This is a genomic window from Streptomyces spiramyceticus (genome assembly GCF_028807635.1).
Lineage (GTDB): Bacteria > Actinomycetota > Actinomycetes > Streptomycetales > Streptomycetaceae > Streptomyces > Streptomyces spiramyceticus.
On sequence record NZ_JARBAX010000001.1, the window covers coordinates 1,351,119 to 1,408,210 of the forward strand.

Sequence of the window (57,092 nt, forward strand, 5' to 3'; positions counted from 1 at the left end):
GACGCGGCGCAGTCGCTGGGGTGGGGGCGGGTGGAAGGCGACTGGTCGCTGCTCACCGCGAGTGCGCACAAGTGGGGCGGGCCGGCGGGTGTCGGGCTGCTGGTCGTACGGAAGGGCGTGCGGTTCGCGGCCCAAGGGCCCGCGGACGAGCGGGAGTCGGGCCGCGCGGCCGGTTTCGAGAACCTCCCCGCGATCGTGGCGGCGGCGGCTTCGCTGCGCGCCGTGCGGGTGGAGGCGGCCGACGAGGCGGCGCGGCTGCGGGCGCTGGTGGACCGGATCCGGTCGCGGGTGCCCGGGCTCGTACCGGATGTCGAGGTGGTGGGCGATCCGGTGCGACGGCTGCCGCATCTGGTCACCTTCTCGTGTCTCTATGTCGACGGGGAGACGCTGCTGCACGAACTGGACCGGGCCGGTTTCTCGGTTTCGTCCGGATCGTCCTGTACGAGCAGCACGCTGACGCCCAGCCATGTGCTGCGGGCGATGGGTGTGCTTTCGGAAGGAAATGTGCGGGTTTCGCTGCCGCTCGGGACGACTGAGGAAGACGTCGACCGCTTCCTGGAGGTGCTGCCGGGCACGGTGGCGGGGGTGCGGGAGCAGCTGGGTGCGCCGCCGGTCGCGGCTTCGGGGACCGGCGAGACGCCGTCCCTCGTCGTGGACTCGCTCGGTAAGCGGTGTCCGATCCCGGTGATCGAGCTCGCCAAGGTGATCGGGGACGTGCCGGTCGGGGGCACGGTCACCGTTCTGTCGGACGACGAGGCGGCGCGGCTGGACATTCCTGCGTGGTGCGTGATGCGGGGGCAGGAGTACGTGGGCGAGCGCGCGGCTGAGCGGGGTGTGGCGTACATGGTGCGGCGGGTGGAGTAGGGGGGTGCGGCCGCTGCGCGGGGAGAGCCCCGCGCAGCAGCCGCACACCCACAGCCTCACACCAGGTGAGTCTGGACCTCTGCGGCTGCGTCGTGGCCGTATGCCTTCGTGAAGCGGTCCATGAAGTGGGCGCGGCGCAGCGTGTATTCCTGGGTGCCGAGCGTTTCGATCACCAGGGTCGCCAGCATGCAGCCGACCTGTGCCGCGCGCTCCAGGCAGACGCCCCAGGCGAGGCCCGACAGGAAGCCGGCGCGGAAGGCGTCGCCGACGCCGGTCGGGTCGACCTTGCCGTCCTCCTCCGGGCAGCCGACCACGATCGGCTCGTCGCCGACGCGCTCGATGCGGACCCCGCGGGAGCCGAGGGTGGTGACGCGGTGGCCGACCTTGGCGAGGATCTCGGCGTCGGTCCAGCCCGTCTTGGACTCGATGAGCCCCTTCTCGTACTCGTTGGAGAAGAGGTACGTCGCGCCTTCGAGGAGCGTACGGATGTCATCGCCGGACATGCGGGCGATCTGCTGCGAGAAGTCCGCCGCGAAGGGGATGGAGCGGGTCTTGCACTCCTCGGTGTGGCGGAGCATCGCCTCGGGGTCGTCCGCGCCGATCAGGACGAGGTCCAGGCCGCCGACGCGCTCGGCGACCGCCTGGAGCTCGATCTGGCGGGCCTCGCTCATCGCGCCCGTGTAGAAGGAGCCGATCTGGTTGTGGTCGGCGTCGGTGGTGCACACGAAGCGTGCCGTGTGCAGGACCTCGGAGATGCGGACGGATCCGGTGTCCACGCCGTGCCGGTCGAGCCAGGCGCGGTACTCGTCGAAGTCCGAGCCGGCGGCCCCGACCAGGATCGGCGCCGTGCCGAGCTGACCCATGCCGAAGCAGATGTTGGCACCGACACCGCCCCGGCGTACGTCGAGGTTGTCGACCAGGAAGGAGAGCGAGACCGTGTGCAGCTGGTCCGCGACCAGCTGGTCGGCGAAGCGGCCGGGGAAGGTCATGAGGTGGTCGGTGGCGATGGAGCCGGTGACTGCGATACGCACGGCGAGGACGCTCCTGTGGAGGGGTGGCGTTTGACAGTTCACGCTACCTGGTCGTAGCCCTACGCACGAAGGGCCAAAACTACCCGATAGTAGGTCTTTTTTCCGGACGGTCCAGCTGCCTACGGTGCCAGCATCGCGGGACCGCGGACATGCGGCCCCCAGAGCCACGGGAGCAGCCCGCATGCACAAGCACAGTGTCATGGCACCCGCACCGGCCGAGTACGACGGTGGCTTGGAAGAGCTGCGGGGAGACTGCGCACGGATGGTCCCGCACTGGGCAGTGCCCGCGGCGGCCGCTCCCGCGCCCGTACCGGCGTCTCTCATCCACGGCATCACCGTGTCGCCCGCCTCAGCGCGCCTGGTGCGCGGTATGTCCGAATATGGTGGCTGAGCGGCGGCTGAGCAGCGCCCGACAGGCGCACACGGGGAACCGTGCGCTCCCCCGCTCCGTCCCACCGGTGTCCCCCGTAAAGGGGATGCCACATACGGCATGGGACGGCAGTGCAGTCGAAGGAGCGAACGGTGGACACCGAGGGACCGGAGAAGGACGCAGTCGGCGCCCGGGGGCGGCGTTCGCCGCTGGTCGTCGCCTCCGTGGCCGCAGCGGTGCTGCTGGCCGGGGGCGGAGGCGCGTACTGGGCATCGACCGCCGGGGACGGCGGCGGCAGCGGCAGCGGCGCGAAGAGTGGGAACGGTGCGCCGGGGAGCAACGGCAGTCCGCCGCCGCTCGCCCTCGACGGCTATACGGACGGCTCCTCGCGGGGTGTGGCGCCCGGCGAGCCCGACCCGAACGGTGTGATCTACCGCGCCGAGGGCAAGCTGCCCGACGGGCCGGATTCCGCCCCTGTGTACCGGGCCTCGGGCGCGGTCACCGAAGCCGAGGTGGCGCGGCTGGCCAAGGCGCTCGGCGTGGCCGGCAAGCCGCGTATCGAGGGCGGAGCCTGGAAGGTCGGCGTCACCAAGGACGGCGCCGGGCCGGTGCTCCAGGTCAACAAGCAGGCGCCGGGCACCTGGAACTTCGCGCAGTACGGCCCCGGGGGCGGCGACAACTGCGACAAGGGCAAGCCGTGCCGCGATGCGGCCTTCGGGCCCGGCGGCGATGGGCAGCCGGTGAGCGAGAAGGCCGCCAAGGAGGCCGCGGCGCCCGTACTGAAGGCGCTGGGCCAGGACGACGCGAAGCTCGACGCGCGCCAGTTGATGGGCGCGGTACGGGTGGTGAACGCCGACCCAAAGGTGGGCGGGCTGCCGACGTACGGCTGGGCGACCGGTCTCCAGATCGGCTCGGACAGCCAACTGGTCGGTGGCAGCGGGCAGTTGAAGGGCCTGACGAAGGGCGCCGAGTATCCGGTGATCGGCGCGGACGAGGCGCTGAAGCAGCTGAACAAGGCGGGCGAGGCTGCGGGCCGCATCGGCATCGGCGGCTGCGCCACTCCCGTACCGCACGGCGACAATCCCGACAACAAGCCCGACAAGCAGGACGGCAGGGCCCAGGCGCCCTGCGAGCCGGGCGCCGGGAAGGTGCCGGACGCGCCGGCCCCGGTGACCGTCGGCCGGGCGACCTTCGGACTCGCGGCGCAGTACGTCGGGGGGCGGCAGGCACTCGTACCCTCGTGGCTCTTCGAGGTGAAGCCGGGGGGCGACGCGCAGCCGTTCACGATCACGCATCCCGCGGTCGACCCCGACTATCTGGTCAAGCCGTCGGTGCCGCCGAAGGAGAGCGCTCCGCCGGAGAGCGACACCGACACGCCGTCGATGCGCCACGTCCAGTCGTACGCCGCTGACGGGCGTGAGCTCACCGTGCACTTCTGGGGCGGCGTGTGCAGCACGTACGACGCGAAGGCGAGCGAGGAGAACGGGGTGGTGAAGGTGAAGATCGTCGAAACCAACCCGGACCCCAAGCGCGTCTGCATCCTGATCGCCAAGGAGCTGTCGGACAAGGTGACGCTCGACAAGCCGCTGGACGGCCGCAAGGTCGTGGATCAGCGGAGTGGCGAGACCGTGCCGAAGAAGTAGGCCCGTACACGCGAAGAAGGCGGCGGCCCCTGGTCGGGGGCCGCCGCCTTCTTCGCGTTCGCGCGGTCGGGCTTGCGCGGTCGGACTTGCGCGGTCGGACTTGCGCGGTCAGGCCTAGCTGAACGAGTCGCCGCAGGCGCAGGAGCCGGTGGCGTTCGGGTTGTCGATCGTGAAGCCCTGCTTCTCGATGGTGTCGACGAAGTCGATGGAGGCGCCGCCCAGGTACGGGGCGCTCATGCGGTCGGTGACGACCTTGACGCCGTCGAAGTCCTTGATGACATCGCCGTCGAGCGAGCGCTCGTCGAAGAACAGCTGGTATCGCAGACCGGAGCAGCCGCCGGGCTGAACGGCGACGCGCAGCGCCAGGTCCTCGCGGCCTTCCTGGTCCAGCAGGGCCTTGACCTTGGCCGCGGCGGCGTCGGACAGGAGAATGCCGTCGCTCACGGTGGTCTTGTCGTCCTGAACGGACATCTACATCTCTCCCGGGTTGTACGGACTGCTTGCCGACCTTTGCAACCGGCGCGGCCGCGGATTCATTCCGGGCCTGAGCGCTTGCCTTGCCCTTTCATGCTCGCACACCCGATTCATCGGGGGCACGTGGCTGGGCGCCGGCAGAATTCGTCACATGGACGACATGGGCATCGTCAAAGTGACGTGAAGCAGTTATGATAGATAGCGTCAAATCGACGAAAAGGCTTTGCAGAGAAGAAAGGGTGCGTGTTCGTGACCACCGCCCAGCCCCTGGACGTCCAGCCGACGCCCCTCGCCCTGCTGCTGCTCGGCCGCGAGGCCGACGCCAAGAGCGAGCGCGGCGTCGACTGTCCCGGCGACCTGCCCTCCCCCTCGGACCCGGACCTGGTGGAGCGCGCCCGCGCGGCCAAGGAAAAGCTCGGGGACAAGGTCTTCGTCCTCGGCCACCACTACCAGCGTGACGAGGTCATCCAGTTCGCCGACGTCACCGGGGACTCGTTCAAGCTGGCCAAGGACGCGGCCGCCAGGCCGGAGGCCGAGTACATCGTCTTCTGCGGCGTGCACTTCATGGCCGAGTCAGCCGACATCCTGACCTCCGACGACCAGAAGGTCGTCCTGCCCGACCTGGCAGCCGGCTGCTCGATGGCCGACATGGCCACCGCCGAGCAGGTCGCCGAGTGCTGGGACGTGCTGACCGAGGCGGGAGTGGCCGAGCAGGTCGTGCCCGTCTCGTACATGAACTCCTCCGCCGACATCAAGGCGTTCACCGGCAAGCACGGCGGCACGATCTGTACGTCGTCGAACGCCAAGCGGGCATTGGACTGGGCCTTCGAGCAGGGGGGGCCACGGCAGAACAAGGTTCTTTTTCTGCCCGACCAGCACCTCGGGCGCAACACCGCCGTGCGCGACATGGGCATGTCGCTGGACGACTGCGTCCTGTACAACCCGCACAAGCCGAACGGCGGCCTGACCGTCGAGCAGCTGCGCAACGCGAAGATGATCCTGTGGCGCGGGCACTGCTCGGTGCACGGGCGCTTCTCGCTCGACTCCGTCAATGACGTGCGCGAGCGCATCCCGGGCGTCAATGTGCTCGTACACCCCGAGTGCAAGCACGAGGTCGTGGCGGCAGCGGACTACGTCGGTTCGACGGAGTACATCATCAAGAAGCTGGAGGCGGCTCCGGCCGGCTCGAAGTGGGCCATCGGGACCGAGCTCAACCTGGTCCGGCGCGTCGCGAACGCCCACCCGGACAAGGAGGTCGTCTTCCTCGACAAGACGGTCTGCTTCTGCTCGACGATGAACCGGATCGACCTGCCGCACCTGGTGTGGGCCCTGGAGTCGCTGGCCGAGGGCAACCTGGTCAACCGCATCGAGGTCGACCGCGAGACCGAGCAGTTCGCGAAGCTCGCGCTGGAGCGGATGCTGGCGCTGCCGTAGTGCGGGGCTCGTAGGCCTGCTCGTAGACCTTTCTCGTAGTCGTACTTCGCACCCCCTGACGCCCGCCGCGTCAGGGGGTGCGGTACGTCGGCTCAGCTGCCACCGTGGAGACGAGGAAGGGTGAGGCCCATGCAGTACATGATCCAGATGAACGTGCCTGCCGATGAATGGGACGGCCTGATGGCGTCGTTCTCGAAGGAAGACATGCTGGCGATGTTCGCGCACATGGACGCGCTCAACCAGGAGATCGGCGCGGCGGGCGAGCTGGTGGAGGCCCGTGGTCTCGGCGGGCCCGCGATGGTCAAGACGGTACGGGCGACGGATGACGGCCGGGCGAAGGTGACCGACGGGCCCGCGGAGCCGGGGCGCATTCTGGCCGGCTACTGGGTGGTCGACGTCAAGGACGAGGAGCGCGCCCTCGAAATTGCGGCGAGGGCGTCGGCCTGCCCCGGCCCCGGCGGGAAGCCGGGCAACGATCCGGTCGAGGTGCACGCTGTGCCGGAGGGGCCGCCGGAGGGGCCGCCGGAGGTTCCCGAGGGCTGAACGGGCTGAACGCAGCCGAGCCCCGGCCCCATGGAGAGGGGACCGGGGCTCGCTGCCGTTCTGGCGTACGGATCAGACCGTCGCCGGCTCCGGCTCCGGCTCGTCCGAGGCCGAGGCCGAATCCGAGTCCGAGTCCGACTGCGCCGGGACGCCCGCCTTCGCCGCGCGCTTGGCCGCCTTCTTCTTGGCCCGGCGCTCCTTGCGGAGCTCCACCATCGCGTACAGCGTCGGTACAAGGAGCAGCGTCAGCAGCGTCGACGTGATCAGACCGCCGATCACCACGATCGCCAGCGGCTTCGATATGAAGCCGCCCTCGCCCGTGATGCCCAGTGCCATCGGCAGCAGCGCGAAAATCGTCGCCAGTGCCGTCATCAGGATCGGGCGCAGACGGTGACGCCCGCCCTCCAAGACCGCCTCGACCACGCCCAGGCCCTGCGCCCGGTACTGGTTGATCAGGTCGATCAGCACGATCGCGTTGGTGACGACGATGCCGATGAGCATCAGCATGCCGATCATCGCCGGTACGCCCATGGGCGTACCCGTGGCGAGCAGCAGGCCGATCGCGCCGGTCGCCGCGAACGGGATCGAGACCAGCAGGATCAGCGGCTGGATCAGCGAGCGGAACGTCGCGACCAGCAGCATGAAGACGATCGCGATGGCCGCCAGCATGGCCAGGCCCAGCTGGATGAACGCCTCGCTCTGGTCCGAGGACACGCCGCCGATCTCGACGGTCGCGCCCGCGGGCAGCTTCTTCTCCAGCGCGTTGATCTCGCTCTGGAGGGCGGCGGTCACCGCGCCCGTGTTGTCCGCGGTCGGCTTGGCCGTGATCGTCGCGGCGCGGGCGCCGTCGATCCGGGTCATGGAGACCGGGCCCGCCACCAGCTTCACGTCGGCGATCTGACCGAGCTCGGCCGGGCCGAGCTTCAGGTGCTTCAGCTCGTCCAGCGTGGTGGCCGGCCTGGCCGACTTCACGACTACATCGCGCTCGGTGTCGCCCAGGATCGCCTTGCCCGACGTCGTGCCGCGCACCGCCTGGGTGACGGCCGCGCCGAGGGTGGCCTGGTCGAAGCCCGCGGCGGCCGTCTTGTCGTTGGCCTTGACGGAGATCCGCGGCACGCTCTGGGCCAGGTCGCTCTGTACGTCGGTGACGTCGTCGAGCTCGGCGACCGCTTCCCGTACCTGCTCGGACGCCTTCCTCAGTACGTCGGCGTCACCGGCCTTGACCACGACGCTCAGGTCCTGGGTGCCGAAGCCGCCACCGGCGCCGATGGTGGTGTCGCCGATGCCCTTCAGCTTGCCGAGCTCTTCCTCGATGCGGTCCTGGGTGACCTCGGCGTCGGAGGCGTCGTTCAGGGTCAGCTGGTACGTCGCCTGGTTGGCGCCCGTACCTCCGCCGAAGGCTGCAGCGAAGCCGGAGGAGCCGACCGTGACCTGGTAGTCCTTGATCGTGTCGATGCCGTCGAGCGCCTTCTCGACCTTCAGGGCGGCCTCGTCGGCGGCTTCCAGGCTGGTGCCGGGCTTCAGCTCCTGGGTGACCGACAGGGTGTCCTGCTCGCCCTGGTCGAAGAAGTTCGTCTTGAGCAGCGGCGCCATGGCGAACGTACCGATGAGGACGACGACCGCGATGGCCAGACTGGTGAGGCGGCGGCGGGTCGCGAAGCGCAGGACCGGGACGTACATCCGCTGAAGCGGGCTGCGCGCCTCCTTCTCCTCCGCCTTGCGGCGCAGTTCCTCGGGGTCGGCTCCCTCGGAGCCCTTCGGGGCGCGCAGGAACCAGTACGAGAAGACCGGTACGACCGTGAGGGACACCAGCAACGAGGCGAGCAGGGCCGCCGTGACGGTGAGGGAGAACGAGCCGAACAGCTGGCCCACCATGCCGCCGACCAGGCCGATCGGCAGGAAGACGGCGACGGTGGTCAGGGTCGACGAGGTGACCGCGCCCGCGACTTCCTTCACCGCGGTGATGATGGCCGCCTGGCGCTCCTCGCCGTATCCGAGGTGACGCTTGATGTTCTCCAGGACCACGATCGAGTCGTCGACGACGCGGCCGATCGCGATGGTCAGCGCGCCGAGCGTGAGGACATTGAGCGACAGGTCGCGGGTCCACAGCACGATCAGTGCGAGGACCACCGACAGCGGGATGGAGATGGCGGTGACGAGCGTCGATCGGACCGAGGCCAGGAAGACCAGGATCACGATGACTGCGAAGACCAGGCCGAGGGCGCCCTCAGTGGTCAGGCCGGAAATCGACTTGGAGACAGCCGGGCCCTGGTCGAAGACGACCGCGATCTCGCTGTCGGTGCCGAGGCTGTCGCGCAGCTCGGGGAGCTTGTCCTTGACCGCGTCGGAGATGGCGACGGCGCTGCCGTCCTGGTCCATCGTGATGGCCAGCGACAGGCTGGGCTTGCCGTTGGTGCGGGTGATGGAGACCGCGGTGGCGGGCTGCTCCTTGACGGTGGCGACGTCACCGAGGCGTACCGGCTTCGGCGGCTTGCCCTGGCCGGTGGGGGTCGCGGTGACGCGCAGGTCCTCGATCTGCTTCAGCGACGTGTAGCCGCCGCCGACCTGGACCGTACGGCTCTTGCCGTCCTCGGAGAAGGAGCCCGCCGGGACTGTGGCGCCGCCCGACCGGAGGGCCTGGCCGAGCGCGCCGGCATTGAGGCCGGCGGCCGCGAGCTTCTTGTCGTCCGGGGTGACGGTGACCTGGAGGTCCTGCACACCGTCGACGCTGACCTGGCCGACGCCGTTGATGTCCTCAAGCGCGGGTACGACGGTACGGTCCAGCCGGTCGGCCAGCGCCTGCTGGTCCTGGCCGGAGGTGACGGCGAGGAGGACGGTCGGGATGTCGTCCGTCGAACCGGCCACGACCTGCGGGTCGACGTCGTCGGGGAGCTGGGCGCGGGAGCGGTTCACGGCCTGCTGGACGTCGGCGACGAGCTGCTTGGTGTCGTTGCCGTAGTCGAACTGGGCCATGATCACGGCGTTGCCCTCGCTCGCCGTGGAGGTGACGCCGGTGATGCCGTCGACTGCCTTGATGGTGCTTTCGAGCGGTTCGACGACCTGCTTCTCGACCACATCGGGGGACGCACCCTGGTAGGGCGCCAGCACCGACACCATCGGGAACTCGATGGTGGGCAGCAACTGCTGCTTGAGCTGCGGTATCGCGATCGCGCCGAAGACGATCGCGATGATCGACATCAGACCGATCAGGGCCCGTTGAGCGAGGCTGAATCTGGACAGCCAGGACATGGGTGGGTCTCTCTTCTGTGGCTTACGCGGCAGGCGGGCACGGTGGCCCCTCTATACGATCAGCCATTCGAAGAGGGGATCCGTCGGCCCCAAGTCCCCTTCCTTATGCGGCGCATACCGCAGTTGGAGTAGGTGCCACTACACCTTCACTCCACCCTTCGCTCTGCCCTGCGCCCTGCCCCTCACTCCGCCCTTGGCCGGACAAGTCCCGATTCGTAGGCGATTACTACCAATTGGGCTCGGTCGCGGGCGCCGAGTTTCGCCATCGCCCTGTTCACATGCGTCTTGACGGTGAGCGGGCTGACGACCAGCTGCTCGGCGATCTCGTCGTTGGAGTGGCCGCCCGCGACCTGGACGAGGACCTCGCGCTCGCGCACGGTCAGCGCCGAAAGCCGCTCGGTGCGGGCTGCCGCGCTCTCGTCGTCCTCCGAAGTGCCGCCCTGCGCGAGGAACTTGGCGATGAGGCCCTTGGTCGCCACGGGGGAGAGCAGTGCCTCGCCCGCCGCGGCGATCCGGATGGCATTGAGCAGTTCCTCCGGCTCTGCCCCCTTGCCGAGGAAGCCGGAGGCACCGGCGCGCAGCGACTGCACGACGTACTCGTCGACCTCGAAGGTCGTCAGCATCACCACGCGTACGGCGGCCAGTTCCGGGTCTTCGCTGATCATGCGGGTGGCGGCGAGGCCGTCCGTACCCGGCATGCGGATGTCCATCAGGACGACGTCCGTGCGGAGCGTGCGGGCGAGTTCGACGGCCTGTGCACCGTCGGCGGCCTCCCCGACGACCAGCATGTCGGGCTCGGAGTCCACCAGGACCCGGAACGCACTGCGCAGCAGCGCCTGGTCGTCGGCGAGCAGCACCCTGATGGTCGTGGCCGTGGTCATGCGGTCTCCCCCGTACGTACCTTGAACGGCAGGATCGCATGGACGCGGAAGCCGCCGCCGTAGCGGGGGCCCGCGGTGAGGGTGCCGCCGAGGGCGGTCACGCGCTCGCGCATGCCGGTGAGGCCGTGGCCGCCGCCGTCGTGCCCTTCGCCTGCGCCGTCCCCCGGCCCGGCGCCGTTGTCGATCACGGTGACCTCGGCGGACGAGCCCACGCGGACCACGCTGACCTCGGCCTTCGCGTCCGGGCCCGCGTGCTTGCGCACATTGGTCAGGGCCTCCTGGATGATCCGGTACGCCGCGAGGTCGACGGCGGCGGGCAGCGGTGCGGCCATGTTGTCGGGCCTGGCCACCTCCACCGGGAGCCCCGCGTGCCGGAAGGTGTCGAGGAGCTCGTCGAGTACGGCGAGGCCGGGGGCGGGTTCCGTGGGCGCCTCGGGGTCGCCCGACTGGCGGAGCAGGCCGACGGTGGCGCGGAGCTCGTTCAGCGCGGAGCGGCTGGCCTCCCGTACATGCGCGAGGGCTTCCTTGGCCTGGTCGGGGCGCTTGTCCATAACGTGGGCGGCCACTCCCGCCTGGACGTTGACCAGTGCTATGTGGTGCGCGACGACGTCGTGCAGGTCGCGGGCGATGCGCAGCCGCTCCTCGGCGACGCGGCGGCGGGCCTCCTCCTCGCGGGTGCGTTCGGCGCGTTCGGCACGCTCGCGTATGGCGTCGATGAAGGCGCGACGGCTGCGTACGGCGTCGCCGGCGGTGGCTCCGATGCCGGTCCAGGCGAAGATCCCGATGTTCTCCTGGGCGTACCAGGGCCCTGTGCCGAAGCACATCGCGGCGGCCGTCAGGCCGGTCATCGTCAGCAGGCCGACGCGCCAGGTGGTGGGGCGGTCGGTGCGGGACGCGACGGTGTACAGCGCGATGACCGCGCTCATCGCGACGGGGGCGGGCGGGTCGCCCGCGATGAGCTCGGTGAGCGTGACCGCGCCGGTGAAGGCGAGTACGGCCATGGGCTTGCGGCGCCGGAACACGAGGGCGGCCGAGCCGACGAACATGAGGACGAGGCTGCGGGCGCCAGGGGTGCGGGTGAAGGTGGGGCCGTTCGGGCCGTGGGGGTCGGCGAAGGAGCTGACGACGATCGTCACGAGTACGGCGAGCGCCAGCGCGGCGTCCATGGCGAGCGGGTGAGCACGCAGCCAGTCCCGGGACCGGGCGAGCCCCGTACCGAGGGCATTCATGTCACGCAACGGTACGGCGTACGCCCACAGCGGGGCACGGCCGTGCACGGACCGGCCGGCGGCCGGGACGGTGGGTGCCCTCGCCGGCCGGAGGAGGGCGCAGCGGGCCCGGAGCCCGCGCGGGCGCTGGGGCGTGTCCGGCGGATCAGGCCGACTTCAGGGTGCTGCGCCATCTCAGCGCTGGCGAGCGGGGCTTGGTGCGTGCAGCTGCAAGGCGGAGGAGGGAGGCGACGCGATGGGGGTCCCCCTGTTCGAGCGCAAGTCGAGAACTTGGGGGAGTCGCCGACCGACGACAACGCCGGAGGGGGTCCCCCCTGGCCCTTAAGGCCTTGGGGGAGTGCGTGCCAAGCCCCGCGGCCCAGGCATGATCCGCCGGACACGCCCCTAGGACCGCGCGGCGCGGGGCCGCGTCAGGAAGGCTTCAGCCTGGGATCAGGCCGCCGTCGCTGAGCAGTTCGCGGACTTCTTCGAGCGTGGCGTCCGGAGACGGCAGGATCAGCTCGGAGGGCTCCAGGGCATCGTCCGGCAGCGGTTCCCCGAGGCGGCGTACCGCGTCGAGGAGCGCACCGAGCGTCAGTCTGAAGCCGGGCCCGTCGCCGTTCTCCATTTCGCGGAGCAGCTCGTCGTCCAGCTTGTTCAGTTCGGCGAAGTGGCTGTCGGCCAGCTTCACCTGCCCCTCCCCCATGATCCGTACGATCACGACGCTCTCCTTCGTGGAGTGAGTGAGGGCCCGGCCTGCTACTGCTTGTCGAACTTGTTCTGAGTCTGCGACTGCTGCGCCGCGTCCTGCTGGCCGCCTTCGAGGGCCTGCTGCTGCGACGAGGGTCCGCCCGCCAGCTCGGCCTTCATGCGCTGCAGCTCCAGCTCTACATCTGTACCACCGGAGATGCGGTCCAGCTCGGCGGCGATGTCGTCCTTCGCCATCCCGGACGGGTCGTCCAGGGCGCCGGAGGCCAGCAGCTCGTCGATCGCGCCGGCCCGGGCCTGCAGCTGCGCGGTCTTGTCCTCGGCCCGCTGGATCGCCAGGCCGACGTCGCCCATCTCCTCGGAGATGCCGGAGAAGGCCTCTCCGATGCGGGTCTGCGCCTGCGCGGCGGTGTACGTGGCCTTGATGGTCTCCTTCTTCGTACGGAAGGCGTCGACCTTGGCCTGGAGGCGCTGCGCGGCAAGCGTCAGCTTCTCCTCCTCGCCCTGGAGCGTCTGGTGCTGCGTCTCCAGGTCGGTGACCTGCTGCTGCAGCGCGGCACGACGCGACAGCGCCTCGCGAGCGAGGTCCTCCCGGCCGAGCGCGAGCGCCTTGCGTCCCTGGTCCTCCAGCTTGGAGGACTGGCCCTGCAGCTGGTTCAGCTGCAGTTCGAGCCGCTTGCGCGACGTCGCCACGTCGGCGACACCGCGGCGTACCTTCTGAAGCAGCTCAAGCTGTTTCTGGTACGAGTAATCGAGGGTCTCGCGCGGATCCTCGGCCCTGTCAAGGGCCTTGTTTGCCTTCGCGCGGAAGATCATTCCCATACGCTTCATGACACCGCTCATGGGCTTCGCGCGCCCCCTTCTGACGGACTACGGACTCCAGCTCCAGCACTTGAACCCACACTACGGGCCCTGCCTCTATTACCGCACTGTTCGGAGGCGGATGCGCTCCTCCTCCAGAACGACTGTGGAGCGGCGGGCTCCGGCCCAGGGAGTAGGTGACGGCCGGGGAGACGGCCGCGACACCGACCGTTGCGGGATCGTTCCCCTCCGGACTGTGGTCCATGCCGCGTACCCCGTACCCTTGGGCTTTGTGTTCCGTAGCCGTTCCTCCAAGGAAGAGAAGGCCCCCACCGACAAGGTGCAGGCGGACCTCTCCAAGCAGACCCGTGACCCCCAGGCCCCGAAGGGCCGCCCCACACCGAAGCGCGCTGTCGCACAGTCGCAGCGCCGCAACGGTTCGGCGGCGCCTTCGAACCGCAAGGAGGCGATGAAGCGTCAGCGCGAGGCCCGCCGTGCCGACCTGGCCAGGCAGCGGGAGGCGCTGGCGAGCGGCGACGAGCGCTATCTGCCGGTCCGGGACAAGGGTCCCGTCCGTCGGTTCGTGCGCGACTTCGTCGACTCCCGCTTCTGCGTGGCCGAGTTCTTCCTGCCGCTCGCGGTGGTGATCCTCGTCCTCAGCATGATCCGTATGAGCAACATCCAGAACATCGCGCTGCTGCTGTGGCTCGGTGTCATCGTGATGATCGTCGTCGACTCGATCGGCCTGGTCATCCGGCTCAAGAAGCAGCTGAACGAGCGCTTCCCGAACGAGCCGAAGCGCGGCGCCGTGGCCTACGGCCTCATGCGTACGCTCCAGATGCGCCGCCTTCGACTGCCGAAGCCCCAGGTCAAGCGCGGGGAACGGCCCTGAGCACGGAAGCCCCTCAGGTCTCCGGATTCGACGGCGCTTCGGAGAAGTGGCTGAAGGCTGTCGGCGGTCTGCGTGACACCGTCCGCCAGGAGCTTGTCGCCCGCCAGCTCGACGAGCAGATATCGGCCCGCTTCCCGGTGGGCCGGCGGCTCGCCATACTCGACGTCGGTACAGGCCGGGGCACACAGTCCCTGCGCCTGGCCCGGGCCGGTCACAAGGTGACCGGCCTGGAGTCCGACCCGGCCATGCTGTCGGCGGCGCGCGAGGCGCTCGCCGGTGAGCCCGAGGGCATCCGCGAGCGGGTTCGCCTGATCGAGGGCGACGGCCTGGCCACCGGGGTGCACTTCCTGCCCGGCAGCTTCGATGTGGTGCTGTGCCACGGCGTGCTGATGTACGTCCAGGAGCCGGACGCGATGGTGGCGGGCCTGGCCCGGATGCTGGCGCCCGGCGGCCTGCTCTCCCTGCTCGTACGGAACGCCGACGCGCTCGCGATGCGGCCGGGGCTCGCCGGGGACTGGTCCGCGGCGCTCGCCTCCTTCGACTCGGACACGTACACCAACCGGCTCGGCCTGCCGGTGCGCGCCGACCGCCTCGCCGCGCTGACGGCGACGCTCGAAGGCATCGCCGCCCCTCTGCACGCCTGGTACGGCGTGCGGGTCTTCACGGACACCATCGAGGGCGACGCGAACGAGGCGCAGCTTCCGGCGGCGGAGCTGGAGCGGGTCCTGGCCCTGGAGGACCGCGCGGGGCGGACGGACCCCTACCGCCGGGTGGCGGCGCTGCTGCATCTGTGCGGCGTACGCGGCTGAGTCGCCCGTACGAGACACCCTGCGGGCGGACGTGACATCCCTGCGGGACGGACCTGAGATCCGTCCGGCCCCCGCCCCCGCCCCCTGATCGGACCTTCCCCGCAGGCCGGGAATTCCCCTAAAAGGGACACTCCAGGCATGGATGGATCCCGTAACGACAGCCGCCGTGCCCGTCGGTTCCCGCTGCTCCTGCTGCCCCTGACCGCCGGCGCCTGCGCGGTCGCCCTGCTGAGCGGGTGCTCCGGCTCCGGTTCCGGTACGTCGTCCGCGGCGGCCGTCGACGCTGGGGCACAGAAGGTGGACACCGAGCTGGAGGACGACTACCAGAGGGTGATCAAGGGGGTACTGCCGTCGGTCGTGCAGATCGACGCCGGTGAGAGCCTGGGCTCGGGCGTCGTCTACAACGACCGGGGCCATGTCGTCACCAACGCGCATGTGGTGGGCGGGGAGAAGAGCTTCAAGATCACGACGGCGACGGGCGGCGCGGCGCTCGGCGCGGAGCTGGTCGCCACCTACCCCGAGCAGGACCTCGCCGTCATCAAGCTCGACAACGTCCCCGACGGCCTGAAGGCGGCGAAGTTCGCGGACTCGTCGAAGGTCGAAGTCGGGCAGATCGTGCTGGCGATGGGCAGTCCGCTGGGGCTCTCCAGCAGTGTCACGCAGGGCATCGTCTCGGCGGTCGGCAGGACCGTGAGCGCGAACCCCCGGGGCGGCGGCCCCGGCGCGACCATCGGCAACATGGTGCAGACCTCGGCGGCGATCAACCCCGGCAACAGCGGCGGCGCGCTGGTCAACCTCGACAGCGAGGTCATCGGCATCCCGACCCTGGCCGCGACCGACCCGCAGATCGGCGGCGGCGCGGCCCCCGGCATCGGTTTCGCGATCCCGTCCTTGATGGTGAAGAACATTGCCGACCAGATCATCAGGGACGGCAGGGTCACCGACTCGGGCCGGGCGGCGCTGGGCATCACGGGCCGTACGGTCGTGAACGACGAGTTCGAACCGGCCGGTGTGGCCATCGTCTCGACCCAGGAGAACGGCGCCGCGGAGAAGGCGGGCCTGAGGGCCGGGGACGTCATCACGCGGCTCGACGACACGGAGATCACCACGATCACCTCGCTGCTGGAGGCGCTCGCGTCGGACAAGCCGGGGGACAAGGTGCGGGTGACGTACGTGCGGGGAGGCGAGACGCGGACGGCCGAGGTCACGCTGGGCGAGATCTAGGACGCGCTCGCGGTTGTGCGGGCGCGGACTTGTCCTTCCCTTCGTGAGACCAACGCCTGCGCCCGCGACCCCTGGGAGGGGGCCGCGGGCGCGGGCGTACCGACTTTCGCGGCCCTTCCCAGGGACGCGGACCCACGCGTACCGGCTACCGCGGCCCTTCCCAAGGACAGCAGGCACAGGCGCACCAGCTCCGCGAACCTCCCCGGGGACGTCGCGGCCTATCGGTTACCGCGGCCATTTCCAAGGACAGCGGGCGCAGGCATACCGGCTTCCGCGGCCTTTGCCAGCGACGCTGGCGCAGGCGTACCAGGTCCGTAGCCCTTCCCACGGACCGGGCGCGGCGTCCGGCTTCCGCGGGCCTCCCAAGGAGGCGGGCCCCGGCGTACCAGCTCCGTAACCCTTCCCAGGGACGCGGGCGCGGGCGCTTCAGGTCAGGGGCTTCAGGCCTCTTCCGCGTGCAGGCTCATCGGGCCGTAGATCTTCGTGCCGTCGTCGAACAGCACCACCTGGTCCGCACCCCCGTCGACCAGGTCCTTCCAGACCTCGCCGATCCAGGACTCCGCGTCTCCCTGCGTGGTGAACTCCTCCGGTACCACCGCAGGCTGGACCTCCGTACCGTCGGCCTTCTCGAACCGCCACGTCCACGCCATGTTCGCCTCCCGGGTCCCACCCGTGCTTTTGTCCAGCACAGCCTGCCCCGCAGACTAGCCGGGCGCGCAACACCGGCGGGGACGCGGGAGGATCGTCATCGTGGAACTCACTCTCCTCGGCACCGGGGCCCCGGCAGGCCTGCCCCGCCCCGAATGCCCCTGCGCCTCGTGCGCCACCGCCCGCGGCGGCCTGGCCCGTGCGGCGACCGCGCTGCTGGTCGACGGTGCGCTGCTGCTCGACCTCACGCCTGGGGCCGCACTCGCCGCCGCCCGTGCCGGGCATTCGCTCGCCGCCGTACGGCAGGTGCTGCTCACGCATCCGCACGACGGGCCGCCCGTCGAGCTGCCCGTCGGGCTGCCAACCGCCGGGCGGGTGCCGGACGGGCGGGAGTTGACGCTGATCAGCGGGCACAGGGTGCGGGCCGTACCGATGGACTCTCCGGGTACGGGGTACGAGGTGACCTCCCCGGAGGGCAAGGTGCTGCTGTACCTGCCGCCGGGCGGCGCACTCGCCGGGCACGTCGCGGTCGGCCGTACGTACGACATGGTGGTCGCCGATGTCGTGGGGCGGCCGGACGGGCTCGCGCGGCTGCGTGCGGGCGGTGCGGTCGGTGCCACGACGGATGTCATCGCCGTACACATCGACCACGACGTGCCGCCCGGGCCCGAGCTGGACAGACGGCTCTCGGCGGCGGGCGCGCGGGCCGTGCCGGACGGGACGACGCTGATCGTCGGGGAGTACCACGCGGTGCCGGATGTGCCGCGCCGCACACTCGTGCTCGGCGGTGCGCGGTCCGGGAAGTCGGTGGAGGCGGAGCGGCGCCTGGAGACGTTTCCCGATGTTCTGTACGTCGCCACGAGCGGCAACCGCGCCGACGACAGCGAGTGGGCGGCGCGGGTCCGGCTGCACCGGGAGCGCAGGCCGGGGTCGTGGCGTACCGAGGAGACGTGCGAACTGGCGCCCCTGCTGGCCGAAGAGGGGCCGCCGCTGCTGATCGACTGCCTCGCGCTGTGGCTGACCGACGCGATGGACCGGGTCGGGGCGTGGGACGACGCGAAGTGGGCATCGGACGGTCAGCGTGCGCTGGGCGAGCGGACAGCGGAACTGGTCGCGGCGGTACGGGCGGCGCCGCGCACGGTTGTCGCGGTCAGCAACGAGGTGGGCTCGGGCGTTGTGCCGGCCACGGCGAGCGGGCGGCGGTTCCGCGACGAACTGGGGCGGCTGAACGCGGCGTTCGCGACGGAGTGCGAGCAGGTGGTGCTGGTGGTGGCGGGCCAGGCGCTTACGCTGCGCGGCTGAGGTGGGGTCGGGTGGGGGTGCGGTGCCGGTGCGCGGTGCGGTGCGGTGCGCCGGAAGGGCTGATATTCAGCCCTTCCGGCGTTTGAGGCCCGCGGCGGAGCCGCAAATGTCACAGCGGGAAGGGAAGGGTAGGGGATAGAACACAGTCCTCCCGCACCCCTCCCCCCACCTCCCGGTACTGTTCGGCGAATGAGCTCGCTTAACCTCGACGACTTCTCCGACCTGATCGAGCGCCCCCACGGCGACGTGCGGCGCGACGCCGAAGAGCGCCGGGAGCGGCTCGTCGTGCCGGCCGGTGCGCTCGGTCGGCTCGACGAGCTGGGCGAGTGGCTCTCGGCCGCGCAGGCCTCCGTACGGGTCAAGCCCATTGAGCGGCCCCGCGTCGTGCTGTTCGCCGGTGACCACGGCGTGGCAGAGCTCGGTGTGTCCGCCCGCCCCGCCGCCACCGCGCACGAGCTCGTGCGGGCCGTGCTGGACGGCGCGAGCCCCGTCGCCGTACTGGCCCGCCGCCTCGGCACGTCCGTACGCATCGTCGACGCCGGACTCGACTGCGATCCGGAGCTGCTTCCCGAGGACGTCGTACGCCACCGTGTGCGCCGAGGTTCCGGGCGTATCGACATCGAGGACGCCCTCACCGCCGAAGAGGCCGAGCAGGCCGTCCGGCTCGGCATGGCTGTCGCCGACGAAGAGGCCGACTCCGGCACCGATCTGGTCGTCCTGGGCGACCTGAGCGTCGGCGGTACGACCGCCGCCGCCACCCTCATCGCCGCACTGTGCGGAACTGACGCCTCCGTCGTGACCGGCCGCGGCGGCGTCGCCATCGACGACCTCGCGTGGATGCGCAAGTGCGCGGCCATCCGGGACTCGCTGCGCCGGGCGCGGCCGGTCCTCGGCGACCAGCTGGAGCTGCTGGCTGCCGTGGGCGGCGCCGACATCGCCGCGATGACCGGGTTCCTGCTCCAGTGCGCGGTGCGGCGTACTCCGGTGATCCTCGACGGGGTCGTTTCGGCCGCCTGCGCCCTGGTCGGCCAGCGGGCCGCTTTCCGGGCGCCGGACTGGTGGCTCGCGGGCCAGGTGAGCGGCGAGCCGGGCCAGGCCAAGGCACTGGACCGGATGGCGCTCAACCCTCTGCTCGATCAGGGCGTCACTGTGGGGGAAGGAACTGGGGCATTGCTCGCACTCCCCCTCGTGCAGGCCGCCGCCGCCCTGGCGGCAGAGCTGCCCGAGCGGGAGCCCGAGCCGGAGAAGGTCTGACCTTGCCTGCGGCCGGCTTCCACCGGCCGCACTCGCACGCTCTCCGCAAACGCGATGCCCCATATCATCGCGTTTCATGGGAGAAGTCCGATTGGTCACCGAAGGAACGAACCGGCACACCCCCCGGTCGCGACGCAGCGCCGCATTCGCCGTCTGGTACCTGCGCGTCGTCACGTTCATCAACTTCCTGAGTGCCGTCTGGGTTTCCCTCGGCCAGGACGTCAGACGCCACAACACCGAGAACTACTTCACCCCGTACCTGCTGACAGCGGGCTTCGCCTCCGGCGTCTTCACCCTCTTCCTGGCGATCACCATGCGCCGCCGCAAACGCGCCGCCTGGATCCTCAACTCCGTACTCAGCGGGCTCTTTCTGCTGCTCTTCGCCCTCGTGATGCTGCTCCCCGAGGTGCGGCAGTACTGGCAGAACTGGGTCTCCCTCGCCCTGACGGCCGCCTTCGTCGTCTCCCTGCTGCTCGGCCGCCGCGAGTTCTACGCGAAGGGTGACCGCTCCAACCCGCGGCTGGCCGCAGTCGTCGCCGTCGGCGGACTGCTGGTCACCTCGCTGGTCGCCACCCTGCTCGTCACCGTCACCAACACCGCGCACGACGACTACCGGTCGACCTTCCTCGACCGCTGGCGTTACGGCGTGATGCGGCTGGTGTCGCTGGCCGCCGACGACTCCCGCTTCCCCGGCATCGATACGCCGGGATGGGTCGACGTCACCATCAATGTGCTGAGCACGCTGCTGCTCCTCGCCGTCCTGTACGCCGCCTTCCGCTCGCGCAGGACCGTCGACCCGATCACCGAGGAGGACGAGGCGAAGCTGCGCGACCTCCTCGACAAGTTCGGCGAGCGCGACTCCCTCGGCTACTTCGCGCTGCGCCGCGAGAAGAGCGCCGTCTGGTCCCCCACCGGCAAGGCCGCCGTCACGTACCGGGTCGTCGGCGGCGTATCGCTGGCGTCCGGCGATCCGATCGGCGACCCCGAGGCCTGGCCGGGCGCGATCGAGCCATGGCTGACCGAGGCGCGCGAGCACGGCTGGATCCCGGCCGTGATGGGCGCGAGCGAGGAGGGCGGCACGATTTACGCGCGGCACGGCCTGGACGCGCTGGAGCTGGGCGACGAGGCGATCGTCGATACAGAGGAGTGGGGGTCCGTGGGTCACCCCCCGGGAAAACGCAGCATGTTGGACGGGCGCGCGATGCGTACGGTCCGCCAGGCGTACAACCGGGTCAAGCGCGCCGGTTACGAGGTCCGCATCCGCCGCCACGAGGAGATCCCCGACGACGAGATGGCGGAGCTGCTGCGCAAGGCCGACGACTGGCGCGACGGGGCGACCGAGCGCGGCTTCTCGATGGCGCTCGGGCGGCTCGGCGACCCGGCGGACGGGCGCTGCGTCATGCTCGAATGCACGGACGGCCGAGGGGAATTGCGGGCCGTGCTGAGCTTCGCCCCGTGGGGGCCGAACGGGCTCTCCCTCGACCTGATGCGGCGTGACCGCGACTCCGAGAACGGCCTGATGGAGTTCATGGTCATCGAGCTCCTCCAGCGCGCCAAGGAGATCAAGATCACCCAGGTCTCGCTGAACTTCGCGATGTTCAGGTCGGTCTTCGAACGTGGCTCGAAGCTCGGTGCGGGGCCGGTGCTGAGGTTGTGGCGTTCGCTGCTCGGCTTCTTCTCGCGCTGGTGGCAGATCGAGTCGCTGTACCGCGCCAACGCCAAGTACCGGCCGATCTGGGAGCCACGGTTCATGCTGTTCGAGAAGAGCGCCGACCTGCTGCGCATCGGCGTCGCGGCGGCCCGCGCCGAGGGCTTCCTGGAGGCGCCGGGCCTGCCCAAGTGGATGCACCGCAAGCATCTGGAGACGAAGTGGTGACCGCACCCGTGCTGCGCGGGTTCGCCCGCCGCGAGTGGGGCCCACTGCTGACGACCGTACGGACCGCGCTCGTCGGCAGGAAGTGGGGAGCCCTGCCGCTGACGCTCGGGGCGGTCTGTCTTACGGCGCTCTTCCAGGTCGTACAGAACCAGTCCTGGGGTTACGGCCCGGTCCAGGACATCGGATCCGTGCGCGCCGAGGATCCGCTGTGGCTCGCCCTCCTGCGCACCCCGCTGTCGCTGTTCGTACCGGCGCTGGATCTGCCGGTGTGGGGTGCGCTGGCGCAGGTCCTGCTGGTCTTCGGCATTGCCGAGATCTGCCTCGGCCGACTGCGCACCCTGGTGATCGCGTACGCGGCGACGCTGGCCGGGACGCTGTACGCGCGCGTCGGCATCGCACTGGGTCCCGGCAACCCGCTCGGGCTGCCCGCCTCCGACGCTCAGGTCGTCGACACCGGGCCTTCGGCGGCGGTCGTCGGCCTCGCCGTGTACGTGTGCTGGCGGTACCGGGCGTACTGGACGGCGGCCGTGGTGGTCGTGGCGATGGTCGTCGAGGTGTTCGTCAAGAGCAACCTCGCGGGCAAGGAGCACTTGGCGGCGATCGCCGCGGTCCTGGTCGTGTGCGCGGTCGTTCACTTCCGGTCGCGCGGGGGCGCGGGAAGAGAGTCCGGCGCGGGCTCGCGGTCGGGAGCCCCGCCGATGAGGTCCTGAAACTTACGGCTGAGGGGAGCCCAGCGGCGGTCGTGGTGCCAGGCCCGCAGCGTCGCCCTGGCGCGGGCTTTCGGCCGCCGGCCGTAGAGGTGCCTGGCCCAGGGGGAGCCCGGCTTGGCCAGCCGGATCGCACCGAATAGGCCCACGAGGGGCACGACGGCGCCGAACAGGGCGGTGCGGAGCTTGCCCTTGCTGAGCGCGACGAGCGCCAGAAGGAAGTTGAAGATCACGGTCAGGACGAGCACTCCGCGGCTCTGCCGCTCGCCCGTCGACAGCTCGTTGACGCCGAACGGCACGGATCCGCTGAGCACCAGGGCCACCAGGGCCGCGGTCACGACAACGATCTCGACGCTCTTGCGGCCCTCTTCGGTCCAGTAGACGTCGTCGAGATGGAGAATCAGCGCGAACTCGTCGAGGACCAGACCCGCGCCGAGCCCGAAAATCACCGCGAAGACCACCGCACCGACGTCGTGCCGGCCGCTCGCCACCCCTCCGAAGCCGCCGATCGTCGTCAGGATGACGCCGGGGACCACATGGTGGATGTGGAGGCCGCCGGGCGAGATGTTCCTGAAGGGGCCCCGGCCCGCCCGGATCAGGCGTGTGATGGTGCGAGTGGCCAGAAAGGCGAAGACGAAGGAGAGGAGAGCCAGCAGCAGCGGGAGCTTCCCCGGCTCGACGATGTTCCGGTACCACCAGTGACCCATGCCACTCCCTTCCTATTTGTGCGTTATGCGCAACTTACCGGCCGACGGCAGCGACTACCGTGCGCGCGGTGACCTCCTCCCTCAACAGCGACGGCATCCGCTTCGCCTTCGGCACCCTCACCGTGCTCCCCGTACGCGTCACCCGGTGGGACCGCGAGGCGGCGCGCGCCGGGATGCTGTGCGCGCCGCTGGCCGGGCTCGTCGTGGGCCTGTGCGCGGCGGCCGTCGGAGGCGTACTGCTGGTGCTCGGCTCGGGGCCGCTGCTCGCCGCCGTGGCGAGTGCGGCCGTACCCGCGGCGCTCACCCGCGGCCTCCACCTCGACGGTCTCGCCGACACCGCCGACGGCCTGGGCAGCGGCAAACCGGCCGACGACGCGCTGCGCATCATGAAGCAGTCCGACATCGGCCCCTTCGGCGTCATCACGCTGCTGTTCGTGCTGTTCGCCCAGGTCGCCGCCCTCCATGAGCTGTACGCCGCCGGCTGGGCGCACGGCGCGGCCGCGGCGGCCGTCTCGGCGGTCGCTGCCCGCCTCGCCCTGACCCTCGCCTCCCGTGCGGGTGTTCCCCCGGCCCGCCCCGACGGCCTGGGCGCCGCGGTCGCGGGGGCGGTTCCGGTGCGGGGGGCGGTGGCCGTCGCGGTCGCGGTGACCGCCGCTTGCGCGGGCGCGGCGGGCGCGCTTTTCGGCCCGTACGCCGCCCTGCACAGCGCCGCCGCAGTCCTGGCCGCACTGACCGCCGCCCACCTGCTGCTGCGCCACTGCGTGCGCCGCTTCGGCGGAGTTACGGGGGATGTCTTCGGCGGCATCGCGGAGACGGCGGCGACGGCGGCGCTGGTAGTGCTGGCGCTGGGTTGATGAACAACAGGGCCCTCATGTAAGCCAGTTGACTCCCCGTCACTCAGCGGTGCACGCTCGTTGCCCACAGCTGTCGGGGGGACCGAAGATGCAGGAGTTTCCTGGCTGGGAGCACAGCGGCGAGTTCGTCGAGGCCTACCGCAAGGCGGTGCGTACGCGGTCACGGCTGTCCAAGCGCGGCCCCAAGCACCCGCCCGTCGTCCTGCGCACAGGACCGGACGAGGCCCAGCAGGCCCTGGAAGCCCTGGAGCTGGGACTCCAGCGCTCGTCGCGGGCGCGGGGCATCGTGCCGTGCACGCCGTACGCCCATGTCGACTGGCGCGGCGGATCCAGGACCGAGCTGATCGCGAAGATCGTCGACGAGCTGAGGACGAACACCCCCGACGAGGCGGGCAGGCTCCGGCTGCCCGCGTACGACCTGCTTCAGTGCGTCGCCGACAACCGCGCGGGAACCGACGGCCAGCTGCCGGACCGGGTGTTCGCCAGGCACCGGGGCCGCGCGACCGCCGTGCTCCCGGCCCGGGACAACAGCGGCCCCGTGATCAACGCGGGTGTCTTCACGGTTCCGGTCCGTTCCGTGTGGTCGGTTGCGGAGCGGGCGTATCTGAAGTGCTGGGAATGGCGCTGGGGATGGCGGCTCGCGCAGCGCCGCCGCTACCGGCGCCTGTGGCCTGCGGAGTACCGCGGCAAGCGCACGTACGCCGCCGCGCTCAGCGAATTCAGCAGCGCGTGGGAGGCCGCCGCACGGCCGGGCAGCACACGGCGGGACGTCGACCGGTGGGACGGGCTGCTCCTTACGGCGCTCATGACCGACCTGTACGGCTACGCGCGCCAGGGGCTGCTGCACCCCGGCCGTCGGCGCCGCCGCTCCCGGCACGCCCTGCTGCTCAACGGCACGCGCGGCGCCGGCGCGGCAGCCGTGGCCGAGTTCGTCGCGCTGTACGGCGCGCAGCACAGACCCAGCCCCAACGCGGCTACGGTGCTGGTCGCCGCACTGCCGGACGCACCGGATGCGGCGCCCTCGCCCGGTCCCGGCACGCTGGCCGACGCGGCGGCGAAACTGGACCCGGCGAAGGGCACGATCCCGGCGCCTTTCGCCGTACGCCTGCCGCCGCCGGAAGCGGGCAGCCGTACGGTGGCGGTCCTTCCGGTGTGGACGCCCTGGGTGCGGCTGCGCCCCCGTACCGAGCTCGGCATCGAGGCGGTGGCGCTCGCCGTCACCCTCTACCTCACCGGACAGCTCGCTTTCGTCCCGTGGCTGGACAGCCCCATCTCCAGCACCTACACGCAGTGCCTCACCGGCTCCGACTACGTGAAGCAGGGACAGGTGGGCAGGCGCACACCGGCCGATCAGTACGCCGACGCGCTGAGGATGATCGCCGATCAGAACAAGATCGCGGAGACCGAGGGCAAGACCGACCGGACCGTGACCATCGCGCACGTCCGCGCGTCGATGGCGCCGAACGAGGCCGAGCGGCGCTCCGGCGGAGCGATCCCCGAGCTCCGCGGCCTGGCGCTGGCGCAGCAGTCCCTGCACCGTCTCGCGCCCGCCAATGACGACGGGGTCTGGGTGCGGATCAAGACGTACGACGCCGGTGTGCAGTTCAAGGACGCCCGCAAGGTGGCGACGCAGATCGTACGTGAGGCAGGGAAGAACGATCGTCTCATCGGCGTGACGGGGTTCACCGAGAGCCGGAAAGAGACGGTCGAGGCTTTGCGCCTGCTCAATTCGGCCCGGATTCCCATTGTGAGCTCGACAGCCACGGCGAAGGCCATGGAGATCGGACGCTATTACCACGGCGCCGCGCCCAACAACAGGCGGGAAGCTCGCGTCATGGCGGAGTTCGCCAAGGAGGCGAACACGGTCAGTACGGGCGAGGATTCCTGCGCACCGGCCGAAAGTGTCGCTGTGGTGACCGACCCGACGGATGTGTACAGCGATGACCTGGGGAAGGAGTTCGCCGCGAACTTCCCCTCCGCGGGAAACCGAATCGGCTACATCCCCGGCGGAAGCAACGGAGTTGTCGTCCCGAACGAGCCGGACCTCGATATGAAATTCAGCATGCCCGAGGTCGCCGAGGCGGTGTGCAGCAGGGTCGCGGCGAACAACAGGACGCTGGTCTACTGGACCTCCCGGGTGAGGGAGTTCGACAACTTCCTGGAGACTTACCAGACCGTCAGCAAGTGCGCGAACAAGGACCTCACCGTGGTGGGCGGAAATGAACTCACCAACGCCGCACTCTCCGGCGGCTTCAAGGGAAAAGCGTGGCTGCGCCTCTACCACACGGCCCATACGCTGCCCGCCGGGCATCCGGACCGCAGCGCCACGGCCAAGGCGTTCAACGACGCGTACACCCGGGAATTCACCACGGAAGACCTCTGGCGGAACGACGGGCACGCATCGCTCGCCCACGACTCGGTGCAGGTACTCGCCCAGGCCACCAGCCAGGCCAATGCGGCAGGCGTGGAACTGACGCGCCCCAATGTCCAGCAGATCATCAACAGCGGCCAGTTCGACCTGGAGGGAGCCAGCGGACGTCTGCGTTTCGCCGCAGGCTCTCTGCAACGGCCGCTCAATAAAATGCTGACCGTGCTCCACCACGACGAGCGCGGTTCAGCCCCGGTCCTGATGTGCGGGGATTCCGGCAGGAATATCGACGCCGGGACTCAGTGGCAGCAGGGCGACGAGAAGCACGACTGCCCCAAGGACGAGTGAGCAGGAAGGGGTGAATTACGAACAGGGCTTGCGCCACACCCCCAGTTCGTACTTCTTCAGCATCGAGCTCAGCTTCAGCTTGCGCGCCTCGGGGCAGAAGCGGCCCACCGGCAGCTCGTACTCCACATGGAAGACCGCCTTGCCCGCCTTGATGAACGGCACGAGTTTCCGGCACTCGTTGTACTCGGCGCACTGTTCATTGACCGCGAAGTCGAAGTCCCCCACCAGCTGCGGAATCTGGTCGAGGTCGTTCTTGAGTCCGACCGCGAGGCCACGCTCGTGGGCGAGGCGGGCGATCAGACGGTTGTAGCGGAGCTGGTCGGCGGCGGTCAGGGGGAAGCCGGTGCGGTTGCGGTAGCCGTCCATGTTGTCGGGTTCGACCGCGTCGAAGCCCTTCTCGCGGCACATGCCGATACGCCGCGCCATCAGCGGCTCCAGAACGTCGGTACGGCGGATGTCGAGCCAGCGCTCCCCCTTCCAGCCGTTGCCGCGCCCCAGTAGGGACTTGGGGAACTTCGCGGCGTCGGGCCTGAACTCCTCCCACGCGCCGGTCGACAGGTAGCAGATGACCTTGCGGCCCCGGCGGTGCAGGTCGGCGACGGCGGAGGCGGGCTGGTCGAAGCCGTCGATGTCGTAGACCGGGACGTCGACGGTCGGGTCGAGTCTGCCGCTGAGCTGCCACTGCCAGGTGAGACCGGGCTTCGGCTGCCAGCGCGGTTGTTCCGACGGCCCGTCGTCGGGCGGCGCCGGGGGCTCGCTCGTACAGCCCGCCAGCAACAACAGCAGCGCCAGGAGCGCGAGTACGCGTCTCACCGGGCCGCCTCCAGCGCGTGCGGCAGCGTCCCCCACGGGTGCGGCCGGTCGCCGGGCACGGCGCACCGGATCCGGGCGGCGACCACCGCGTCGGCCGGCGCCGCGTACACCAGGTGACAGAAGCGGTCCGCCGGGTACGCCGCCGTCCAGGGCGGGACATCCAGGTCCTGGTACGTCGCCCAGGTGCCCTCGAAGGTGACGAGTACGTCGGCGAACCGGAGGTAGCCGGGGTCGGGGTGCACGCCGTGGTTGAGCACGAGCGTCGCCGCGCCCGCCTCCCGTGCGGCCACGGCGAGGCGCCGGTAGTGCGTCAGCGCCTCGGGCCCCGAGGTCACCTGGTCGAGGAACGCCCCGTCTGCGGCGTACCAGTCGCGGTGCCGCAGCAGGTCCTGGACCACGGCGGCGTGCGGGCGCCGCGCGTAGTCGGTGTCGACGTATCCGAGGACGCGTACGCCCGCACTGCGCAGCCGCGCCGCGACCGCCGCGAAGGCGGGGTCGGGCGCGGCGCCGGGGCCGCTGTCGGGGTTGAGGACGACCCCGTACAGGCGGGGGGCCGCCCGGATGACGGCCTCCCAGGCTTCGGGGCGGTCGGCGGGGTGCTCGTAGAGCGGGACGAGCAGGTTCTCCACGGAGGGATCCTTAGTAGCGGTGGGCGGTCGCGCGACCCAGCCTGACGCAGACGACCGCGGCCAGCACGGCGGACGCGATGCCGGGTACGAGGAGCCCGGAGAGCGCCGACAGCGCAGAGTGGTACGGGCCGCCGGTGAACAGCGCCAGCGTCTGGGCCAGCGCGGCAGCCCCGCACACCGTCGCCGCCGCCGTCACCGCACCGAACGCCTGGAGCAGCAGCCCCGACCACAGCAGGACGCCGATCAGCAGCAGCCCGGCGCCACGGGTCGCGTCGAGCGCGGGAGCGCCGGGCCACAGCAGCGTTGCGGCGAGGGTGAGCGCGAACAGCGCCGCGAGGTAGCCGGTGAGGCACTTGGTCAGCGTCACGGCGGTGGCCCTGCGGAAGGCGCGGGGTGTACTGCTGGCCCGCAGCCCGGCGTTGCTCCCGCTCCGGAACCGGTGCAGCAGCCACTCGGCGGGCCCCATGCTGAGCGTGAGCGCCACGGCTCCGGGCGCCGTGATGCCCGCACCCGTGCCTCCGGCCGGCGCCTCCGCGAGCACGGCGTGCAGTATCAGCACGCCGCCGGCGAGGCCGAAGATGCCGTACGGCACGGAACGCAGCAGCGACGGGCCCCGCCCGCCGGACGGTCGGGCGCGGAGCAGTTCGCGGCCCGCCAGGGTCAGGACCGCCAGCGAGGACAGCACCAGCAGCGCCGCTCTGACCGGAGGCGGGACGTCGTACAGCGGGGTCAGCAGGGCGCCTGCGGCCATGGGGACGAGCGCGTGGAGGAGCAGGCGTTCGCGGCCGAGGACCAGCAGGACCGCCGCGGCGCCCTGGTACAGCGCCTGGGCCGCGGCGAACACCACCGCCCCGCCGTCGCCGGGGCCCGCGGCCGCGACGGAGACGGCGGTGCCGAGGAAGGCGCCCGTGGGGGCGCCGGCGAGCAGGGCGCGGGCGGCGGCCGGGCGGTCGCCGAAGCCCAGCCAGGTGTAGGCGCGGTGGGCCAGGGCCTGGTTCCACGCCCAGCCGGTCAGCGCGCCGGCGAGCAGGACGGCCGTCCCGGCGGGCAGGCCCCGCCCGCCGTTCTCCCCAACGGGATCGTCGGTGACGAACGGCGCCCCCAGGACGTACGCGAGTCCCGGCAGTGCGAACACCAGGCCGCGCAGGAGGCAGGCGAGGAGACCCGCGTGCCAGGGGGCGGCGGCTGGTGCCGCCTCCGGTTCGGGGAAGTCGCGCGGGACGCGTGCGTAGAGCTCCTCGGCCAGGGCGAAGGAGCTCTCGCGGCCGTACGTCAGGCGGATGTGCTCGTCCGTCATGCCGTCGGATTCGAGCACCGCGGCTATCTCGTCGGGGTGGACGGCGGCGGCCGTCAACTCCCGCAGCCGGTCGGTCAGTTCGTCGAGCGGATCGGCGGCGGCCCAGCGCGGGCGCTGCCTGGGTACGCGCGCCAGGGTGTCCCGGCGCACGTCCGGCGCCACCCACAGGGGCCCGCTCACGAGCCCGCCCCGTGCAGGGAGAGGTCGCTCCACCAGGGGTCCCTGAGCTCGGTCGTCCAGTCGGACGGCAGTACGGTCGCATCCTCCGGTTCGGGTACGCCGTCCAGCTCCGCGTAGATCCGGCGGAAGCCGTCCACCGACCGCCGCAGCGTGAACAGGTCGATGACCCGCTGCCGGGCCAGCTGCCCCAGTTCCACCCGCCGGGCGTCGTCGCCCATCAGGTCGAGCACCGCCCGCGCCATCGCCTCCGGTTCGCGCGGCGGGACCACGACTCCCGTGTCGCCGACGGCCTCCCGTACGCCGCCCACATCGGTCGAGACGGTCGTACGCCCGCAGGACATGGCTTCGATGATGCTGAAGGGGAAGCCTTCGCTGATGCTGGAGAGCACCACGACATGGCCCGCCGCATAGGCGCGCGCCACGTCCGCGATGCGTCCCTCGAAGGTGATCCCGTCCGTCACGCCGAGCTCGGCGGCCAGCTTTTCCAGCTTCGTCCGGTACGCCTCACCGCCCTCAGGCACCCCGCCGAACAGCCTCAGCCGTAATGCGGGCATGCGGACGCGGGCCAGTGCGTAGGCCCGTACGAGCGTCTCCAGGTCCTTGATCGGGTCGATACGGCCCGCCCAGGTGAGGGTGGGGATGTCCGGCTCGGCTCCGGCGTGCGGGAAGAGGTGCGGGTCGACGCCGTTGTAGACGGTGCGGATCCGGTCGGCCGGGGCGCCGCCCCGCTCCTCCCAGCGGCGGTTGTACTGGTTGCAGGGGGTGATGAGGTCGGCCTCGCGGTAGCCCAGCGAGTTGAGTTCGCGGTAGAAGCCGAGCAGCAGTGCCTTGACCGGCCAGCGCTGGGCGCCCGAGCGGTAGCCGAGGTAGCGCTCGCGCAGGTAGATGCCGTGTTCGGTGAGGAGAAAGGGGGCGCCCTCGAAGTACTTGGCGGCGAGTGCGGGGAGGGTGGCGAGCCCGCTGCTGACGGCGTGCGCGACGCTGTCCGGGGGTATCTGGGCGCCCAGTGGGCGCAGCAGGTGCTCCAGCAGGTCGGTTGCGGTGAGCGCGTCGTGGAGGGTGGGTTCGGCGCGGGCGGTGGGCAGGTGGCGCATGGTCCAGACGCTGATGAGGGTCCGCAGGGCCGCCTCCGAGCGCATGGCGGTAGTCAACCGTCCCTGCCGGGAGAGTGCGGCGAGTGCGTACAGCTCACGGCCGAAGTCGCAGCCGGCCGCCGGGTCGAGGACGGCCAGCAGGAAGCGTTCGTAACCGGCGAGAAAGCGGCGGCGCTCGCGCCCGACGAGGAGGCGCGGGATGCGGCGTACTCCCGAGCCGCCTCCCGCGCCCGCTCCCCCGTCGGCGCCCCACAGGGGGACCGTCGTGTGCCGGTAGACATTGCGCGGCAGCTCCCAGGCGACTGGCTCACGGCCGCTGCCGGTCAGCGAGACGATGTGGAAGTCGACCTCCGGCATTCCGCGGACGAGCTGGTCGCACCAGGTGCTGACGCCTCCCTGGACATGCGGATAGGTGCCTTCGGTGAGCATGCTGACGTGGAGCCCGCGGCTCATTCGTGTCCCCCCAGGACGAGTTCCAGATGCTGGTCAGGCAGGAAGCTGCAGGGTGACGGCCTGCTGGAGCCGGTCGGGCGCGGTCCACGCCGAACGCTGTCCCGCATAGGCCGTGCCGAACACCGCCGTGCCGAGGAACAGTTGCTTACGTGTCCCCTCCGGCGCGGTCACCGGAGCCACGACCCCCGACGGCGCCTTCACGGTGACCGTCTTGCCGATGCGGTACGCCGTGACCCTGCCGTCGGCGAGCGCCTTGTCCCAGGCTGCGCGGCGGGCGAGCTCGGCGCCGGTGTCGCGGTGGCGCGGATTGACGACGGGCGTGTTGTCGGCGAACAGCGCGCGGTAGTCGCCGAGGACCTGGTCGAGCACGGGGTAGAGGATCCGCTCCTCGGCCAGGTTGGACTGGTGGACGTAGTGCGGGCGCGGGTCGTTGGCCATGACATGGCCCAGCGCCGTGCGCGCCTCCTGCGGCACGATGTAGTCGGCGTAACCGGTGTCCGTGTCGAGCGGTTCCTCCAGGCAGGTGGCGCCGGGGTTGGTCTCGCAGACGCCGCTGCCCCCGTCGGCCCGGCTGCTGTAGATCCAGTTGTACTCGTCGGCCATCTCGGCGGCGGTGCCGACGTTGTAGTAGACGTTCATGGGGTGGCGCGGCACGGTGCGGGCGCTGCCGACGGCGCGCTGGACCGGCTCGCGCGAGTTGTCGCTCGCGACCCACTTCACACCGTTGTCGGCCAGCGCGGGCCCGAGGTTCGGATTGTCGACGGGCTGCTGCGGCAGGGTCTTGAGACCCGAGTGCTCACCGGTGACCAGCTCGGTCCGGTCGACGGAGAGGCCCTTGCCGACCGCCCAGTTGTGGTTGTCGCGGATCTGCGCGGAGATGTCGGCGCGGCTCATCCACAGCGTGGCGCCCGCCGCGTCCTTCGCGCACTGCCACGGCACGGTCGAGGTGTCCTGGACGCATCCGAGGAAGGGGTGCGTGTACGTGTGGTTCACCCAGCGGTACGCCGCCTTGTCGGCGAGCAGCTGCGCGGTGAGCGGGTCGCTGCCGCCATTCGCCGAATTCTCGGCCTTCCACTCCTCGCCCGCGCCCGCGTTGTAGACCATGTCGAGGGTGAAGTCGCTGCTGCGCTGCCACTGGGCGGCGTACTGCGCGTCGGCCGCGGTCATCCGGACCGGCACGGTCCCTGCGCCCTCGCCGTCGCCGCAGTCGAAGTCGCCGGGGGTGCAGTTGAGTTCGGTGTCCCAGCGGCTGTCGGGCGCGAAGACGTCGTCGATGTGCACGGAGAAGTAGTTGCGGCTCTGTCCGAGGTGGACGCCCTGGGTGAGCCATTCGACGATGCCGCGGGCCAGCAGCCGGAACTGCCGCTGGTGCTGGTTGTAGGCGAAGGTGACGACCAGCTCGCGGCGCCCGTCGTGCACGTACTCGCCGACGAGGCCGGCCCGCCCGCCGCCGTCTCCGGCGACCGGCATGTCGAGGTAGCTGGTGAAGCCCTCGCGGGGCCGGCCCGCGTACCCGTAGCTCTCGCCGACGGACGGCGAGTTGTCCTCGAACTCGACGGCCCCGTCGAGATAGCCGAAGGGCCCCGCCTTCCCGGCCGGTGTCACGGCCGCGTCCACGCCGTCAAGCGTGCCCGCGTACCCGCCGTCACTCGTGTAGTCGAGCCCGACACCGGGATGGGCCCAGGTGTACGCGTCGACCTGGCGGATGCCGAAGGTCTGCTCGTACAGGGCGAGCGCGGCCATCTCGGCGGACCCGGCGCCGAACGGGTCGGCGCTCGGCAGGACGACCCCCTGGTACTTCGCGCGCGGCCGACCGTCGACGGTGTCGTGGAGGAACGCCGCGTTGATGACCGGCCGCCCCGGCCTGTCGAGTTCGACCACGGTGTACGGGACACCGCTGCCCTTCAGCTCCGACTCCAGCGCGTCGACCGCCGCGCCGCCGTCGTCCACGACGAGCACCTTCAGGTCGATGCGCGGCACCGTCGCCGCACCGGCCACGGTCGGCGGTGCGGTCACCGCCAGCAGCCCCGCGGCCAGCAGCAGGGCTCCATTTCTGCCCATACGCGTCTTGTACGCCACCGCGCACCCTCCCCCTCGGTAGACCTTCTGCGGAGGATGCGCGGAAGATCCGTGGAAATCATGCAAAGCAATGTCATGGTCACTTGCGTGATCGCGTCGAGTGTGACGCAGGCCTCATCCCCGGCACGCCGTAAACCTGAAAAGGACACCTCTGATGAGTGAACGGGTCGCTGCTGTGAGCGAAGGAGGCAACCGCGCGTAGGCTCACTTATGGCGCGGGCGGGCCACCAGGTACCGGCTGCGCCGGGCACGGCCGACCCCACCCCATCGGCCGAAGAACTCAACGGAAGCGAGATTTCACCACCGTGACTGCTCTCACTCTCAGCACTTCCGGCGCGGCGACGCTGCGCGCCGACGCCATCGTCGTCGGTGTGGCGAAGGGCGCTGGATCCAAGGCTGCATCCAAGTCCGGGGACTTGGTCGTCGCACCGGGCGCCGAGGCCGTGGACAAGGCGTTCGACGGAAAGCTCGCGTCCGTCCTGGAGACCCTCGGCGCTTCGGGTGCCGAGGGCGAGGTGACCAAGCTGCCCGCCCCTTCGGGCCTCAAGGCGCCGGTCGTGGTGGCGGTCGGTCTGGGCTCGGTTCCGGAGAAGGACGAGATGTACAGCGCCGAGGCGCTGCGCCGCGCGGCCGGTGCCGCCGCCCGCGCGCTGAGCGGCTCCAAGAAGGCCGGTTTCGCGCTGCCCGTCGAGGCGGTCGAGGACGCGGAGGCCGTCGCCGAGGGCGCCCTGCTCGGTGCGTACGCCTTCACGGAATACAAGGGCGCGAAGGCCGACGAGACCGAGAAGCCCGGCAAGGCCGCGGGCAACGGCGCCAAGCAGCCCCTCGCCGAGGTCGCCCTGCTCGGCACCAAGCCGCGCGACAAGGCCTTCAAGGCCGCCACGGAGCGCGCCCTCGCGCTGACCGAGGAGATCAAGCGCGCCCGCGACCTGGTCAACATGCCGCCGAACGACCTCTACCCCGAGTCCTTCGCCGCCGTGGCCACCGCCGCCGGCAAGGAGCACGGCATCAAGGTGCAGGTGTTCGACGAGAAGGCGCTCGTCAAGGGCGGCTTCGGCGGCATCCTCGGCGTCGGCCAGGGCTCGGCCCACGGCCCGCGCCTGGTGAAGCTCGCCTACACGCACCCGAAGGCGGAGAAGACCCTGGCCTTCGTCGGCAAGGGCATCACGTACGACTCGGGCGGCATCTCGCTGAAGCCGGCCGGCCACAACGAGACGATGAAGTGCGACATGAGCGGCGCCGCCGCCGTGTTCGCCGCCGTCGTCACGGCCGCCCGCCTCGGCCTGAAGGTCAACATCACCGGCTGGCTGGCGCTCGCCGAGAACATGCCGTCGGGCAACGCCGTCCGCCCCGGCGACGTACTGCGCATGTACAGCGGCAAGACCGTCGAGGTCCTCAACACCGACGCCGAGGGCCGTCTCGTACTCGGTGACGCCCTGACCCGCGCCTCCGAGGAGAACCCGGACGCGATCGTCGACGTGGCGACGCTGACCGGCGCGATGGTCCTCGCGCTCGGCAACCGGACCTTCGGAATCATGGGCAACGACGAGTCGTTCCGTACCGCGATCCACGAGATCGCGGAAGAGGTCGGCGAGCAGTCCTGGCCGATGCCGATGCCCGCCGAGCTGCGCAAGGGCATGGAGTCGGCCACCGCCGACATCGCCAACATGGGTGAGCGGATGGGCGGCGGCCTGGTCGCCGGTCTGTTCCTCCAGGAGTTCGTCGGCGAGGACATCGCGTGGGCGCACCTGGACATCGCGGGCCCCGCCTACAACGACGGCAGCCCGTTCGGCTACACCCCCAAGGGCGGCACGGGCTCCGCGGTGCGCACCCTGGTGCGTCTCGCCGAGCACACCGCCGCGGGCGACCTCGGCTGATCCGCCCCGGAGTCGTCGGTACGGCCCCGGGCAGTCGTCCGGGGCCGTATGTATGCCTACGCCCGGTTTTCTGGTCTTCGACGAAATCCGTACGTCCGTACGCCCGGGTAACGTCTCAGACCCCGGCCCCGCGTCCCGCCGTCCCTCAACAAGTGCGAAGATGGGTTCTCGGCAGGACAGGGCCCCCACCACAGGGCCGAATACACAAGCGGCCGAACACCAGCCGCCGCCCGGTCATCGAAGACCGCGCCCGGCGCACATGCATGGAGGACGTGACGTGGCGAACGACGCCAGCACCGTTTTCGACCTAGTGATCCTCGGCGGTGGTAGCGGCGGTTACGCCGCGGCACTGCGCGGAGCGCAGCTGGGCCTGGACGTCGCCCTGATCGAGAAGAACAAGCTCGGCGGCACCTGCCTGCACAACGGCTGCATTCCGACGAAGGCGCTGCTGCACGCGGGCGAGATCGCCGACCAGGCGCGCGAGGCCACGCAGTTCGGCGTCAAGGCCACCTTCGACGGCATCGACATGGCCGGCGTCCACAAGTACAAGGACGACGTGATCTCCGGCCTGTACAAGGGCCTCCAGGGCCTGGTCGCCTCGCGCAAGGTGACGTACATCGAGGGCGAGGGCCGGCTCTCTTCCCCGACTTCCGTCGACGTCAACGGCCAGCGTGTCCAGGGCCGCCACGTCCTGCTGGCGACCGGCTCCGTGCCGAAGTCGCTGCCGGGCCTGGAGATCGACGGCAACCGCATCATCTCCTCGGACCACGCGCTGGTCCTGGACCGCGTGCCGAAGTCCGCGGTCGTCCTCGGCGGCGGCGTCATCGGCGTCGAGTTCGCTTCCGCGTGGAAGTCCTTCGGCACCGACGTCACGATCGTCGAGGGCCTGAAGCACCTCGTACCGGTCGAGGACGAGAACAGCTCCAAGCTCCTGGAGCGCGCGTTCCGCAAGCGCGGCATCAACTTCTCGCTCGGCGCCTTCTTCGAGAAGGCCGAGTACACCGCCGACGGCGTCAAGGTCACCCTCGCCAACGGCAAGGAGTTCGAGGCCGAGGTACTGCTCGTCGCGATCGGCCGCGGCCCCGTCTCGCAGGGTCTCGGTTACGAGGAGCAGGGCGTCGCGATGGACCGCGGCTACGTCATCGTCGACGAGTACATGCAGACGAACGTGCCGACCATCTCCGCCGTCGGTGACCTCGTCCCGACGCTCCAGCTCGCGCACGTCGGCTTCGCCGAGGGCATCCTGGTGGCAGAGCGTCTGGCCGGTCTCAAGACCGTTCCGGTCGACTACGACGGTGTGCCGCGCGTGACGTACTGCCACCCCGAGGTCGCTTCCGTCGGCATCACCGAGGCGAAGGCCAAGGAGGTGTACGGCGCGGACAAGGTCGTCGCTCTCAAGTACAACCTCGCGGGCAACGGCAAGAGCAAGATCCTGAAGACCGGTGGCGAGATCAAGCTCGTCCAGGTCAAGGACGGTGCCGTGGTCGGCGTCCACATGGTCGGTGACCGTATGGGCGAGCAGGTCGGCGAGGCCCAGCTGATCTACAACTGGGAGGCGCTGCCGGCCGAGGTCGCGCAGCTCATCCACGCACACCCGACGCAGAGCGAGGCGCTCGGCGAGGCCCACCTGGCCCTGGCCGGCAAGCCGCTCCACTCCCACGACTAGTTCAGTCCGGGCGCGACGACCACTTCCGCAATTCGTAAGGAGCAACAGAAACCATGCCGGTTTCCGTAACCCTTCCGGCGCTCGGCGAGAGCGTCACCGAGGGCACTGTCACCCGTTGGCTGAAGGCCGAGGGCGAGCGCGTCGAGGCTGACGAGCCGCTGCTCGAGGTGTCGACCGACAAGGTCGACACCGAGATCCCGGCCCCCGCCGCGGGCATCCTCTCGTCCATCAAGGTCGCCGAGGACGAGACCGTCGAGGTCGGCGCCGAGCTGGCCATCATCGACGACGGCACGGGTGCGCCCGCTGCCGCCCCAGCCCCGGCTGCTGCCGAGGCCCCTGCTGCCGAGGCCCCTGCCGCCGAGGCCCCCGCTGCCGAGGCTCCGGCCCCGGCCGCCCAGCCTCAGCCCGAGGCCGCCCCGGCGCCCGCCGCCGAGGCCCCGGCCCCGGCCGGTGGCGCCGCCGGTACTGACGTCGTGCTGCCCGCACTGGGCGAGTCGGTCACCGAGGGCACCGTCACCCGCTGGCTGAAGCAGGTCGGCGAGGAGGTCGCGGAGGACGAGCCGCTGCTCGAGGTCTCGACCGACAAGGTCGACACCGAGATCCCCTCCCCGGCCGCGGGCACGCTGCTGGAGATCCTGGTCGGCGAGGACGAGACCGCCGAGGTAGGCGCGAAGCTCGCCGTCATCGGTGCCGCGGGCGCAGCCCCGGCCGCCGCCCCGGCTCCGGCCGCTCCTGCCCCGGCTGCCGCTCCGGCTCCGGCCGCTGCTCCGGCGCCCGCCCCGGCGCCGGCTCCGGCCGCCGCCGCTGTTGAGGCTCCGGTCCAGGCCCCGCCCGCCGCCCCGGCTCCGGCTCCGGCCGCCGCCCCCGCGGCTCCGGCTCCCGCCCCCGTCACCCCTGCGGGCGAAGCGGACGGCGCGTACGTGACCCCCCTGGTCCGTAAGCTCGCTGCGGAGAACGGCGTGGACCTGTCCGCGGTCAAGGGCACCGGCGTCGGTGGCCGTATCCGCAAGCAGGACGTCGTAGCCGCCGCGGAGGCCGCCAAGGCCGCCGCTGCCGCTCCGGCGCCCGTCGCCGCTGTGACTGCCGGTGGCCCTGCGGCCGCCGCGAAGGCTCCGTCCCTCGAGGTGTCCCCGCTGCGCGGCCAGACGGTCAAGATGACCCGCATGCGCAAGGTCATCGGCGACAACATGATGAAGGCGCTGCACACGCAGGCCCAGCTGACCTCGGTCGTCGAGGTCGACATCACGAAGCTGATGAAGCTGCGCAACCAGGCGAAGGACGCGTTCGCCGCCCGCGAGGGCGTCAAGCTGTCCCCGATGCCGTTCTTCGTCAAGGCCGCGGCCCAGGCGCTGAAGGCCTACCCGGTCGTCAACGCCCGGATCAACGAGGACGAGGGCACCATCACCTACTTCGACACCGAGAACATCGGTATCGCGGTGGACTCCGAGAAGGGTCTGATGACTCCGGTCATCAAGGGTGCGGGCGACCTCAACCTGGCCGGTATCTCGAAGAAGACGGCGGAGCTGGCCGGCAAGGTCCGCGGCAACAAGATCACCCCGGACGAGCTGTCCGGTGCGACCTTCACCATCAGCAACACCGGCTCGCGCGGTGCGCTGTTCGACACGGTCATCGTGCCGCCGAACCAGGTCGCCATCCTGGGCATCGGTGCCACCGTCAAGCGCCCGGCGGTCATCGAGACCGCCGAGGGCACGGTCATCGGCATCCGTGACATGACGTACCTGGCTCTCTCCTACGACCACCGTCTGGTGGACGGCGCCGACGCGGCCCGTTACCTGACGGCCGTCAAGGCGATCCTGGAAGCGGGCGAGTTCGAGGTCGAGCTCGGCCTGTAACACTCGTCTCACCAGCGAGCGCGCCCCCGTCCGGAGACCTCTGGACGGGGGCGCCGCCGTATTGTCTAGGAGACTCAACACGGCTTGAAGGAGCGCTTCATGACCCCGCCCGTCGTCCACTCGCTGCGCGAGCAGATCCGCGAGCACATCGTGGAGGGGATCGTCAGCGGGCGCTGGAAGCCGGGCGAGCGGATCGTGGAGCGCCGGATCGCGACCGAGCTGGAGGTCAGCCAGACGCCCGTACGCGAGGCGCTGCGCGAGCTGGAGTCCCTGCGCCTCATCGAGTCGGCGCCCAACAAGGGCGTACGAGTGCGGAATCTGACGGCGGCGGACCTGGAGGAGAGCTACCCGGTTCGCGCGGGCCTGGAGCAGATCGCGGCGGAGCTGGCGGCGTCTGCCCTGGCGGACGACTGCTCGGCGCTGGAGCCGCACGTTGCGGCCCTGTACGAGGCGGACCGCGCGGCGGACGGCACGGCGCAGGTCCGTCACACGGTCGGGTTCCATCGCGAGCTGGTCCGCGCGGCGAACAACAGCGTGCTGCTGCACACCTGGGAGGGCCTCGGCATCGAGGTCTTCACGGCGCTCTCCATCCGGTGGCTGGGCACGGTCCAGAAGTCGTACGCGGAGGAGCACGAGGCACTGGTGCAGGCCTTCCGCCGCCGAGACCCGAACATCGGCAACCTGGTCAAGGCCCATGTCCTGGGCTGCGCACCGCGCGCGTAACGCCGCGGCACGACCCGCCCGCGCCCGAATTGCCGCATAAGCCTCGGCACCCCGTGCCCCATTTCGCGGCACGGAATGCCAATTTCGGCCTGCGGACAAGTTTTTCGCCGCCAGGCTTTGATCGATCATCGATCAGCCACTTACAGTCGACGGCGGGTCCACCAACCCACGCCCTGTCCTGCCAGACACGGCACCCCCTTTCTCCACCCCCCTCCTGTCCGGAAGGCGGCCATCATGACCGACCCCGTAGGCATTTCTCCGAGCGAGCTCGACCAGCTCCCGGACCGTGACACCGAGGAGACCGCCGAGTGGGCGGCCTCCCTCGACGCCGTCACCAAGGCCGCAGGCCCGCAGCGGGCGGCATACCTGATGCGCCGCACCCTCCAGCACGCCGAAGGCGCCGGGCTCGCCCTGCCCAAGCTGCTGGAGACCGATTACGTCAACACCATCCCGACCTCCGCCGAGCCCGCGTTCGACGGCGACGAGGCGATGGAAGCCCGGATCACCGCCTGGAACCGCTGGAACGCGGCCGCAATGGTCACCCGCGGCTCCCGCTTCGGCGTCGGCGGTCACATCGCCACCTTCGCCTCCGCGGCCTGGCTGTACGAGACCGGCTTCAACCACTTCTTCCGCGGCAAGGAGGGGGACGGCAGCGGCGACCAGCTCTACATCCAGGGCCACGCCTCCCCCGGCATCTACGCCCGCGCCTTCCTCGACGGACGCCTCAACGAGGGCCAGCTGGACCGCTTCCGGCAGGAGTCCGGCGGCGACGGCCTGCCGTCGTACCCGCACCCGCGGCGCCTGCCCTGGCTCTGGGAGTTCCCGACCGTGTCGATGGGCCTCGGCCCGCTCTCCGCGATCTACCAGGCGCGCTTCAACCGGTATCTCGAAAACCGCTCCATCAAGGACACCTCCAACTCCCACGTCTGGGCGTTCCTCGGCGACGGCGAGATGGACGAGCCCGAGGCCACCGCAGCCCTCGCACTCGCCGCCCGCGAGCAGCTCGACAACCTGACCTTCGTCATCAACTGCAACCTGCAGCGCCTCGACGGGCCGGTGCGCGCCAACTTCCGCGTCGTACAGGAGCTGGAGGGCCAGTTCCGCGGCGCCGGCTGGAACGTCGTCAAGTCGCTGTGGGGCTCCGCCTGGGACGAGCTGTTCCAGCTCGACACCAAGGGCGCGCTGATACGCCGCCTGCGCGACGTACCGGACGCGCAGTTCCAGACGTACGCGACCCGCGACGTGGCCTACATCCGCGAGCACTTCTTCGGCGCGGAGCCCGCGCTGGCCGAGCTGGGCAAGCTGCTCACCGACGCCAAGATCGCCGAGTGCTTCCACACCTCCCGAGGTGGCCACGAGGCCCGCAAGGTGTACGCGGCGTACAAGGCGGCCGTGGAGTTCAAGGGCGCCCCGACGGTGATCCTCGCGCAGACCGTCAAGGGCTACACCCTCGGTCCGGGCTTCGAGTCGAAGAACGCCAACCACCAGATGAAGAAGCTCTCCGGCAAGGAGTTCCGCGCCATGCGGGACCTGCTGGAGCTGCCGATCCCGGACGCGAAGCTGGACGAGGAGCTCGTACCGTACGGGCACCCCGGCGCCGATTCCCCCGAGGTCCGCTACCTCCAGGAGCGCCGCGCCGCTCTCGGCGGCCCCGCCCCGGCCCGCCGGGTGCACGCGGTGGCCCTGCCCGAGCCCGCCGACCGCGCCTTCAGCGCCCTCCTCAAGGGATCGGGCAAGCAGGAGATGGCCACCACCATGGCCTTCGTACGCCTGGCGAAGGAGCTGATGCGGGACAAGGAGACCGGCAAGCGCTGGGTGCCGATCGTCCCCGACGAGGCCCGCACCTTCGGCATGGAGTCGCTGTTCCCGTCGGCCGGCATCTACTCGCCGCTGGGTCAGACGTACGAGCCGGTCGACCGCGACCAGCTCATGTACTACAAGGAAGCCAAGAACGGCCAGATCCTCAACGAGGGGATCACCGAGGCCGGCGCGATGGCCGACTTCATCGCCGCGTCGACGTCGTACGCGACGCACGGCGAGCCGATGATCCCCTTCTACATCTTCTACTCGATGTTCGGCTGGCAGCGCACCGCCGACCAGATGTGGCAGCTCGGCGACCAGCTCGGCCGCGGCTTCATCGTCGGCGCCACCGCCGGCCGTACGACCCTGACGGGCGAGGGTCTCCAGCACGCGGACGGCCACTCGCACCTGATCGCGTCCACGAACCCGGCGTCGCTCAACTACGACCCGGCCTTCGCGTACGAGATCGCGGTGATCGTCAAGGACGGTCTGCGCAGGATGTACGGCCCGGAGGCCGAGAACGTCTTCTACTACCTGACCGTCTACAACGAGCCGAAGCAGCAGCCTGCGATGCCGGAAGGCGTCGAAGAGGGCATCGTCAAGGGCCTCTACCGCTTCAAGGAGGCGGCAGCACCGACCGCCGACTCCCCGCGCGCGCAGCTGCTCGCATCCGGCACGGCGATCCACTGGGCCCTGGAGGCGCAGGAACTCCTCGCCGCCGACTGGGGCGTGGCGGCCGACGTCTGGTCCGCCACCTCGTGGGGCGAGCTGCGCCGTGACGCGCTGGAGTGCGACGAGGCGTTGCTGCGCGGTGAGATGCGTACGCCGTACGTCACCCGCGCGCTCGAAGGCGCCGAGGGCCCGGTCCTCGCGGTCAGCGACTGGATGCGTCAGGTCCCCGACCAGATCAGCCAGTGGGTCGAGCAGGACTACTCCTCGCTCGGTACGGACGGCTTCGGCCTCTCCGACACCCGTGAAGCGGCCCGCCGCCACTTCGGCGTCGACCCGCAGTCGATCGTGGTCGCCGCGCTGGCCCAGCTCGCCCGCCGCGGCGAGGTGCCGGCCTCGGCGGTGAAGGAAGCCCGCGAGCGTTACGGACTGTAGGGCTCAGGCCGTAACGACCGTCTGTCGGTGGCAGCGTGCATGATGACGTCATGCGCGCTGCCCGGCTGATCAAAATGGTCCTCCTGCTCCAGTCCCGGCCCTCCATGACCGCGGGCGAGCTGGCGCAGGAGCTCGAAGTCTCGGAGCGGACGATCACGCGGGACGCGCAGGCCCTTTCGGAGGCGGGCGTTCCGGTGTACGCCGACCGGGGGCGGGCCGGTGGTTTCCGGCTGATCGGCGGGTACCGGACCCGGCTCACCGGCCTCGCCCGCAGCGAGGCCGAGGCGCTGTTCCTGTCCGGACTGCCCTCAGCGCTGCGGGAAATGGGTCTTGAGGACGCCGCGTCCGCCGCCCGTCTGAAGGTGTCGGCGGCGCTCATGCCGTCCCTGCGGGACGCGTCCGACTCGGCGGCGCAGCGTTTTCATCTGGACGCGCCCGGCTGGTACCAGGAGCCGGAGACACCCGACCTGCTGCCCGCGATCGCGGAGGCCGTATGGGACGACCGGATTCTTACGGCCAAGTACGGGCGGCCGGACGGTGAGGTGGAGCGGGAGCTGGAGCCGTACGGGCTCGTGCTCAAGGCCGGTGTCTGGTACCTGTGCGCCCGCGCGGACGGTGACTTCCGGGTCTATCGCCTGGACCGGTTCGCCGCTGTGGCCGTCGCGGAGGAACGTTTCGTACGGGACGAGCACTTCTCTCTGTCCGACTTCTGGGACGAGCGGGCCGCCCAGTTCGCCCGGTCGATCCTGCGCACCGAGGTGGTGGTGCGCGTGACGCAGGCCGGCGCCCGGCGGCTGCCGTACGTCACGGATCAGGCGGCGGCGCGCGAGGCGCTGGCGGCGGCCGGGCCGCCGGACGGGGAGGGCCGGGTCACGGTCACGCTCCCCGTCGAGTCGGCGGAGGTGGCTTTCAGCCAGCTCCTGGCGCTGGGGCCGGAGCTGGAGGTGCTGGAGCCGGAGGACCTGCGCGCGAGGTTCGCCGATGCGGCCGGCCGTATGCGCGGGCTCTACGGCTGACTCGGCCGCTGCCGGAAGTCAGCGGTAGTCGCCGGCCGGGGCGTCCTTGCCGCCGAGCGTGACCTCCGTGATGTACGCCCAGGCGTCCGGCCGGCTGCCGTCGGCGTCCGTGAAGCCGTACTCGCGCGCGAGCTGTCCGCTGGAGAGCGACTGGCCGTTCCAGCGGGCCCGGTCGGGGTCGGAGGCGACGGCCGCCACTGCCCGCCCGACATAGACCGGCGACTCGGCGATCACGAATTCGGGAACCTTGGCGATGGCGTCGCGCCAGTTCTCCTCCGTGACGCCGAAGTTGTCGAGCATCTCCTCGGAGCGCAGGAAGCCCGGGGTGACGCAGACCGCCGTGCAGCCCACGTCCTTGAGGTCTTCGGACAGGGCGAAGGCCATCCGGATCGGCGCGTTCTTCGCGAGGTCGTAGTAGAAGTTCTCGCGGAACCTGCGGTTGTACTCGGCCGTCCCGTCGGTCATTTCGACGACAAGACCGCCCCTGTTCCGGATCAGCAGCGGCAGCGCGTAGCTGCTGGTGATGACATGGGTCTTCACGCCGAGCTCAAGCATCCGCAGTCCGTGCTTCAGTTCCGTGTCCCACATTTTCTTGCCGAATTCGAGCAGATGGTCGCCGCCCCAGATGTCGTTGACCAGGATGTCCAGCCGCCCCCGCTCCCGGTCGATCCGCTCGATGAGCGCTTTGACCTGCTCTTCTTCCAGATGGTCGGTCGGTACGGCGATGCCCTCGCCGCCTGCGGCCGTGACCAGTTCGGCCGTCTCCTCGATGGTCTCGGTCGTCCGCCCGACCTCGCTGACCTTCTCGCGGGTGGTGCGCCCGGTCACGTACACCGTCGCGCCCGCCGCCCCCAGCTGCACGGCGATCGCCCGCCCCGCACCCCGGGTCGCCCCGGCGACCAGCGCGATCCGGCCCTGCAGTGGTGCGTTCTGCTCGGTCATGCGTTCTCCTCCAGTTGCCGCCGGTCATGTCGTACGTATCGACACTGACACCCAATCCAGACACCTACTGTCGTGAATTGCGGGCGGTCTCCCGCGAGCCGTGGGTAACGAGACAGCCGCATCCGGTGCGCTGCGCGTGCGCGGGCCTGCGCAAACCACGATGCTTGACCCGTGATGGACGAGACGGAGTTCTGGGAGATCATCGACAGCACCCGCGAGGCCGCCGAGGGCGACCCCGAGGAGCATGCCGACTTGCTGGTGGAGGCGCTGGTCCGGCGCGATCCCGATTCCGTGCTCGACTTCGCCAGGCACTTCGAGGTCCGCTACAACCGGGCGTACCGCTGGGATCTTTGGGGCGCGGCGGCCGTACTGCTCGACGGTGCCAGCGACGACGTCTTCGACTACTTCCGCTGCTGGCTGATCGGCCAGGGCCGGGAGGTTTTCGAGGGAGCGCTGCACGACCCGGACAACCTGGCCGACCTCCTCGACGAGTTCGACGAGGAGGTCGACGGGGACGGCGAGGAGCTGGGGTACGCGGCGGACGAGGCGTACGAGCAGCTCACCGGCGCGGTCGCACCGGACCTGGGTGTCCCGGCGCAGACGCCGGAGCCGGAGGGCACGCCGTTCGACTTCGAGGACGACGGGGCGCTGGCGGACCGTTTCCCCCGGCTGTGGGAACGGTTCGGGCAGGGCTGACCCGAGCATTGCCCGCATGACCTCATGACCTCATGACCTCACGAGCGGGACACGGCTGCCGGCTCCGGGTCGCCGACCCGGCCGGGTTCGAGTGCGAGCAGGGCCACGTCGTCGTGCACGTCGCCCGCCTTGCCCGCGAAGCGGACCAGGTCCGCCCGCACGGCCTCGTTGAGGGCCATCAGGTCTTCGGTCGGTACGGACGCGGCCAGTTCCGGCAGCCGCCGGGCGAGCGGGTAGAAGGCGCCCGAGCTGTCGCGCGCCTCGGTCACTCCGTCCGTGTGCGCCAGGATCCGGTCCCCCGGCTCCAGCGGTACGGTGACCACTTGGACCAGGCCGGGCCCGGTCAGGCCGAGCCCCAGCGGCGGCGCGGGCGCCACCGGAATCTCGCGCGCCGTCCCGCCGCGCAGCAGCAGCGGCGCGGGATGGCCGCAACTGATCACCCGTACGACATCCTCGTCCGCCGGGAACTCCAGCACGACGGCGGTGGCGAAGAGCTCCGCGTGCTCCACAGGGGCCGAGTCGACGACCAGCCGCCTGTCCATCCGCGCCGCCACGCCCGCCAGGTCCGCCTCGTCCAGTACGGCTTCGCGGAAGGCACCGAGGAGCGCGGCGACCGTGGAGACCGCGGCCAGCCCGTGCCCCTGCACGTCGGCGGTCAGCGCGCGTACGCCGTGAGGCCCTTCGCGTACGTCGTACAGGTCCCCGCCCACCAGCGTCCCGGCCTGCGCGGACCGGTAGAGCCCCGCGCAGCGCACCCGGCCCACTGTGGTGGGCAGCGGCGGGAGTACGGCGAACTGGGCGGCCTCCGCCACCGTGCGGACCGTCACCAGCTGTTTCTCCCGGCGGGTGCGGACCCACGAGATGACCACGCTGAGCGTGACCACGACGAAGACAGCGAGGAGGTCCGTGGTCTCGACGTCCCAGATCCGGCGGCCGAACGGGACGGACAACGCGACGATGATGAGCCCGCCGAGCAGCGCAACGCTCGCCGGGCCGTACGCGAGGGCCGAGACGGGCGTGAGGGCGACTACGAAAAAGCCCAGCTGGATGCTCTCGGGCGTGATGATCTGGGCCAGGGTGAGCAGCGCGAGGATCAACGCGGGCAGAAATTTGAGCCAGCGCGGCTGCGGCGTCCCGCGCAGCCGGCCGGCGGCTTCCTCGGCGCCCCTGGCCCGGACGGAGCTCATCGGTCCGCGGGCCCGCGGCGGCCGGAGTGGGTCGCTGACATGGGCGGCATCCGTGCTCCTTCTTACCCGCCCACTATGGCTCAGGGAGTGAGCGACCGCCCCATGAACACATCGTCGACGTACTCCCCCTGGAGGAAGAACTCGCCGGGCAGTACGCCCTCGACGACGAAGCCCTCGGCTGCGTAGAGCGCGCGGGCGGGCGCGTTGTGGCCGAGCACCCGCAGCGTGATGCGCAGGGCTCCGAGCCGCCGCGCCCGGTCGCACGCCGCACGCAGCAGCGCACGGGCGACGCCGCGCCCGCGTGCCTGCTCCGCCACGGCCAGACCCTGGATCTGCTGGACGTGTGCGTTGGAGGCGAGCGGGGTGGGCGCGACCAGCCGGATGTAGCCGACGACGCGGCCGTCGAACTCGGCCACCAGGATGTCCTCGGGCCCGTGTCTGTCGTCGAAGAACGGGCTGTACGGCGGCTCGGGCTTCGACTGCACGGCGTGCAGCGGCGACCAGGTCTCCCGATCGAGCTCGGCGAGGTCCTTCTCGTCCTCCGTGGTGGCGGGACGTATGACGGGACGTACGACAGAGGGCATGTGGGGCTCCGGCATGGCTGTCACTCTGCCACGGGGCGCTCCCGGTACCGGATGGGGGGCAGGATGGTCCCCATGCGGATTGCCGTCACCGGCTCGACCGGTCTCATCGGTTCAGCGCTCGTGCGCTCCCTGCGCGCGGACGGACACGAGGTGGTGTGCCTGGTCAGGCGCCCCGCGCGGACGGCGGAGGAGGTGACATGGGACCCGAAGCGGCAGTATGTCGACGCTGACGGGCTCGCGGGGTGCGAGGCCGTCGTCCACCTTGCCGGGGCAGGGGTCGGTGACCACCGCTGGACCGAGACGTACAAGAAGGAGATCCGGGACAGCAGGGTCCTGGGCACGGCCGCGATCGCCGAGGCCGTCGCCTCGCTGGACGTGCCGCCGAGGGTCTTCGTGAGCGCTTCCGCGATTGGTCTGTACGGGGACACCGGGGAGCGGGCGGTGGACGAGGATGCGCCGCCCGGCGAGGGTTTCCTGCCCTCTGTATGTGTGGAGTGGGAGGAGGCCGCCGCTCCCGCGGAAGAGGCGGGCGTGCGGACGGTTCTGGCCCGTACAGGACTGGTGATCGCGCGCGAGGGAGGGGCCTGGGGGAAGCTCTTCCCCCTCTTCAGGGCGGGGCTCGGCGGACGGCTGGGATCGGGCCGCCAGTACTGGAGCTTCATCGCACTGCACGACCACATCGCGGCCCTGCGCCACCTGATCGACACGGAGCCGCTGTCGGGCCCGGTGAATCTCACGGCGCCGCAGCCGGTCACCAACAGGGAGGTGACCGAGGCGATGGGGCGGGTACTGAGGCGGCCCACGCTCTTCGCCGTCCCGGCGCCCGCGCTGCGGCTCGTGCTGGGCGAGTTCTCCTCGGACGTGCTGGGCAGCCAGCGGGTGGTGCCGCGGCGGCTGGAGGAGTCGGGGTTCTCGTTCGCCTTCCCGGAAATCGACGAGGCGTTGCGGGCGGCGGTACTGCGTTGATCCGCTGAGGATTCCCTGAGGATCCGTTGCGGTTGATTCGCTGAGGTTGATTCGCCGAGCCGGTTTTGACTGCTTCCGATCGGTTTCTGTCCGACGCTCGACCATTGCACTCCGTTTGTGCTCCGGTTGTGCTCCGATGCCCCGGTCGGTGCGCGACTGTGCTCGGCCGTTTCCGCTCCTACGCTGCAACCCGAACTCGGGTATTCCGTGGACCTGTTGAGGGCATGAGACCCCCAGCATCCGCGCCGACCTCGGGGAGGGGCCGTGCTCAGCACCGCACACCATGCGGACGTCGTCATTGTGGGGGCCGGGGTCGCGGGACTCTCGGCCGCCCATCAGCTGACCAGCGCCGGTGTAACAGTCAGCGTCCTGGAGGCAGCCCCTTACGTGGGTGGGCGGATGGCCACCGAGGAGGTCGACGGATTCCGTCTCGACCGCATCGGCCAGGTCCTCAGCACCGCGTATCCGGAACTGCTCCGTACGCCGGGTCTCGAAGGGATCGAGCTGCGCACGTTCTCGCCCGGCGTCCTCGTCCACAGCGAGGGCCGCCACTACCGGGCGGGAGGGGTGCGGGGCACGCGGTGGGGTTCCCCCCACGCCCTCCGGGGCGTAGGGGGAGCGCTCGGCGCCGCGCGCGCCCTGGCGAGCACCCCCCGCCCGCCGTTCGGCGGCGCGCTCGACCAGGCCCGCCTCGGCGCGGCGCTCGGACGGTTCGCGGCCACGCCGGTGCACCGGCTGATGGCCCGGCCCGAACGGCCCGCCCACGAAGCCCTGTCCGGGCGCGGGCTGCCGACCCGTACGGTCAACGGTTTCCTGCGCCCGCTGCTCTCGGCGCTGCTCTGCGACCCGGAGCTCACCACGTCGAGCCGGTGCGCCGATCTCGCGCTGCGCGGCTTCGCACGCGGCAGACTGTGCGTGCCCGCAGGCGGCGCGTCCGCTTTACCGGAGCTGCTGGCCGCCGCCCTGCCGCCGGGGACGGTGCGTACCGGCGTACGTGTCACGGCCGCTTCGACCACATCGGTCACCACCGAGGAGCACGGTGAACTCACCTGCCGTTCCCTCCTGCTGGCGACCGGTGCCCGCGCCGCGGCCGTTCTGCTGCCGGGTCTGCGGGTGCCGTCCTTCCACCCGGTGACGGTCTTTCACCATGCCGCACCGGTGTCTCCGTTGACGGATCCGGCGCTGCTGCTCGACGCGGACCGCAGCGGTCCCGTTTCGCACACCGCCGTCCTCAGCGAGGTCGACCCCTCGCGGGCGCCGCGCGGCCGGGCCCTGATCTCGTCGACGGTGCTGGGTACTCCCCCGCCGGATCCCGACCCTGCGGTACGTGCCCACCTGGCCAGGCTGTACGGCACCTCTACGGAGGGCTGGGAGCTTCTCGCGGTCCATCACGACAGGGAGGCGGTCCCGGCGATGCCGCCCCCGCACGACCTTCGCCGGCCCGTACGGCTCCTTTCGGGGCTGTACGTATGCGGCGACCACCGCGAAACAAGCACGGTCCAGGGCGCGCTGCACTCGGGCCGCCGGGCGGCGCAGGAGATTCTGCTGGACTTCGGCATCCGGCCGGGTTACGCGGCGGGAGAGCTGCGCAAGGCGGCCTGACGCCGGCCGAGGCTCGTGCGGGGCTTGAGGGAAAAGCCTGTTACCCCAGCGCCGCAACCCGGTCCCGATACGTCCGCACCGCCGCCGCGTCCCGATACGGTTCGAGCCGCTTCTCGAAGTCCCGTACGTACTCCACCGCCCGAGCCGACCGCATCTCCGTAGCCTGCTGCGCCGCCTCCGCCCCCAGCGAGCACGCCTGGTCCAGCTCCCCGAGCCCGAGCCGCGCGGACGCCAGCACCACCCGGCAGAACAGCCGGCTCCGCGCAAAGCCCGGCGCGCGCAGCTGCAGCGACCGTTCCGCGTGCTGCGCCGCCGCCCGGTACTGCTGGAGGTCCCGGTGGCAGTGGCCGAACTCGTCCGCCATTTGTGCCTCGTCGAAGAAGCGCGCCCAGTACGGCACTTCGTCCCCCGGCCGCGCCGTCTCCATCGCCCGCTCCGCCCGTACGAGCGAGGCCGTGCACGCCCGCACCTCTCCCAGCACCCCGTGCCCGCGCGCCTCGACCGAGTGCAGCATCGCCTGTACGACGGCCGGCGCCGAGCTCCCCACGCCCTGCTGCGCGACCCGCGCCAGCTGCACCGCCTCACGCCCGTGCCCGAGGTAAACGGCCTGCCTGCTCATGGTGACCAGTACGTACGAGCCGTACGACCGGTCGCCCGCCGCCTGTGCCAGCCGCAGCGCCTGTACGAAGTACCGCTGGGCCAGGCCGTGCGCCGCGATGTCGTACGACGTCCAGCCCGCAAGCCGGGTCAGGTCGGCGGCGGCCGCGAACAGCCGGCGCCCCGTCGCCTCCCCGTACGTACCGCGCAGCATCGGCTCCGTCTCGTGCTCCAGGTACCGCACGAGGGCCTGCCTCGCGTGCCCCCCGCCGTATGCCTGGTCCAGGGACCTGAACAGCTCGCTGACCGAGCGCAGCGCCGCGATGTCCCCCATCGTGACGCGCTGCCCGGGCCCCCGGTCGGTCTGCCGCTGGCGGGGCACAGCGAGGCGGCCCTGGGCGGGCACGCGCGCTCCGTTCGCGGGCGGATCACCGCGCGCCACCCTGTCGTCGGCGCGGCCGATCAGCCAGTCGCGGCTCGGGACGACGAGCCCGGCCGGAGTGAACGCGATCTTGCGCAGTTCGGCGTGGCTGCCGGAGTCCTTGCGCCAGAGACCGCTGACGATGTCGACGGCTTCCTCGGGGGTGGACGCGAACTCCAGGCCCGCGTAGACGGGCGCGCAGGCGTCCAGTCCGAGGTCCTGGGCGGTGAGCCGCCGCCCGAGCCGCCGGGTGAAGACCTCGGCGATCAGGGCGGGCGTGGTGCCGCGCGGTTGCTGTCCGCGCAGCCAGCGGGTCACCGAGGTCTTGTCGTAGCGAAGATCCAGCCCGTGCTCCAGGCCAAGCTGGTCCACCCGTCGGGCAAGGCCTGCGTTGGAGAACCCCGCTTCCGCGATGAGCGCGGCGAGCTGGCGGTTGGGCGTGCGCTGCGGAGGTCGATCCGTCATCAGCTGTGCGGTCTCCTGCCTTCTGGGCTCCGGGAGCAGCCCTCATGGAACGGCGCGAATTTAGCCGCCCGCCCCGCTCGCTCTGTCGCCTTCGCCCCACATTCATCCGATCGTGTGAGGATCCGGGCGAACGCTGACGAAAATGACCTGCCCGGTGACCAGTGGCGCCCCGGTCGTACAGTGGCTGAGGCGCCCAAATGTGCAGGGTGCCGGTTCTAGGGAGGCGTTGCCGTGAGTGAGCTGCGGTTTGTCCGACTGGGGTTCGGCGAGGAAGCCGTCGAGTACCAGGAGGCATGGCAGAAGCAGCGCGAGGTGCACGCGGCACGGTTCGTGGACGAGGTCCCGGACACCTGCCTGCTCCTCGAGCACCCGCCCGTGTATACGGCGGGGCGGCGCACCCAGGACAACGAGCGCCCGCTGGACGGCACGCCCGTGGTGGACGTGGACCGCGGCGGCAAGATCACCTGGCACGGCCCGGGCCAGCTCGTCGGCTACCCGATCATGAAGCTGCCGCGTCCGGTGGACGTCGTGGCGCACGTACGCCGCCTCGAAGACGCACTGATCCGTACCTGCGCCGAGTTCGGCGTGGAGACGACCCGGATCGAGGGCCGCAGCGGCGTCTGGGTGCTCGGCGATCCGGTGGATCAGCGCCCGTCGCTCGGGGGCCTCTCCCTCGACTTCGATCCGCGACTGCACGACGACGAGTTCGACGCGCGTCTGAACGGTCCCGAGTACGCTCCGTCCAACGCCGGCCAGCGCCGCGAGGACCGCAAGCTCGCCGCCATCGGCATCCGCGTCGCCAAGGGCGTCACGATGCACGGCTTCTCGCTGAACGTGAACCCGGACAACACCTGGTTCGACCGGATCGTGCCGTGCGGCATCCGCGACGCGGGCGTCGCCTCGCTCTCGGGCGAGCTGGGGCGCGAGGTGCCGGTCGCCGAGGTGCTGCCCGTCGTCGAGAAGCACCTGCGCGACGTACTGGAGAACGCGGCTCTGGCGCCTCGCGTCGTGGAGCAGGCGTCCGCCTAGGGGTATGCGCGGGAATGCGCCCCTCTGGCCAGAGGTTGTTGTCACAGCCAGCGCAAAGCGCTGTCCGCCAGGGGTGGTGGTCGGGCGACGGGCGGGCGTAAGACCGTACAAATATCGGGCGTACCCTGGTGTTCGCCGAAGAATCGAAGTCGTAGGGAGCCGGACGTGTCCGCAGTCGCACCCGACGGACGCAAGATGCTGCGCCTGGAGGTCCGGAACAGCCAGACCCCCATCGAGCGCAAGCCCGAGTGGATCAAGACCCGGGCGAAGATGGGCCCCGAGTACACCAAGATGCAGGCCCTGGTGAAGGGCGAAGGATTGCATACGGTGTGCCAGGAGGCCGGCTGTCCGAACATCTACGAATGCTGGGAGGACCGCGAGGCCACCTTCCTCATCGGCGGTGACCAGTGCACCCGGCGTTGTGACTTCTGCCAGATCGACACGGGCAAGCCCGCCGCGCTCGACCTGGACGAGCCGCGCCGTGTGGGTGAGTCCGTCGTCACGATGGACCTGAACTACGCCACCATCACCGGCGTCGCGCGCGACGACCTGGAGGACGGCGGCGCCTGGCTGTACGCGGAGACCGTGCGCCAGATCCACGGCATGACGTCCGAGCGCGCGGACGGCCGCACCAAGGTCGAGCTGCTGATCCCCGACTTCAACGCGGTCCCCGAGCAGCTGGCCGAGGTCTTCTCGTCGCGCCCCGAGGTGCTCGCCCACAACGTCGAGACGGTGCCGCGCATCTTCAAGCGCATCCGCCCCGGCTTCCGGTACGAGCGCTCCCTCGAAGTCATCACACGGGCCCGCGAGGCCGGTCTGGTGACCAAGTCGAACCTCATCCTGGGCATGGGCGAGGAGCGCGAAGAGGTCAGCCAGGCGCTCCAGGATCTGTACGACGCGGGTTGCGAGCTCATCACGATTACGCAGTATCTGCGCCCCTCCCCGCGCCACCACCCCGTCGAGCGCTGGGTGAAGCCGCACGAGTTCGTGGAGCTGAAGGAGGAGGCCGAGGAGATCGGCTACTCCGGTGTGATGTCCGGACCGCTGGTCCGTTCCTCGTACCGTGCCGGCCGGCTCTTCGGTCAGGCGATGGAGCGACGCGCCGAGAAGGCCACCACCCAGGCTGTGTGAGCGCAGCCCGGGTGAGCGCAGGCTGTATGAGTGCAGGCTGTGTGAATCGGCGCACAAGCAACTACCCGCCAGTAATGGCAAGTTGACGCGGCCCGTAGGGTCCCCGCAGGTCAGGGGACCGTACGGGCCGCGTCAGTGTTTCGGCCGTACGCGTCAAGGATTCATGGGCGTTTGACCGCCCGGTCACGCACTGGTAACACCAGTCAGTGACCCTAGGTTTACGCAGAGCTCCACTCCGCTCCACCCTGAACCTCCCGCTCCACCCCCAGCACGGCCCCCAGCACGCGCACGTTCCCGAGTCTTCCGCTCCGAGGAGGGACCTCCCCATGCAGGCCGCGACCGACGTACGCGCCACCGCCATCCCGTCCGTCACCGACGCGCTCCGAGCCGTCGAGTCTCTGCTGATGCGCGGCGGCCAGCGCACCGCCCGCCGGAACGCCTGGACGTCGGTCCTCGAAGACCGGCGCAGGGCGAGGGACCGGGTCGAGGCTCAGCACGTACTGGAGGCCGTGGCGAGCCGTACTTCCACGGCCACGTAAACTTCGGAACATGGCGAGGAAGGCAAAACAAGACAGCGCTGAGGCTGCTGCGAACCCCGGGCGACTCAAGCAGATCGCCCTGACCTACAAGATGACCCGCAAGGCTGACCCGAAGGTCGGTCTTGTCGTCGCGGGCGTGGGAATCGTCACCTTCGGTGTCCTCCTCGCGATCGGCTTCTTGATCGATCACCCGGTCTATCTGGGCATCCTGGGCTTCCTGCTGGCCTTCCTCGCGATGGCGATCGTCTTCGGACGCCGCGCCGAGCGAGCTGCCTTCGGGCAGATGGAAGGACAGCCGGGCGCTGCGGCCTCCGTGCTGCAGAACGTCGGCCGGGGCTGGACGACGACTCCGGCCGTGGCCATGAACCGCAACCAGGACGTCGTGCACCGGGCCGTCGGCAAGGCCGGCATCGTCCTGGTGGGCGAGGGCAACCCGAACCGGCTCAAGACTCTGCTGGCGGCGGAGAAGAAGAAGATGGCGCGCATCGTCATGGACGTACCCGTCCACGACATCGTCATCGGCAACGAAGAGGGTCAGGTGCCGCTGAAGAGGCTGCGCACCACGATGCTCAAGCTGCCGCGCGTCCTCACGGGCCCGCAGGTGACGTCGGCCAACGACCGGCTGCGCGCGATGGGCGACCTCATGTCCAACATGCCGCTGCCGAAGGGGCCCATTCCCGGGCGTGGCATGCGGGGACCACGACAGCGGTAATACGCGCTTGATCTGCGATCTGCACGGAAAGCGGCCCGGACCACGAGGTCAGGGCCGCTTTCGCTTCTTTACAGCTGTTACGTAACCTCAGATCCGCACCTGCACGGCGCGCGCCAGCCTGTCGTGCAGCCCGCGGCCGTCGCGGTCCCAGACCAGCGCCGGGATCGCGAGGCAGAGCAGCGCGCTCCGCACGATGACGCGGAAGATGCCGAGGCGGGCACCGTCCTCGGCCACGACGCGGAGGCCGAAGAGCCGCTTGCCCGGGGTGAAGCCGACCGTTCCGACGGTGAGCACGCTCAGTACGAGCAGAACGCCGAGCGCCCAGTTGCCGGACGCCTGCCAATTACGGCCGGCGAGCAGCCCGTATGCGATCAGCATGCACAGTGACCAGTCGATGAAAAGGGCGCCGAAGCGGCGGCCCAGCGGGGCGACGGCCCCGGGGCCCACCTCGGGGAGACCGAGCCGCTCGCCCCGGTAGCCGGTGACGGCACCCATCTGTTTGGCGGCCTCGCCCGGCCCGGACAGCCACGATCCGATTGCTTGCCTGTTGTCCACGCGTCAACGGTACTGTGCCCGGTTTCGTACCCTGGAAGTCGGGGCCCTTCGGAGCCGCCCTGGTTAACTTGCGCGAAACAAATGGGTCACGCTTGAGAAATCCGGTCTGCCTATGGTCGGGTCCAGCGTGTGCCACCGCACTGGCCGCACGAAGAGCTGCAACCCCGCCCCTCCCGGGTGGGAGTAGGAGGAGTTGGATGTTCCAGAACGCCGACGACGCGAAGAAGTTCCTCGCCGACGAAGACGTCAAGTTCGTCGACGTCCGGTTCTGCGACCTGCCCGGAGTGATGCAGCACTTCACGATTCCGGCCGCGGCGTTCGACCCGAACGAGGAGCTGGCCTTCGACGGATCGTCGATCCGCGGCTTCCAGGCCATCCACGAGTCCGACATGGCGCTCCGTGCGGACCTGTCGACGGCACGCGTAGACCCGTTCCGCAAGGACAAGACGGTCAACATCAACTTCTTCATCCACGACCCGATCACGGGCGAGCAGTACAGCCGTGACCCGCGGAACGTGGCGAAGAAGGCCGAGGCGTACCTCACGTCCACCGGCATCGCCGACACGGCGTACTTCGGCCCCGAGGCCGAGTTCTACGTGTTCGACAACGTCCGTTTCCAGACCTCCGCGAACGAGTCCTTCTACCACATCGACTCCGAGGCAGGCGCCTGGAACACCGGTGCGGTCGAGAACAACCGTGGCTACAAGGTCCGCTACAAGGGTGGCTACTTCCCGACCCCGCCGGTCGACCACTTCGCCGACCTGCGTGCCGAGATCTCCCTGGAGCTGGACAAGAACGGCCTGCAGGTCGAGCGTCAGCACCACGAGGTCGGCACGGCCGGCCAGGCCGAGATCAACTACAAGTTCAACACCCTCCTCGCCGCCGCCGACGACCTGATGCTCTTCAAGTACGTCGTGAAGAACGTCGCCTGGCGCAACGGCAAGACCGCGACCTTCATGCCGAAGCCGATCTTCGGTGACAACGGCTCGGGCATGCACGTCCACCAGTCGCTGTGGGCGAACGGCGACCCGCTGTTCTACGACGAGACCGGCTACGCGGGCCTCTCGGACACCGCCCGCTACTACATCGGCGGCATCCTCAAGCACGCCCCGTCGCTGCTCGCCTTCACCAACCCGACGGTGAACTCGTACCACCGCCTGGTGCCCGGCTTCGAGGCCCCGGTCAACATGGTCTACTCGCAGCGCAACCGCTCGGCTGCCATGCGTATCCCGATCACGGGCTCGAACCCGAAGGCCAAGCGCGTCGAGTTCCGCGCCCCGGACCCGTCCTCGAACCCGTACCTCGCGTTCTCGGCGCTCCTGATGGCGGGCCTCGACGGCGTGAAGAACAAGATCGAGCCGGCCGAGCCGATCGACAAGGACCTCTACGAGCTGGCTCCCGAGGAGCACGCGAACGTCCAGCAGGTCCCGACGTCCCTCCCGGCCGTCCTGGACGCGCTCGAGGCGGACCACGACTACCTTCTGGCCGGCGGCGTCTTCACGCCCGACCTGATCGAGACGTGGATCGACTACAAGCGCACGAACGAGATCGCCCCGATCCAGCTGCGCCCGCACCCGCACGAGTTCGAGCTGTACTTCGACATCTAGGAAGGCCCCAGGTCAGCGGGTTTCCGCTCGCCTGGGCCGTCTGTGGGCCGTCGGCCGCGTTCTTCCCTCCCGGAAGGCGCGGCCGACGGCCGTTTCTGTGATCGCCGTTCAGCCCGCAGCTTTGCTGGAGGCGAGGGCTTCGTCATGTTCCAGCTGGTTCAGCGGAGATACGTCTTTCAGCGCGGCCTCAGCGAGGGCTTGCGCCGACGCGGTCTGGAGGCTGTTACGGCTGGTGTCAATCCAGTTCTGAACGTTCCCGCATCCTTGCTCGCGGTACTCGACGGCTTGGATAAGGCATTCGAGCTTGTCGGCGTCGTGGGCAACGATCACTTCCAGGCTGGTGCCGTTCTCGTACTCCTCGACCACACACTGAACGCCGGTGGCGACGTCGGGGTGAGCGGCCGACATCTGGTCTGCGGTGACCTTCTCGTTGGACGCTGCTTCGAGGTAACGCCGGCCAATGTGGGGGATATCGCTGACGCGGGTCTCCTGCGTGTCGTGGAAGAGGCACATCAGCGCCACCCTCGCCGGGTCGGCTCCCTCCATCATGGCCAGCACCGCGCCGACGATGCCCACCCGGAACGAGTGCTCGGCGATCGTCTCCGGGTCCTTCACTCCAGCGATCCACCAGCCGGACCGCTTCGCCCGTTTGAGCATCCCCATTTCCATCCGCGCGCTCGATGAAGTCCAACAGCGGCTGTTGGTCGCCCTGACGGACGAGCGAGTGTGGCGGCATCGCCTGGTACGCCTTCGACGAGATCCCCGAGAACACAGTTCCGTATCACGCGGCGGCTCTTGCTCACATCGCCGCCGGCCGGGTGCGCTCCAGGTTCGGATGGAACCAGCGCTGACCAGCTCCTGACTTACTGCGCCCCCCAGCAGCAACGAAGTGCGGGGTGTAGTGCTGCGCTGCCTGAGTAGGCCCCGTAGGGCGGTGCGGCGGGAGCTTCTGAGGCGTTTGCTAGGTGGTCTCCGCGCCGGGGGCGAGGAGCGTGAGGCCGTTCGCCTCTACTGCGGCGGACAGCTCCTTGTCGTAGGTCACGAAGCCGTCCAGCTCCTCCTTCAGGGGGTCGGCGGTGGACAGGTGGATTGAGTCGAGCGTGCCGAGCTTCTCCACCTCGTACGCGGAGGCGCGGACCAGAACGTCGTCGTCGAGGACGATCTGGTCCACGCCTTTGAGGGTGTTGAGCACCAGGAACGGGATGCGTTGCCTATCGATTCCTGCGCGACGGAACGTCCGTGCCAGCTCTACGCCGGCCAACTGCGAGGTCACCAGTTGC

At 70.4% G+C, this 57,092-nt stretch carries 49 protein-coding genes (2 of these 49 cut by a window edge); 28 read left to right on the forward strand and 21 right to left on the reverse strand.

The window, feature by feature from the left end; genetic code table 11:
* On the forward strand, window positions 1-864 hold the 3' portion of the coding sequence (locus tag PXH83_RS06065; protein WP_274557561.1) for a cysteine desulfurase/sulfurtransferase TusA family protein. The gene continues 519 nt to the left of window position 1, outside the view; 864 of the gene's 1,383 nt are visible here — the last part of the coding sequence; its start codon lies beyond the left edge, outside the window; the stop codon is at window positions 862-864.
* 56 nt (window positions 865-920) lie between these two features.
* Here PXH83_RS06065 and PXH83_RS06070 read toward each other — a convergent pair whose 3' ends face one another.
* Window positions 921-1,895 carry a carbohydrate kinase family protein gene (locus tag PXH83_RS06070; RefSeq protein WP_274557563.1) on the reverse strand — a complete coding sequence of 325 codons (975 nt, stop codon included), beginning with the start codon at window positions 1,893-1,895 and terminating at the stop codon, window positions 921-923.
* A 181-nt stretch (window positions 1,896-2,076) separates the two neighbouring features.
* Here PXH83_RS06070 and PXH83_RS06075 point away from each other — a divergent pair, with 181 nt between their 5' ends.
* Together PXH83_RS06075 and PXH83_RS06080 are read left to right on the forward strand one after the other, a co-directional pair.
* Window positions 2,077-2,286 carry a hypothetical protein gene (locus PXH83_RS06075; protein WP_274557566.1) on the forward strand — a complete coding sequence of 70 codons (210 nt, stop codon included), beginning with the start codon at window positions 2,077-2,079 and terminating at the stop codon, window positions 2,284-2,286.
* A gap of 131 nt (window positions 2,287-2,417) precedes the next feature.
* Window positions 2,418-3,908, forward strand: coding sequence for a hypothetical protein (locus tag PXH83_RS06080; protein ID WP_274557568.1), 1,491 nt, complete (start codon window positions 2,418-2,420; stop codon window positions 3,906-3,908).
* A 114-nt stretch (window positions 3,909-4,022) separates the two neighbouring features.
* Here the strand turns inward: PXH83_RS06080 and PXH83_RS06085 are convergent, their stop codons facing one another.
* Window positions 4,023-4,379 (reverse strand): iron-sulfur cluster assembly accessory protein, encoded by a 357-nt coding sequence (locus PXH83_RS06085; protein ID WP_214915142.1) that lies wholly within the window; start codon window positions 4,377-4,379, stop codon window positions 4,023-4,025.
* Window positions 4,380-4,631: 252 nt separating this feature from the next.
* On the opposite strand from PXH83_RS06085, the gene nadA reads away from it, so the two are divergent.
* Window positions 4,632-5,816: a quinolinate synthase NadA gene (gene nadA, locus PXH83_RS06090; RefSeq protein WP_214915144.1), complete on the forward strand. Its 1,185-nt coding sequence runs from the start codon at window positions 4,632-4,634 to the stop codon at window positions 5,814-5,816.
* A gap of 129 nt (window positions 5,817-5,945) precedes the next feature.
* Window positions 5,946-6,359 (forward strand): YciI family protein, encoded by a 414-nt coding sequence (locus tag PXH83_RS06095; protein WP_274557575.1) that lies wholly within the window; start codon window positions 5,946-5,948, stop codon window positions 6,357-6,359.
* Window positions 6,360-6,431: 72 nt separating this feature from the next.
* Here the strand turns inward: PXH83_RS06095 and PXH83_RS06100 are convergent, their stop codons facing one another.
* The 5 genes from PXH83_RS06100 to PXH83_RS06120 all read right to left on the reverse strand — a co-directional run bounded on the left by PXH83_RS06100 (window position 6,432) and on the right by PXH83_RS06120 (window position 13,236).
* Entirely contained in the window at window positions 6,432-9,608 is a 3,177-nt protein-coding gene (locus PXH83_RS06100) for an efflux RND transporter permease subunit (protein ID WP_274557577.1), read from the reverse strand.
* Window positions 9,609-9,790: 182 nt separating this feature from the next.
* On the reverse strand, window positions 9,791-10,489 hold the full coding sequence (locus tag PXH83_RS06105; protein WP_274557579.1) for a response regulator: 699 nt from the start codon (window positions 10,487-10,489) through the stop codon (window positions 9,791-9,793).
* Window positions 10,486-11,718, reverse strand: coding sequence for a sensor histidine kinase (locus PXH83_RS06110; RefSeq protein WP_274557581.1), 1,233 nt, complete (start codon window positions 11,716-11,718; stop codon window positions 10,486-10,488). The genes PXH83_RS06105 and PXH83_RS06110 overlap by 4 nt, the downstream gene beginning before the upstream one ends.
* 421 nt (window positions 11,719-12,139) lie before the next feature.
* Window positions 12,140-12,418 (reverse strand): PspA-associated protein PspAA, encoded by a 279-nt coding sequence (pspAA, locus tag PXH83_RS06115; protein WP_274557583.1) that lies wholly within the window; start codon window positions 12,416-12,418, stop codon window positions 12,140-12,142.
* A gap of 38 nt (window positions 12,419-12,456) precedes the next feature.
* Entirely contained in the window at window positions 12,457-13,236 is a 780-nt protein-coding gene (locus PXH83_RS06120; protein WP_214915167.1) for a PspA/IM30 family protein, read from the reverse strand.
* 262 nt (window positions 13,237-13,498) lie between these two features.
* Here PXH83_RS06120 and PXH83_RS06125 point away from each other — a divergent pair, with 262 nt between their 5' ends.
* The 3 genes from PXH83_RS06125 to PXH83_RS06135 all read left to right on the forward strand — a co-directional run bounded on the left by PXH83_RS06125 (window position 13,499) and on the right by PXH83_RS06135 (window position 16,131).
* The gene (locus PXH83_RS06125) at window positions 13,499-14,098 is read left to right on the forward strand and encodes a DUF3043 domain-containing protein (RefSeq protein WP_274557587.1); all 600 of its coding nucleotides are present in this window, start codon (window positions 13,499-13,501) and stop codon (window positions 14,096-14,098) included.
* Window positions 14,099-14,166: 68 nt separating this feature from the next.
* Window positions 14,167-14,907: a class I SAM-dependent methyltransferase gene (locus PXH83_RS06130; protein WP_274562694.1), complete on the forward strand. Its 741-nt coding sequence runs from the start codon at window positions 14,167-14,169 to the stop codon at window positions 14,905-14,907.
* A 138-nt stretch (window positions 14,908-15,045) separates the two neighbouring features.
* The gene (locus tag PXH83_RS06135; RefSeq protein ID WP_274557589.1) at window positions 15,046-16,131 is read left to right on the forward strand and encodes a S1C family serine protease; all 1,086 of its coding nucleotides are present in this window, start codon (window positions 15,046-15,048) and stop codon (window positions 16,129-16,131) included.
* Between the two features lie 440 nt (window positions 16,132-16,571).
* Here PXH83_RS06135 and PXH83_RS06140 read toward each other — a convergent pair whose 3' ends face one another.
* Window positions 16,572-16,781, reverse strand: a complete 210-nt coding sequence (locus PXH83_RS06140; RefSeq protein ID WP_274557591.1) for a hypothetical protein — start codon at window positions 16,779-16,781, stop codon at window positions 16,572-16,574.
* 100 nt (window positions 16,782-16,881) lie between these two features.
* On the opposite strand from PXH83_RS06140, the gene PXH83_RS06145 reads away from it, so the two are divergent.
* From PXH83_RS06145 to PXH83_RS06160, 4 genes are all read left to right on the forward strand, one after another.
* The gene (locus PXH83_RS06145) at window positions 16,882-18,081 is read left to right on the forward strand and encodes a bifunctional adenosylcobinamide kinase/adenosylcobinamide-phosphate guanylyltransferase (protein WP_274557593.1); all 1,200 of its coding nucleotides are present in this window, start codon (window positions 16,882-16,884) and stop codon (window positions 18,079-18,081) included.
* Between the two features lie 189 nt (window positions 18,082-18,270).
* Window positions 18,271-19,335 carry a nicotinate-nucleotide--dimethylbenzimidazole phosphoribosyltransferase gene (cobT, locus tag PXH83_RS06150; RefSeq protein WP_274557596.1) on the forward strand — a complete coding sequence of 355 codons (1,065 nt, stop codon included), beginning with the start codon at window positions 18,271-18,273 and terminating at the stop codon, window positions 19,333-19,335.
* 76 nt (window positions 19,336-19,411) lie between these two features.
* Window positions 19,412-21,211 carry a phosphatidylglycerol lysyltransferase domain-containing protein gene (locus PXH83_RS06155; protein WP_274557598.1) on the forward strand — a complete coding sequence of 600 codons (1,800 nt, stop codon included), beginning with the start codon at window positions 19,412-19,414 and terminating at the stop codon, window positions 21,209-21,211.
* The gene (locus tag PXH83_RS06160; protein WP_420803120.1) at window positions 21,208-21,921 is read left to right on the forward strand and encodes a hypothetical protein; all 714 of its coding nucleotides are present in this window, start codon (window positions 21,208-21,210) and stop codon (window positions 21,919-21,921) included. The genes PXH83_RS06155 and PXH83_RS06160 overlap by 4 nt, the downstream gene beginning before the upstream one ends.
* Here PXH83_RS06160 and PXH83_RS06165 read toward each other — a convergent pair.
* Window positions 21,843-22,625, reverse strand: coding sequence for a hypothetical protein (locus tag PXH83_RS06165; RefSeq protein WP_274557602.1), 783 nt, complete (start codon window positions 22,623-22,625; stop codon window positions 21,843-21,845). The genes PXH83_RS06160 and PXH83_RS06165 overlap by 79 nt on opposite strands.
* Before the next feature lie 68 nt (window positions 22,626-22,693).
* Between PXH83_RS06165 and PXH83_RS06170 the strand changes: the two genes are divergently transcribed.
* Complete coding sequence (locus PXH83_RS06170; protein ID WP_274557605.1) at window positions 22,694-23,479, forward strand: adenosylcobinamide-GDP ribazoletransferase; 786 nt, start codon at window positions 22,694-22,696, stop codon at window positions 23,477-23,479.
* 88 nt (window positions 23,480-23,567) lie between these two features.
* Window positions 23,568-26,195, forward strand: coding sequence for a type 1 periplasmic-binding domain-containing protein (locus PXH83_RS06175; RefSeq protein ID WP_274557607.1), 2,628 nt, complete (start codon window positions 23,568-23,570; stop codon window positions 26,193-26,195).
* A gap of 15 nt (window positions 26,196-26,210) precedes the next feature.
* Here PXH83_RS06175 and PXH83_RS06180 read toward each other — a convergent pair whose 3' ends face one another.
* Genes PXH83_RS06180 through PXH83_RS06200 form a run of 5 tightly spaced genes read right to left on the reverse strand, consistent with a single transcriptional unit; the run spans window position 26,211 to window position 32,722 of the window.
* Window positions 26,211-27,008, reverse strand: a complete 798-nt coding sequence (locus PXH83_RS06180; protein WP_274557609.1) for an endo alpha-1,4 polygalactosaminidase — start codon at window positions 27,006-27,008, stop codon at window positions 26,211-26,213.
* On the reverse strand, window positions 27,005-27,637 hold the full coding sequence (locus PXH83_RS06185) for a spherulation-specific family 4 protein (RefSeq protein ID WP_274557611.1): 633 nt from the start codon (window positions 27,635-27,637) through the stop codon (window positions 27,005-27,007). The genes PXH83_RS06180 and PXH83_RS06185 overlap by 4 nt, the downstream gene beginning before the upstream one ends.
* A 10-nt stretch (window positions 27,638-27,647) precedes the next feature.
* Window positions 27,648-29,114, reverse strand: a complete 1,467-nt coding sequence (locus PXH83_RS06190) for a hypothetical protein (RefSeq protein ID WP_274557614.1) — start codon at window positions 29,112-29,114, stop codon at window positions 27,648-27,650.
* On the reverse strand, window positions 29,111-30,661 hold the full coding sequence (gene pelF / locus PXH83_RS06195; RefSeq protein ID WP_274557616.1) for a GT4 family glycosyltransferase PelF: 1,551 nt from the start codon (window positions 30,659-30,661) through the stop codon (window positions 29,111-29,113). The genes PXH83_RS06190 and pelF overlap by 4 nt, the downstream gene beginning before the upstream one ends.
* Before the next feature lie 33 nt (window positions 30,662-30,694).
* Window positions 30,695-32,722: a hypothetical protein gene (locus PXH83_RS06200; RefSeq protein ID WP_274562695.1), complete on the reverse strand. Its 2,028-nt coding sequence runs from the start codon at window positions 32,720-32,722 to the stop codon at window positions 30,695-30,697.
* Between the two features lie 323 nt (window positions 32,723-33,045).
* Between PXH83_RS06200 and PXH83_RS06205 the strand changes: the two genes are divergently transcribed.
* From PXH83_RS06205 to PXH83_RS06230, 6 genes are all read left to right on the forward strand, one after another.
* Window positions 33,046-34,617 (forward strand): leucyl aminopeptidase, encoded by a 1,572-nt coding sequence (locus PXH83_RS06205; protein ID WP_274557618.1) that lies wholly within the window; start codon window positions 33,046-33,048, stop codon window positions 34,615-34,617.
* A gap of 277 nt (window positions 34,618-34,894) precedes the next feature.
* The gene (gene lpdA, locus PXH83_RS06210; protein ID WP_274557621.1) at window positions 34,895-36,283 is read left to right on the forward strand and encodes a dihydrolipoyl dehydrogenase; all 1,389 of its coding nucleotides are present in this window, start codon (window positions 34,895-34,897) and stop codon (window positions 36,281-36,283) included.
* Between the two features lie 53 nt (window positions 36,284-36,336).
* Complete coding sequence (sucB, locus tag PXH83_RS06215; RefSeq protein WP_274557623.1) at window positions 36,337-38,136, forward strand: 2-oxoglutarate dehydrogenase, E2 component, dihydrolipoamide succinyltransferase; 1,800 nt, start codon at window positions 36,337-36,339, stop codon at window positions 38,134-38,136.
* Between the two features lie 99 nt (window positions 38,137-38,235).
* Entirely contained in the window at window positions 38,236-38,859 is a 624-nt protein-coding gene (locus PXH83_RS06220; protein WP_214915241.1) for a GntR family transcriptional regulator, read from the forward strand.
* Window positions 38,860-39,093: 234 nt separating this feature from the next.
* Window positions 39,094-41,763, forward strand: a complete 2,670-nt coding sequence (gene aceE, locus PXH83_RS06225; protein ID WP_274557626.1) for a pyruvate dehydrogenase (acetyl-transferring), homodimeric type — start codon at window positions 39,094-39,096, stop codon at window positions 41,761-41,763.
* A 50-nt stretch (window positions 41,764-41,813) separates the two neighbouring features.
* Entirely contained in the window at window positions 41,814-42,779 is a 966-nt protein-coding gene (locus PXH83_RS06230; RefSeq protein WP_274557628.1) for a helix-turn-helix transcriptional regulator, read from the forward strand.
* Between the two features lie 18 nt (window positions 42,780-42,797).
* On the opposite strand, the gene PXH83_RS06235 is transcribed toward PXH83_RS06230, so the two are convergent.
* Entirely contained in the window at window positions 42,798-43,721 is a 924-nt protein-coding gene (locus tag PXH83_RS06235) for an SDR family oxidoreductase (RefSeq protein WP_274557630.1), read from the reverse strand.
* Window positions 43,722-43,895: 174 nt separating this feature from the next.
* On the opposite strand from PXH83_RS06235, the gene PXH83_RS06240 reads away from it, so the two are divergent.
* A complete protein-coding gene (locus PXH83_RS06240; protein ID WP_274562696.1) occupies window positions 43,896-44,417 on the forward strand; it encodes a DUF4240 domain-containing protein in 522 nt (173 codons plus the stop codon).
* A gap of 38 nt (window positions 44,418-44,455) precedes the next feature.
* Here PXH83_RS06240 and PXH83_RS06245 read toward each other — a convergent pair whose 3' ends face one another.
* Together PXH83_RS06245 and PXH83_RS06250 are read right to left on the reverse strand one after the other, a co-directional pair.
* On the reverse strand, window positions 44,456-45,604 hold the full coding sequence (locus PXH83_RS06245) for a PP2C family protein-serine/threonine phosphatase (protein ID WP_274557633.1): 1,149 nt from the start codon (window positions 45,602-45,604) through the stop codon (window positions 44,456-44,458).
* Between the two features lie 80 nt (window positions 45,605-45,684).
* The gene (locus PXH83_RS06250) at window positions 45,685-46,203 is read right to left on the reverse strand and encodes a GNAT family N-acetyltransferase (protein ID WP_274557635.1); all 519 of its coding nucleotides are present in this window, start codon (window positions 46,201-46,203) and stop codon (window positions 45,685-45,687) included.
* Window positions 46,204-46,251: 48 nt separating this feature from the next.
* On the opposite strand from PXH83_RS06250, the gene PXH83_RS06255 reads away from it, so the two are divergent.
* Together PXH83_RS06255 and PXH83_RS06260 are read left to right on the forward strand one after the other, a co-directional pair.
* The gene (locus PXH83_RS06255) at window positions 46,252-47,154 is read left to right on the forward strand and encodes a TIGR01777 family oxidoreductase (RefSeq protein WP_274557636.1); all 903 of its coding nucleotides are present in this window, start codon (window positions 46,252-46,254) and stop codon (window positions 47,152-47,154) included.
* 264 nt (window positions 47,155-47,418) lie between these two features.
* Window positions 47,419-48,756 (forward strand): NAD(P)/FAD-dependent oxidoreductase, encoded by a 1,338-nt coding sequence (locus PXH83_RS06260; protein WP_274557638.1) that lies wholly within the window; start codon window positions 47,419-47,421, stop codon window positions 48,754-48,756.
* Window positions 48,757-48,796: 40 nt separating this feature from the next.
* Here the strand turns inward: PXH83_RS06260 and PXH83_RS06265 are convergent, their stop codons facing one another.
* The gene (locus PXH83_RS06265) at window positions 48,797-50,239 is read right to left on the reverse strand and encodes an NsdA family TPR-like regulatory protein (protein WP_274557640.1); all 1,443 of its coding nucleotides are present in this window, start codon (window positions 50,237-50,239) and stop codon (window positions 48,797-48,799) included.
* A gap of 231 nt (window positions 50,240-50,470) precedes the next feature.
* On the opposite strand from PXH83_RS06265, the gene lipB reads away from it, so the two are divergent.
* The 4 genes from lipB (at window position 50,471) to PXH83_RS06285 (ending at window position 53,650) form a co-directional block, all read left to right on the forward strand.
* The gene (gene lipB, locus PXH83_RS06270; protein WP_274557642.1) at window positions 50,471-51,268 is read left to right on the forward strand and encodes a lipoyl(octanoyl) transferase LipB; all 798 of its coding nucleotides are present in this window, start codon (window positions 50,471-50,473) and stop codon (window positions 51,266-51,268) included.
* A gap of 165 nt (window positions 51,269-51,433) precedes the next feature.
* Window positions 51,434-52,399, forward strand: a complete 966-nt coding sequence (gene lipA, locus PXH83_RS06275) for a lipoyl synthase (RefSeq protein ID WP_214915272.1) — start codon at window positions 51,434-51,436, stop codon at window positions 52,397-52,399.
* Window positions 52,400-52,725: 326 nt separating this feature from the next.
* A complete protein-coding gene (locus tag PXH83_RS06280; protein WP_274557646.1) occupies window positions 52,726-52,938 on the forward strand; it encodes an SCO2195 family GlnR-regulated protein in 213 nt (70 codons plus the stop codon).
* Between the two features lie 10 nt (window positions 52,939-52,948).
* Window positions 52,949-53,650, forward strand: a complete 702-nt coding sequence (locus tag PXH83_RS06285; protein WP_274557648.1) for a DUF4191 domain-containing protein — start codon at window positions 52,949-52,951, stop codon at window positions 53,648-53,650.
* 87 nt (window positions 53,651-53,737) lie between these two features.
* On the opposite strand, the gene PXH83_RS06290 is transcribed toward PXH83_RS06285, so the two are convergent.
* The gene (locus tag PXH83_RS06290; protein WP_274557650.1) at window positions 53,738-54,205 is read right to left on the reverse strand and encodes an RDD family protein; all 468 of its coding nucleotides are present in this window, start codon (window positions 54,203-54,205) and stop codon (window positions 53,738-53,740) included.
* Between the two features lie 197 nt (window positions 54,206-54,402).
* Here PXH83_RS06290 and glnA point away from each other — a divergent pair, with 197 nt between their 5' ends.
* Window positions 54,403-55,812 (forward strand): type I glutamate--ammonia ligase, encoded by a 1,410-nt coding sequence (gene glnA, locus PXH83_RS06295; protein ID WP_214915284.1) that lies wholly within the window; start codon window positions 54,403-54,405, stop codon window positions 55,810-55,812.
* A gap of 108 nt (window positions 55,813-55,920) precedes the next feature.
* Here the strand turns inward: glnA and PXH83_RS06300 are convergent, their stop codons facing one another.
* Window positions 55,921-56,469, reverse strand: coding sequence for an HD domain-containing protein (locus PXH83_RS06300; RefSeq protein WP_274557654.1), 549 nt, complete (start codon window positions 56,467-56,469; stop codon window positions 55,921-55,923).
* Window positions 56,470-56,773: 304 nt separating this feature from the next.
* Window positions 56,774-57,092 carry the 3' portion of a type II toxin-antitoxin system VapC family toxin gene (locus tag PXH83_RS06305; protein ID WP_274557656.1) on the reverse strand. 104 nt of this gene lie beyond the right edge of the window, so the window shows 319 of its 423 coding nt (coding positions 105-423); its start codon lies beyond the right edge, outside the window; its stop codon occupies window positions 56,774-56,776.

Excerpts from the sequence above, each read along its gene's own strand:
- PXH83_RS06075 (WP_274557566.1), top strand. The coding sequence starts at position 2,077 with ATGCACAAGCACAGTGTCATGGCACCCGCACCGGCCGAGTACGACGGT.
- PXH83_RS06085 (WP_214915142.1), bottom strand. The coding sequence starts at position 4,379 with ATGTCCGTTCAGGACGACAAGACCACCGTGAGCGACGGCATTCTCCTG.
- PXH83_RS06095 (WP_274557575.1), top strand. The coding sequence starts at position 5,946 with ATGCAGTACATGATCCAGATGAACGTGCCTGCCGATGAATGGGACGGC.
- PXH83_RS06100 (WP_274557577.1), bottom strand. The coding sequence starts at position 9,608 with ATGTCCTGGCTGTCCAGATTCAGCCTCGCTCAACGGGCCCTGATCGGT.
- PXH83_RS06105 (WP_274557579.1), bottom strand. The coding sequence starts at position 10,489 with ATGACCACGGCCACGACCATCAGGGTGCTGCTCGCCGACGACCAGGCG.
- PXH83_RS06110 (WP_274557581.1), bottom strand. The coding sequence starts at position 11,718 with ATGAATGCCCTCGGTACGGGGCTCGCCCGGTCCCGGGACTGGCTGCGT.
- PXH83_RS06120 (WP_214915167.1), bottom strand. The coding sequence starts at position 13,236 with ATGAAGCGTATGGGAATGATCTTCCGCGCGAAGGCAAACAAGGCCCTT.
- PXH83_RS06135 (WP_274557589.1), top strand. The coding sequence starts at position 15,046 with ATGGATGGATCCCGTAACGACAGCCGCCGTGCCCGTCGGTTCCCGCTG.
- PXH83_RS06140 (WP_274557591.1), bottom strand. The coding sequence starts at position 16,781 with ATGGCGTGGACGTGGCGGTTCGAGAAGGCCGACGGTACGGAGGTCCAG.
- cobT (WP_274557596.1), top strand. The coding sequence starts at position 18,271 with ATGAGCTCGCTTAACCTCGACGACTTCTCCGACCTGATCGAGCGCCCC.
- PXH83_RS06155 (WP_274557598.1), top strand. The coding sequence starts at position 19,412 with ATGGGAGAAGTCCGATTGGTCACCGAAGGAACGAACCGGCACACCCCC.
- PXH83_RS06165 (WP_274557602.1), bottom strand. The coding sequence starts at position 22,625 with ATGGGTCACTGGTGGTACCGGAACATCGTCGAGCCGGGGAAGCTCCCG.
- PXH83_RS06175 (WP_274557607.1), top strand. The coding sequence starts at position 23,568 with ATGCAGGAGTTTCCTGGCTGGGAGCACAGCGGCGAGTTCGTCGAGGCC.
- pelF (WP_274557616.1), bottom strand. The coding sequence starts at position 30,661 with ATGAGCCGCGGGCTCCACGTCAGCATGCTCACCGAAGGCACCTATCCG.
- PXH83_RS06200 (WP_274562695.1), bottom strand. The coding sequence starts at position 32,722 with ATGGGCAGAAATGGAGCCCTGCTGCTGGCCGCGGGGCTGCTGGCGGTG.
- sucB (WP_274557623.1), top strand. The coding sequence starts at position 36,337 with ATGCCGGTTTCCGTAACCCTTCCGGCGCTCGGCGAGAGCGTCACCGAG.
- PXH83_RS06220 (WP_214915241.1), top strand. The coding sequence starts at position 38,236 with ATGACCCCGCCCGTCGTCCACTCGCTGCGCGAGCAGATCCGCGAGCAC.
- aceE (WP_274557626.1), top strand. The coding sequence starts at position 39,094 with ATGACCGACCCCGTAGGCATTTCTCCGAGCGAGCTCGACCAGCTCCCG.
- PXH83_RS06230 (WP_274557628.1), top strand. The coding sequence starts at position 41,814 with ATGCGCGCTGCCCGGCTGATCAAAATGGTCCTCCTGCTCCAGTCCCGG.
- PXH83_RS06235 (WP_274557630.1), bottom strand. The coding sequence starts at position 43,721 with ATGACCGAGCAGAACGCACCACTGCAGGGCCGGATCGCGCTGGTCGCC.
- PXH83_RS06240 (WP_274562696.1), top strand. The coding sequence starts at position 43,896 with ATGGACGAGACGGAGTTCTGGGAGATCATCGACAGCACCCGCGAGGCC.
- PXH83_RS06245 (WP_274557633.1), bottom strand. The coding sequence starts at position 45,604 with ATGAGCTCCGTCCGGGCCAGGGGCGCCGAGGAAGCCGCCGGCCGGCTG.
- PXH83_RS06250 (WP_274557635.1), bottom strand. The coding sequence starts at position 46,203 with ATGCCGGAGCCCCACATGCCCTCTGTCGTACGTCCCGTCATACGTCCC.
- PXH83_RS06255 (WP_274557636.1), top strand. The coding sequence starts at position 46,252 with ATGGTCCCCATGCGGATTGCCGTCACCGGCTCGACCGGTCTCATCGGT.
- PXH83_RS06265 (WP_274557640.1), bottom strand. The coding sequence starts at position 50,239 with ATGACGGATCGACCTCCGCAGCGCACGCCCAACCGCCAGCTCGCCGCG.
- PXH83_RS06280 (WP_274557646.1), top strand. The coding sequence starts at position 52,726 with ATGCAGGCCGCGACCGACGTACGCGCCACCGCCATCCCGTCCGTCACC.
- PXH83_RS06285 (WP_274557648.1), top strand. The coding sequence starts at position 52,949 with ATGGCGAGGAAGGCAAAACAAGACAGCGCTGAGGCTGCTGCGAACCCC.
- glnA (WP_214915284.1), top strand. The coding sequence starts at position 54,403 with ATGTTCCAGAACGCCGACGACGCGAAGAAGTTCCTCGCCGACGAAGAC.
- PXH83_RS06300 (WP_274557654.1), bottom strand. The coding sequence starts at position 56,469 with ATGCTCAAACGGGCGAAGCGGTCCGGCTGGTGGATCGCTGGAGTGAAG.